This window comes from Rhodococcus sp. AB351, assembly GCF_049538275.1.
Classification (GTDB): Bacteria; Actinomycetota; Actinomycetes; order Mycobacteriales; family Mycobacteriaceae; genus Rhodococcus.
In genome coordinates this window covers 1,198,979-1,256,649 of sequence record NZ_JBMVFW010000001.1, presented here as the reverse complement: position 1 = coordinate 1,256,649, position 57,671 = coordinate 1,198,979, and the positions used below count along the sequence as shown (strand labels likewise).

At 68.6% G+C, this 57,671-nt stretch carries 53 protein-coding genes (2 of these 53 running past the window's edge); 15 read left to right on the top strand and 38 right to left on the bottom strand.

The window, feature by feature from the left end:
- From ACPCXD_RS05875 to ggt, 4 genes are all read right to left on the bottom strand, one after another.
- Nucleotides 1-310: the beginning of a MadR family response regulator transcription factor gene (locus tag ACPCXD_RS05875; protein ID WP_258258738.1), read on the bottom strand. It extends 368 nt beyond the left edge of the window; only the first 310 of its 678 coding nucleotides appear in the window; it begins with the start codon at nt 308-310; the stop codon falls past the left edge of the window.
- Nucleotides 307-1,680, bottom strand: a complete 1,374-nt coding sequence (locus ACPCXD_RS05870; protein ID WP_194699644.1) for a MadS family sensor histidine kinase — start codon at nt 1,678-1,680, stop codon at nt 307-309. The genes ACPCXD_RS05875 and ACPCXD_RS05870 overlap by 4 nt, the downstream gene beginning before the upstream one ends.
- Nucleotides 1,677-2,909: an iron-containing alcohol dehydrogenase gene (locus tag ACPCXD_RS05865; RefSeq protein ID WP_258258741.1), complete on the bottom strand. Its 1,233-nt coding sequence runs from the start codon at nt 2,907-2,909 to the stop codon at nt 1,677-1,679. The genes ACPCXD_RS05870 and ACPCXD_RS05865 overlap by 4 nt, the downstream gene beginning before the upstream one ends.
- Nucleotides 2,910-3,139: 230 nt before the next feature.
- Complete coding sequence (gene ggt / locus ACPCXD_RS05860) at nt 3,140-5,134, bottom strand: gamma-glutamyltransferase (protein ID WP_229565317.1); 1,995 nt, start codon at nt 5,132-5,134, stop codon at nt 3,140-3,142.
- 159 nt (nt 5,135-5,293) lie between these two features.
- Between ggt and ACPCXD_RS05855 the strand changes: the two genes are divergently transcribed.
- Nucleotides 5,294-5,653 carry an ArsR/SmtB family transcription factor gene (locus tag ACPCXD_RS05855; protein ID WP_016690909.1) on the top strand — a complete coding sequence of 120 codons (360 nt, stop codon included), beginning with the start codon at nt 5,294-5,296 and terminating at the stop codon, nt 5,651-5,653.
- Between the two features lie 54 nt (nt 5,654-5,707).
- Entirely contained in the window at nt 5,708-6,193 is a 486-nt protein-coding gene (locus ACPCXD_RS05850; protein ID WP_229565319.1) for an SRPBCC family protein, read from the top strand.
- 7 nt (nt 6,194-6,200) lie between these two features.
- Here ACPCXD_RS05850 and madC read toward each other — a convergent pair whose 3' ends face one another.
- From madC to mdo, 3 genes are all read right to left on the bottom strand, one after another.
- Complete coding sequence (gene madC, locus ACPCXD_RS05845; RefSeq protein WP_229568387.1) at nt 6,201-7,655, bottom strand: MadC family VWA domain-containing protein; 1,455 nt, start codon at nt 7,653-7,655, stop codon at nt 6,201-6,203.
- Between the two features lie 118 nt (nt 7,656-7,773).
- Nucleotides 7,774-8,862 carry a MadB family AAA-type ATPase gene (locus ACPCXD_RS05840; RefSeq protein WP_229565320.1) on the bottom strand — a complete coding sequence of 363 codons (1,089 nt, stop codon included), beginning with the start codon at nt 8,860-8,862 and terminating at the stop codon, nt 7,774-7,776.
- Nucleotides 8,863-8,942: 80 nt separating this feature from the next.
- Nucleotides 8,943-10,214: an NDMA-dependent methanol dehydrogenase gene (gene mdo / locus ACPCXD_RS05835; RefSeq protein WP_159417779.1), complete on the bottom strand. Its 1,272-nt coding sequence runs from the start codon at nt 10,212-10,214 to the stop codon at nt 8,943-8,945.
- 299 nt (nt 10,215-10,513) lie between these two features.
- Between mdo and ACPCXD_RS05830 the strand changes: the two genes are divergently transcribed.
- Nucleotides 10,514-11,569 carry a ferredoxin--NADP reductase gene (locus ACPCXD_RS05830; protein ID WP_229565322.1) on the top strand — a complete coding sequence of 352 codons (1,056 nt, stop codon included), beginning with the start codon at nt 10,514-10,516 and terminating at the stop codon, nt 11,567-11,569.
- Between the two features lie 52 nt (nt 11,570-11,621).
- Here the strand turns inward: ACPCXD_RS05830 and ACPCXD_RS05825 are convergent, their stop codons facing one another.
- The 3 genes from ACPCXD_RS05825 to ACPCXD_RS05815 form a co-directional block, all read right to left on the bottom strand.
- Nucleotides 11,622-12,872 carry an MFS transporter gene (locus tag ACPCXD_RS05825; RefSeq protein WP_271036932.1) on the bottom strand — a complete coding sequence of 417 codons (1,251 nt, stop codon included), beginning with the start codon at nt 12,870-12,872 and terminating at the stop codon, nt 11,622-11,624.
- Nucleotides 12,873-13,036: 164 nt separating this feature from the next.
- Complete coding sequence (locus ACPCXD_RS05820) at nt 13,037-13,840, bottom strand: glutamate racemase (protein WP_033096093.1); 804 nt, start codon at nt 13,838-13,840, stop codon at nt 13,037-13,039.
- Nucleotides 13,841-13,908: 68 nt separating this feature from the next.
- Nucleotides 13,909-15,114 (bottom strand): NAD(P)/FAD-dependent oxidoreductase, encoded by a 1,206-nt coding sequence (locus ACPCXD_RS05815; RefSeq protein ID WP_145692573.1) that lies wholly within the window; start codon nt 15,112-15,114, stop codon nt 13,909-13,911.
- 211 nt (nt 15,115-15,325) lie between these two features.
- Here ACPCXD_RS05815 and ACPCXD_RS05810 point away from each other — a divergent pair, with 211 nt between their 5' ends.
- From ACPCXD_RS05810 to ACPCXD_RS05790, 5 genes are read left to right on the top strand one after another with little or no spacing between them, the layout of a single operon-like run.
- Nucleotides 15,326-15,787: an Asp23/Gls24 family envelope stress response protein gene (locus ACPCXD_RS05810; protein WP_026060889.1), complete on the top strand. Its 462-nt coding sequence runs from the start codon at nt 15,326-15,328 to the stop codon at nt 15,785-15,787.
- Entirely contained in the window at nt 15,784-16,095 is a 312-nt protein-coding gene (locus tag ACPCXD_RS05805; RefSeq protein ID WP_160875233.1) for a hypothetical protein, read from the top strand. The genes ACPCXD_RS05810 and ACPCXD_RS05805 overlap by 4 nt, the downstream gene beginning before the upstream one ends.
- A complete protein-coding gene (locus ACPCXD_RS05800; protein ID WP_006552248.1) occupies nt 16,092-16,286 on the top strand; it encodes a hypothetical protein in 195 nt (64 codons plus the stop codon). The genes ACPCXD_RS05805 and ACPCXD_RS05800 overlap by 4 nt, the downstream gene beginning before the upstream one ends.
- Nucleotides 16,279-17,307 carry a DUF6286 domain-containing Asp23/Gls24 family envelope stress response protein gene (locus ACPCXD_RS05795; RefSeq protein ID WP_160875235.1) on the top strand — a complete coding sequence of 343 codons (1,029 nt, stop codon included), beginning with the start codon at nt 16,279-16,281 and terminating at the stop codon, nt 17,305-17,307. The genes ACPCXD_RS05800 and ACPCXD_RS05795 overlap by 8 nt, the downstream gene beginning before the upstream one ends.
- Nucleotides 17,304-17,867 (top strand): hypothetical protein, encoded by a 564-nt coding sequence (locus tag ACPCXD_RS05790; protein ID WP_059383288.1) that lies wholly within the window; start codon nt 17,304-17,306, stop codon nt 17,865-17,867. The genes ACPCXD_RS05795 and ACPCXD_RS05790 overlap by 4 nt, the downstream gene beginning before the upstream one ends.
- Nucleotides 17,868-17,888: 21 nt before the next feature.
- Here the strand turns inward: ACPCXD_RS05790 and ACPCXD_RS05785 are convergent, their stop codons facing one another.
- A complete protein-coding gene (locus ACPCXD_RS05785) occupies nt 17,889-19,064 on the bottom strand; it encodes an oxygenase MpaB family protein (protein WP_229565325.1) in 1,176 nt (391 codons plus the stop codon).
- 45 nt (nt 19,065-19,109) lie between these two features.
- Here ACPCXD_RS05785 and ACPCXD_RS05780 point away from each other — a divergent pair, with 45 nt between their 5' ends.
- Nucleotides 19,110-19,742 carry a TetR/AcrR family transcriptional regulator gene (locus tag ACPCXD_RS05780; protein WP_088897093.1) on the top strand — a complete coding sequence of 211 codons (633 nt, stop codon included), beginning with the start codon at nt 19,110-19,112 and terminating at the stop codon, nt 19,740-19,742.
- 154 nt (nt 19,743-19,896) lie between these two features.
- Entirely contained in the window at nt 19,897-21,060 is a 1,164-nt protein-coding gene (locus ACPCXD_RS05775) for a serine hydrolase domain-containing protein (RefSeq protein ID WP_026060887.1), read from the top strand.
- Nucleotides 21,061-21,159: 99 nt separating this feature from the next.
- On the opposite strand, the gene tuf is transcribed toward ACPCXD_RS05775, so the two are convergent.
- From tuf to ACPCXD_RS05740, 7 genes are all read right to left on the bottom strand, one after another.
- On the bottom strand, nt 21,160-22,350 hold the full coding sequence (gene tuf, locus ACPCXD_RS05770; RefSeq protein WP_016690893.1) for an elongation factor Tu: 1,191 nt from the start codon (nt 22,348-22,350) through the stop codon (nt 21,160-21,162).
- A gap of 92 nt (nt 22,351-22,442) precedes the next feature.
- Nucleotides 22,443-24,545: an elongation factor G gene (gene fusA, locus ACPCXD_RS05765; protein WP_024101663.1), complete on the bottom strand. Its 2,103-nt coding sequence runs from the start codon at nt 24,543-24,545 to the stop codon at nt 22,443-22,445.
- A 146-nt stretch (nt 24,546-24,691) separates the two neighbouring features.
- Nucleotides 24,692-25,162 (bottom strand): 30S ribosomal protein S7, encoded by a 471-nt coding sequence (rpsG, locus tag ACPCXD_RS05760; RefSeq protein ID WP_006552257.1) that lies wholly within the window; start codon nt 25,160-25,162, stop codon nt 24,692-24,694.
- Nucleotides 25,162-25,536 (bottom strand): 30S ribosomal protein S12, encoded by a 375-nt coding sequence (gene rpsL / locus ACPCXD_RS05755; RefSeq protein WP_006552258.1) that lies wholly within the window; start codon nt 25,534-25,536, stop codon nt 25,162-25,164. Before rpsL ends, rpsG begins: the two co-directional genes overlap by 1 nt.
- 324 nt (nt 25,537-25,860) lie before the next feature.
- On the bottom strand, nt 25,861-26,394 hold the full coding sequence (locus ACPCXD_RS05750; RefSeq protein WP_423658758.1) for a DUF3558 domain-containing protein: 534 nt from the start codon (nt 26,392-26,394) through the stop codon (nt 25,861-25,863).
- Nucleotides 26,391-26,942 carry a DUF3558 domain-containing protein gene (locus ACPCXD_RS05745; RefSeq protein ID WP_172414863.1) on the bottom strand — a complete coding sequence of 184 codons (552 nt, stop codon included), beginning with the start codon at nt 26,940-26,942 and terminating at the stop codon, nt 26,391-26,393. Before ACPCXD_RS05745 ends, ACPCXD_RS05750 begins: the two co-directional genes overlap by 4 nt.
- Before the next feature lie 10 nt (nt 26,943-26,952).
- Nucleotides 26,953-27,582, bottom strand: coding sequence for a TetR/AcrR family transcriptional regulator (locus ACPCXD_RS05740; protein WP_016690888.1), 630 nt, complete (start codon nt 27,580-27,582; stop codon nt 26,953-26,955).
- A 161-nt stretch (nt 27,583-27,743) separates the two neighbouring features.
- On the opposite strand from ACPCXD_RS05740, the gene ACPCXD_RS05735 reads away from it, so the two are divergent.
- Nucleotides 27,744-28,418 (top strand): TetR/AcrR family transcriptional regulator, encoded by a 675-nt coding sequence (locus ACPCXD_RS05735; RefSeq protein ID WP_088897091.1) that lies wholly within the window; start codon nt 27,744-27,746, stop codon nt 28,416-28,418.
- Here the strand turns inward: ACPCXD_RS05735 and ACPCXD_RS05730 are convergent.
- The 3 genes from ACPCXD_RS05730 to ACPCXD_RS05720 form a co-directional block, all read right to left on the bottom strand.
- A complete protein-coding gene (locus tag ACPCXD_RS05730; RefSeq protein WP_016690886.1) occupies nt 28,415-29,575 on the bottom strand; it encodes an acyl-CoA dehydrogenase family protein in 1,161 nt (386 codons plus the stop codon). The two genes, ACPCXD_RS05735 and ACPCXD_RS05730, sit on opposite strands and share 4 nt — an antisense overlap.
- A gap of 67 nt (nt 29,576-29,642) precedes the next feature.
- Entirely contained in the window at nt 29,643-30,791 is a 1,149-nt protein-coding gene (locus ACPCXD_RS05725) for an acyl-CoA dehydrogenase family protein (RefSeq protein WP_088897090.1), read from the bottom strand.
- 52 nt (nt 30,792-30,843) lie between these two features.
- The gene (locus tag ACPCXD_RS05720) at nt 30,844-31,638 is read right to left on the bottom strand and encodes a TIGR03084 family metal-binding protein (RefSeq protein WP_423658754.1); all 795 of its coding nucleotides are present in this window, start codon (nt 31,636-31,638) and stop codon (nt 30,844-30,846) included.
- Between the two features lie 94 nt (nt 31,639-31,732).
- On the opposite strand from ACPCXD_RS05720, the gene ACPCXD_RS05715 reads away from it, so the two are divergent.
- Nucleotides 31,733-32,596, top strand: a complete 864-nt coding sequence (locus tag ACPCXD_RS05715) for an EamA family transporter (RefSeq protein WP_258258758.1) — start codon at nt 31,733-31,735, stop codon at nt 32,594-32,596.
- A gap of 23 nt (nt 32,597-32,619) precedes the next feature.
- On the opposite strand, the gene ACPCXD_RS05710 is transcribed toward ACPCXD_RS05715, so the two are convergent.
- Nucleotides 32,620-33,513 (bottom strand): LysR family transcriptional regulator, encoded by an 894-nt coding sequence (locus ACPCXD_RS05710; protein WP_423658752.1) that lies wholly within the window; start codon nt 33,511-33,513, stop codon nt 32,620-32,622.
- A gap of 101 nt (nt 33,514-33,614) precedes the next feature.
- Between ACPCXD_RS05710 and ACPCXD_RS05705 the strand changes: the two genes are divergently transcribed.
- The gene (locus ACPCXD_RS05705) at nt 33,615-34,640 is read left to right on the top strand and encodes a YeiH family protein (protein WP_160875249.1); all 1,026 of its coding nucleotides are present in this window, start codon (nt 33,615-33,617) and stop codon (nt 34,638-34,640) included.
- 37 nt (nt 34,641-34,677) lie between these two features.
- Here the strand turns inward: ACPCXD_RS05705 and ACPCXD_RS05700 are convergent, their stop codons facing one another.
- The 4 genes from ACPCXD_RS05700 to ACPCXD_RS05685 all read right to left on the bottom strand — a co-directional run bounded on the left by ACPCXD_RS05700 (nt 34,678) and on the right by ACPCXD_RS05685 (nt 37,636).
- The gene (locus tag ACPCXD_RS05700; protein ID WP_423658749.1) at nt 34,678-35,010 is read right to left on the bottom strand and encodes a DUF202 domain-containing protein; all 333 of its coding nucleotides are present in this window, start codon (nt 35,008-35,010) and stop codon (nt 34,678-34,680) included.
- Between the two features lie 13 nt (nt 35,011-35,023).
- Nucleotides 35,024-35,389 carry a YidH family protein gene (locus ACPCXD_RS05695; RefSeq protein ID WP_016690879.1) on the bottom strand — a complete coding sequence of 122 codons (366 nt, stop codon included), beginning with the start codon at nt 35,387-35,389 and terminating at the stop codon, nt 35,024-35,026.
- A gap of 25 nt (nt 35,390-35,414) precedes the next feature.
- The gene (locus ACPCXD_RS05690) at nt 35,415-35,870 is read right to left on the bottom strand and encodes a Rieske (2Fe-2S) protein (RefSeq protein WP_088897127.1); all 456 of its coding nucleotides are present in this window, start codon (nt 35,868-35,870) and stop codon (nt 35,415-35,417) included.
- Between the two features lie 89 nt (nt 35,871-35,959).
- Nucleotides 35,960-37,636, bottom strand: a complete 1,677-nt coding sequence (locus ACPCXD_RS05685; protein ID WP_423658747.1) for an FAD-dependent oxidoreductase — start codon at nt 37,634-37,636, stop codon at nt 35,960-35,962.
- A 167-nt stretch (nt 37,637-37,803) separates the two neighbouring features.
- Between ACPCXD_RS05685 and ACPCXD_RS05680 the strand changes: the two genes are divergently transcribed.
- Both ACPCXD_RS05680 and ACPCXD_RS05675 read left to right on the top strand, forming a co-directional pair.
- Complete coding sequence (locus ACPCXD_RS05680) at nt 37,804-38,616, top strand: acyl-[acyl-carrier-protein] thioesterase (protein ID WP_423658745.1); 813 nt, start codon at nt 37,804-37,806, stop codon at nt 38,614-38,616.
- The gene (locus ACPCXD_RS05675; protein WP_016694772.1) at nt 38,613-39,104 is read left to right on the top strand and encodes a SixA phosphatase family protein; all 492 of its coding nucleotides are present in this window, start codon (nt 38,613-38,615) and stop codon (nt 39,102-39,104) included. The genes ACPCXD_RS05680 and ACPCXD_RS05675 overlap by 4 nt, the downstream gene beginning before the upstream one ends.
- A 135-nt stretch (nt 39,105-39,239) precedes the next feature.
- Here ACPCXD_RS05675 and ACPCXD_RS05670 read toward each other — a convergent pair whose 3' ends face one another.
- The 12 genes from ACPCXD_RS05670 to ACPCXD_RS05615 all read right to left on the bottom strand — a co-directional run.
- Nucleotides 39,240-43,211 (bottom strand): DNA-directed RNA polymerase subunit beta', encoded by a 3,972-nt coding sequence (locus ACPCXD_RS05670; protein WP_423658740.1) that lies wholly within the window; start codon nt 43,209-43,211, stop codon nt 39,240-39,242.
- Nucleotides 43,212-43,326: 115 nt separating this feature from the next.
- Nucleotides 43,327-46,833, bottom strand: coding sequence for a DNA-directed RNA polymerase subunit beta (rpoB, locus tag ACPCXD_RS05665; RefSeq protein ID WP_026061693.1), 3,507 nt, complete (start codon nt 46,831-46,833; stop codon nt 43,327-43,329).
- 389 nt (nt 46,834-47,222) lie between these two features.
- On the bottom strand, nt 47,223-47,864 hold the full coding sequence (locus ACPCXD_RS05660) for a hypothetical protein (protein ID WP_016694775.1): 642 nt from the start codon (nt 47,862-47,864) through the stop codon (nt 47,223-47,225).
- A gap of 268 nt (nt 47,865-48,132) precedes the next feature.
- On the bottom strand, nt 48,133-48,753 hold the full coding sequence (locus tag ACPCXD_RS05655; RefSeq protein WP_423658881.1) for a hypothetical protein: 621 nt from the start codon (nt 48,751-48,753) through the stop codon (nt 48,133-48,135).
- A 140-nt stretch (nt 48,754-48,893) separates the two neighbouring features.
- Nucleotides 48,894-50,141, bottom strand: a complete 1,248-nt coding sequence (locus tag ACPCXD_RS05650) for an MCE family protein (protein WP_016694777.1) — start codon at nt 50,139-50,141, stop codon at nt 48,894-48,896.
- Nucleotides 50,138-51,451: an MCE family protein gene (locus ACPCXD_RS05645; RefSeq protein ID WP_019291235.1), complete on the bottom strand. Its 1,314-nt coding sequence runs from the start codon at nt 51,449-51,451 to the stop codon at nt 50,138-50,140. The genes ACPCXD_RS05650 and ACPCXD_RS05645 overlap by 4 nt, the downstream gene beginning before the upstream one ends.
- Nucleotides 51,452-51,465: 14 nt before the next feature.
- The gene (locus tag ACPCXD_RS05640) at nt 51,466-52,716 is read right to left on the bottom strand and encodes an MCE family protein (protein WP_016694779.1); all 1,251 of its coding nucleotides are present in this window, start codon (nt 52,714-52,716) and stop codon (nt 51,466-51,468) included.
- Nucleotides 52,716-53,714, bottom strand: coding sequence for an MCE family protein (locus ACPCXD_RS05635; RefSeq protein ID WP_016694780.1), 999 nt, complete (start codon nt 53,712-53,714; stop codon nt 52,716-52,718). The genes ACPCXD_RS05640 and ACPCXD_RS05635 overlap by 1 nt, the downstream gene beginning before the upstream one ends.
- The gene (locus ACPCXD_RS05630; protein WP_016694781.1) at nt 53,711-54,790 is read right to left on the bottom strand and encodes an MCE family protein; all 1,080 of its coding nucleotides are present in this window, start codon (nt 54,788-54,790) and stop codon (nt 53,711-53,713) included. Before ACPCXD_RS05630 ends, ACPCXD_RS05635 begins: the two co-directional genes overlap by 4 nt.
- A complete protein-coding gene (locus ACPCXD_RS05625) occupies nt 54,787-56,160 on the bottom strand; it encodes an MCE family protein (protein ID WP_016694782.1) in 1,374 nt (457 codons plus the stop codon). Before ACPCXD_RS05625 ends, ACPCXD_RS05630 begins: the two co-directional genes overlap by 4 nt.
- Entirely contained in the window at nt 56,157-57,017 is an 861-nt protein-coding gene (locus tag ACPCXD_RS05620) for an MlaE family ABC transporter permease (protein WP_024101684.1), read from the bottom strand. The genes ACPCXD_RS05625 and ACPCXD_RS05620 overlap by 4 nt, the downstream gene beginning before the upstream one ends.
- A 4-nt stretch (nt 57,018-57,021) precedes the next feature.
- Nucleotides 57,022-57,671 carry the 3' portion of an MlaE family ABC transporter permease gene (locus ACPCXD_RS05615; protein ID WP_006552286.1) on the bottom strand. Its footprint extends 142 nt past the window's final position, so 650 of the gene's 792 nt are visible here — the last part of the coding sequence; its start codon lies off the right edge, out of view — the gene reads right to left on this strand; its stop codon occupies nt 57,022-57,024.

The following is a 57,671-nucleotide window of genomic DNA, read 5'->3' as shown; positions in this document are numbered from 1 at the left end:
CGAGGAAGGTCGTGAGCACGAGCAGACCGATGCCCGGATGCGCCGAGGACAGCCGCCCGCACAATCCCAGTCCCTCGAAGTCCGATCCGGCCGAGAGCTTGAGATCGAGCAGCACGATGTCGGGGCGCATGCGGTCGACGAGCACGAGCGCCTCCACGTCCGTCGAGGCCTCCCCCACCACTTCGAGATCCGGTTCGCGGTCGAGGATCGAGCGGAGTCCCTGGCGGAGGATCGCGTGGTCGTCGACGAGTGCGATGCGCACCGTGCCGGGCCGCGCCCGCGGGGTCGCCTGCGGCGGCGTGACGGTCATGACGGTTCTCCCACCTGTTGAGCTACAGCATTGTCCTGCAACGGGATCCGGGCCGCGATCCGCACTCCACCGAACCGGGAACGACGCACCTCGAGCGTGCCGCCGAGTTCGCGGGCGCGGGCCTGCATGTTCGCGAGACCGCGATGGCTCCCGTCGAGATCGTTGGCGGCGAGTCGCAGCATCACCCGCAGACGCGCCGGGTCGCCGTCGCCGTCGTCGGCCACCGACAGCAGGACCGCATCGCGTCCGTAACTCAGCCGCAGCACCACGCGACTCGCGTTGGCGTGCACCGCCGCGTTGAACAACGCTTCGCCGGCGATCCGGAGCAGAGCGTGCTCGGCCTCGCCGCTCAACTCGACCGGTGTGCCGCCCATCCTCGTCTTGACCTCGAGTTCACCCGGCATGTGGGCCACGCTGAGCTGTTCGAGCATCTCCGGCAACGACATCCGTTCGGAATCGGACGGCCGGTTCAGCGCGTAGATCGCCGACCGCAACTGCTCGACGGCACCGCGGGTGAGTTCCTTGGCGAGGTCGAGTCGTTCGCTGCGTTCGGCGTCGGGAATGTCGCTGCGGCACACCTCGATCTGCATGCCCGCCGAGAGCACGGCCTGCGTGACGCTGTCGTGGAGTTCGCGCGCGATGCGGTGGCGTTCCTCGTCGAGCGCCTGGTTCCGGTGGGCGACGCCCAGCTGCCGCTGCGTGAGAGCGAGTTTCTTCAGGGTCGCTTCGAGTTCCTCGTTGCGTGCCTGCAGATCGGCGGCGGAGCGGTTCGCTTCGCGGTACGCCTGTTCGGCGCGTTCGAGCAGGAGTTGTCCGCGTTGGTAGAGCGCGGAGTTCTGCAGCGCAACCGCGGTCTGGCTGGCGAGGATCGACAGGACGGCGCGGTCGGTGGTGTCGAGGACGCGGTGGTCCGGCGTCCACGCGGCGATGGCACCGGCGACTCCCCCGTCGAGGACGATGGGCACGAACGCGTGGTGGTTCTCGACCAGCTCGCGACGTTCGACGGCACCGGTGCGCACGGCGTCGAGCAGTGCCACGACCTCGTCGGGCAGGGGCGGACCCTCGACGTTGTCGACGAGGAAGGGGGTGGCGTCGGGGCCGAGCACGAGCCTGCGCGGCCCGGCATCGGGCAGGACACCGTCGGCGAGGGCGAAGGCAACCCACGTCGCGCTCAGGTGCGCACGGGCGGCTTCGGCGACGGCGCAGATGAGCGTCTCCGGCCCCTCGACCGTGCGGACCAATGCCCGGGAGATCAGTTCGAGTGCGTGGACGACGCGTTCGAGTCGTTCGGCGGCGCCGCGGTATTGCGGATAGAAGGTCGACTTCCCGGAGCGGAGTCCGGTCAGTGCCGACAGGTCGGGAGCACTCACAGCGCCGTCCGGAACAAGTCGATCATCTGGTCGCGGGTCGCGGTGCGCGGATTCGTCGACATGCACGCGTCGCGCAGTGCTCCCTCGGCGAGTCGCGGCAGGTCTTCCTCCCGCACACCGAGTTGGCGCAGTCCGCGCGGCACGCCCACCTGGCGGGCGAGGGCGTCGATGCGCGACGCGACGGCCTCGACGGCCTCGGGCGCGGCACCGCGCGCCTCCTCCAGACCGAGGGCCGCGGCGATCTGGACGAACGGCTCGGGATCGTCTGCACCGTTGAACCGGATGACGTGCGGCAGCAGCACCCCGTTGATGACCCCGTGCGGCAGGTCGAGCAGACCGCCGACCTGATGGCTCATCGCGTGGGCGGCACCGAGGATCGCGTTGGTGAACGCGAGTCCGGCCTCGAGACTGGCCTGGGCCATGGTGGCGCGAGCGGGCATGTAGGTCGGGTCGTCGATCGTGCGCACGAGCGTGCCGGTGACCATGCCGACCGCCCGCAGTGCGTGATGGTCGGTGAGGGGGTTGTGGGCGCGGGAGACGAACGCCTCGATGCCGTGGGTGAGGGCGTCGAGTCCGGTGGCGGCGTTGAGGTCGTCGGGCATGGTGGTGAGCAGTCGCGGATCGATCACCGTGAGGTCGGGGACGAGCGACCGGCCGATGATGGTGATCTTACTGCCGCGCGCGGTGTCGGTGACCACGCAGAACTGGGAGACGTCGGCTCCCGTCCCGGACGTCGACGGCACCATGACCATCGGCGGGATGGGCAACGGCGCTCGGTCGACGCCCTCGTAGTCGAGGATGTTGCCGCCGTTGGCGGCGAGGATCGCGACACCCTTCGCAGCGTCGATCACCGAGCCACCGCCCAGCGCGACGAGGACGTCGCAGCCCCGCGACCGGTACAGCTCGTGGCCGGCCGCGACCTCGTGGTCCTTGGGGTTGGGGGTGAGACCGGCCCACACGGTGGCGTCGACCCCCTGGTCACGCAGGTGCTGCAGGAGTTCGTCGACCCAGCCGGCCTCGATCAGCCCCGGGTCGGTGACGAGCATGGGGCGGACACCGCCGAGCCGGACCGCGGCGTGGGCCGCTTCGACGAGCGAGCCCTCCCCGAAGACGATCTCGGGAGCATGGAACTTGACCAGGGCCGGCCCCGAAGCGGGGTGGTCGTCCCGAGGGGTCGCGGAAGCACGGGGATGGGTCGTGTTCTGGTGTCCCGGCATGACGACGGCCACTGTTCACTCCTGACGATCCGCACGATCCGCGCACCTGTGTGATCCAGCTTACGGTGCACGGGTTGTCGGGCGGAGCGGGCACGGGACGCACCGGACCGATGGCGAGGTCGGCACCTATCCGACAGGGTAGGTCACCGAAGCGGGTCGGCGCGCGGCGGATCGCCCCCTACGGCGTGCACCGATACATCGACAGTCCTGCGCCGATACGTCGACAGTTCTGCGCCGATACGTCACTGCCCGCCGGTATCGCCCATCACGGCGCCCTCGCGGCGGGGGTCGGCGCCACCGACCCATCCCTGCCCCTGACGCAGCAGCGCGCTCAGTCCACTGGACTGCGGGGCGACGGACACCTCGTGGCCCATGTCGCGGAGCTGCTGCACGAGCGGATCGTTCGCTCCGTCGTCGGCACCGTCGATCGCCGGATGTTCGCCGCCGACCCCGGTGACGGGGGTGTTCGCGGCGCCGAACGACACGGCCGAGACGGCCTGCTGCGGGTCGAGGCCCCAGTCGAGGGTGTTCACGAGCGTCTTGACGACGAACTGGATGATCACCGAACCGCCCGGCGACCCGACCACCATCCGGATGTCGCCGCGACCACCGTCGGGTGTGCGTTCGAAGACGAGCGTCGGGGCCATCGAGCTGCGCGGCCGCTTGCCGGGTTCGACGCGGTTGGCGACGGGCAGTCCCTCCTCGTCGACCGGTTCGGCCGAGAAATCCGTGAGCTGGTTGTTGAGCAGGAAGCCGTCGGTCATGTGGAACGAGCCGAAGGCCGACTCGATCGTGGTCGTCATGGACGCGACGTTGCCGTAGCTGTCCGCGACCGAGATGTGGCTGGTGCCGTGCTCGGGGCTCTGCGGCGGCATACCGAGCGGGACCGGACCGAAGTCGCCGGGCTGCGCCTCGCCCATGCTCTTGCCGGGATCGATCAGCCCTGCGCGTTCGGACAGGTAGTCCGGGTTCACCAGGGTCTCCAGTGAGCCGCCCGGCAGGGGGACGAAATCGGCGTCGGCGACGTACTTGTCGCGATCGGCGTAGGCGAGTCGTTCGGCCTCGGAGATCAGGTGCACCGCGTCCGCGTCGGGGACGCCGCCGTCGGCGTCGACATCACCCGGCGGCAGCGACGCGAGGTCGAAGTTCTCGAGGATGCCGAGTGTCGCCGCGACCGCCATGCCACCGGAGGACGGATTGGGCATGCCGCAGATCTCGTACTCGCGGTAGGGGGTGCACAGCGGTTGCCGTTCCTTCGCCTGGTAGACGGCGAGATCCTCGAGGCTCATCGTTCCGGGTGTACGCCCGCCGGAATCGGTGCCGGTGGACTCGACGATGCCGGCCGCGATGTCACCGGTGTAGAAGGCATTCGCGCCGTCGGTGGCGATCGCCGAGAGCGTCTTGGCCATGGCGGGATTCGTGAGGGTCTCACCCGCGGCCTTGGGTGAGCCGTCGGCCTGCAGGAAGTAGGCGCGCGCCTCGTCGTCGACGGCGAGCTGTTCGGCGGAATCGGCGATCGACTGCGCCAGGCGGTCGCTGATCACGATGCCCTGGTCGGCGAGATCGATGGCGGGGCGGAACAACTCGCCCCAGGCGGCGTTCCCGTGTTCCGCGTGGACGGTTTCGAGCATCCGCACGACGCCGGGCACGCCGATCGACCGGCCGCTCGCACGCGCGTCGGGGCGGGGTTCGGTGCGATCGGTGTCGCTGATCCAGCGCAGGTAGTTCTCGGTCGCGGACATCGGTGCCGTCTCGCGGCCGTCGTATGCCTTCACTTCACCGGACGCGGCGTCGTAGTAGACCAGGAACGCTCCACCACCGATACCCGAGGACTGGGGCTCGACGAGGCCGAGAACCATCTGGGCGGCGACGAGTGCGTCGGCTGCGGTCCCGCCGTCGCGCAGGACCTCACACGCTGCTTCGGTGGAGACGGGATTGGCCGTCGACACGGCGAAGGAGGAGGTGGTCACCGCTGTCATGCCGGCGCGGTAACCGGTCGCGATCTCGGGGTTCGTGGAGATGTCGCGATCCCCGGTCTCCGTCGGCTGCGTGTCGGTGATCGGGGTGCCGTTCGGTTCGGCGGTGCAGGTCGCGGCCGCCGCGGTCTCCTGCACATCGGCGGCACCGTCGGATTCCGTATCGCCGGACGCGGACGTACACGCGCCGAGGAGGGTGATCGAGACGGTCGCGGCGAAGGCCGCGCGGACACCGGACCGGACTCTCGAGGGCAGGACCATTCCCCGACCGTAACCGGGCGCGTGAGTGGCCGTAGGGAATTCGACCGCGATCGGCTCGCGTCCGTGCGCCGGACCCCTTGACGCGGCCGGCCCCCGGGGAGCATCCTTTATTCAACCGGATGGTTGATAAACCGGAAGGTTCACAAAGCGGAGGCGATCGTGTACGACGACGAGACGGACGACACCGCACTCGACCTGGCGTTCACCGCACTGGCCGATCCGGTCCGCCGCTGCATCGTCGCCCGGCTCAGCCGGGGCCCGGCCACGGTCACCGAACTCGCGGAACCCTTCGAGATCACCACGCAGGCGATCTCGAAACACATTCGGGTGCTCGAACACGCCGGTCTCGTCACGCGCACGCGCGACGCCCAGCGCCGGCCCGTCCATCTGAACCCTGCACGGCTGGAGATGCTGACCTCCTGGATCGACCGCTACCGGTTGGTGAAGGAGCAGCAGTTCCGCGATCTCGACGCCGTGCTGGCCCGGGAAGCGGCCCCCGATCGTCCACGGGGTGTGTAGCCCACCCCGATCCTCACAGTGTGCACAGCGCACCCCGGTCTCCGGAGGACCATCATGACCAGCAACGCAGTCACCCTCTCGATCCCCGAGGGCGTCCCCTTCATCGACTACGAACGGGAGTTCGATTTCCCCCTCGAGGACGTCTTCCGCGCCCACAAGGACCCCGATCTCGTCGCGCAGTGGCTCGGCCCGCGCGGCATGGAGATGAAGATCGAGGAGTACGACCTCCGCACCGGTGGTTCGTACCGCTACGAACACTCCGACGACGGCGGCAGCTACCGCTTCGCGGGTGTCTTCCACACCGTGCGCGAGAAAGAGCTCATCGTCCAGACCTTCGAATATCTCGGATTCCCGGATGTAGTGAGCCTCGAGACGCTCACCTTCGTCGACCTCGGGAACGGCCGCTGCAAGCTGGTCGGCCATTCCGTGTACCCGAGCCAGGAGGCCCGCGACGGCATGGCGGAATCGGGTATGGAGACCGGCCTGACCGAGGGCTTCGAACGACTCGAGGAGCTGCTGGCCGGGTCCGCGACACGGTGAGCGCCGCTCACCGCAGGGCGTGGCCGAGTTCGGCGGCGCGCGCGAGCAGTTGCGCGCCGTCGCGGGCGACGACCACCTCGTCGCACGCCTCGGCGTAGGCGGGCATCGCGCAGGTCGCCTGCGTCCAGTACCGCTCGGGCTCGGGCGTGATCCACGCGAGGCGGTGCACGCGGCGACGGAGTTCCTCGAGCCGATCGGTGCGCGGGGGAAGACCGTTGCAGCGCCCGTCCCCCACCACCAGCACCGACGTCCGGCCGTCGATCGATCCGGAGTGCTCGGTGAGCAGTTCGTCGAACATCCGGCCGTAGTCGCTGCTCGCTTCGAGATCGACTGCGGGATGGGCGAGTACGGCGGCCAGAGCACCGTCACCGCCGGCAGCGAGCAACTGCGTCGTCACGTCCACCGGACGATCGACGAAGGCGACCACCCGGCACCGGTGCGCCCGCCCGTGCATCGCCTGAGCGAGCCGGAGCGTGAATGCGGTGATCGGACGGACCGACAACGAGACGTCGGCGAGGACGAGCAGCCGCACCCGGTCGGGGCGGGGCGCGCGGACGACGAGCCGGAAGGGCACGCCGTCGGTCCGCATCCCCGCTCGGGCGGTCCTGCGCATGTCGAGCCGTCCGCGGGTCCGCTCACGCGGATGGGGCCGGACCGGTCCGCGCATGCGGCGCAGCACCTCGTGGCATGCGAGCTCGATCTCGGCACGGTCGATACCGGCGGTGTCGTGCGATTCGGGTGCCTCGACGCCTTCGGTCCCCGGCACCGCGGCGGCGAGCGATGCCACGAATGCCTCGACCGCGTCCACGAGTCGCGCGAGCTGCGAGGCGGAGAGAGGTTCGTCGAGGACCTCTTCCCCGTACGTGCGGTGCGGGTCGTAGGCGTCGAGCCACGCGAGGATCGACGCCGGGTCGTCCCACGACAACGATCCGACGACCGCGGCCCCGGGTTCACCGGACAGATCACCCACCGTCGTGGTCGCCGCATTCTCGACGTCGACGGTGTAGGTGACGCCGCGACGGCCCGAGTCCGCACCCGTGTCCACCGACAGATCGGCGTCGGACGATGTCATCGACACATCGTCGTCGTCCTTGTGCGGGTTGAACCCCTTGCGGGCCTCCGGGGTGTCGAAGTGGTCGCCGACCTCGGCCGCGCGTTCGTTGTACTCGGCGTAGCGCGCGACACTCGGGTCGTCGCCGATCTCGAGCACCGCCGGCAGGGACTCCGCGAACTGCGCGCGGGCGGGACCGCCGCCGCTCGCGGCGACGGCGGCGTCGACCGCACCGAACAACTCGTCGAAGGCGCGCTCGAAGCCGGCCCTCTCGTGCGGGTACTTGGCGCACACCGCCCGCAGGCACGAGCGCAGCGAATCCCGCTCGCGGACGGGGACCAGGTCGAGCACCCGGCGCACCTCGATGCTCTCGGCCGGTGACGCCGCGACACCGTGGCGTCGCAGGAGCATGCCGAACACCGCCGCCACCACGTCGAGTACGTAGCGGGGGCGACGCTCGTCGAGCGCGGTCACCCGTGTCGCCCGGGGTGTGGACACCCGTCCCACTCGGGATGCGTACATCGCGGGGTCACCCCCGCAGTCCGCTGCCCGCGGCATCGCGACCGCCACCACCGCGTCCCCGGAAGACGGAGGTCGTGGTGTTCGCCGGGCGTGATGCGACCGTCACACGTTCGTGCGACGGAACAGGTTCGGCCGCAATCGCTTCGGACATATTCGGTTCGGACGTCGCGGTTGCCGGTGCCGCACCGCCGAGCCGCGTCTTCGCGAGGTCGACGTCGCCGGTGTACTTGAGCAGGGTCGCCAACAGCACGTCGCGCATGCCGCCCAGCGAATCCGGGTCGTCGGCGTCGTGTCCCATCACCGTCGCTGCGCGCGCGGCGTCGATGACCTCCGAGATCGAGGGGCTCTTGCGCAGCGGCAGATCGCGCAGGGTCCGGGACAGATCGACGATCTGGTGGGCCGTTCCCGGGCGCACATCCGGCACCCGGGCGGTGACGATCTCGCGTTCACGTTCGGGTGTCGGGTATCCGACGTGGTAGTGCAGGCAGCGACGCTTGAGCGCGGGCGACAACTCGCGAGTGTCGTTGGAGGTCAGGATCACCCACGGTGTGGACCGGGCCGTGAACGTGCCGACCTCGGGGATCGTCACCTGCCGTTCGGCGAGCACCTCGAGCAGCAGTGCCTCCATGGACTCCTCGGTGCGGTCCACTTCGTCGACGAGCAGGACCACCGGCTCCTCCGAGAGCACGGCCTCGAGCAGCGGACGGACCGACAGGAAGGTCTCCGAGTACAGGCCGAAGTCCTGCTGCGCGAGGAACTTCGACGCGTCCGCGAGGTCGGCGTGACCGGCGAGCAGTTCGCCGATGCGGTCGCGCAGCATCTGCACGTGCAGCAGCTGTTTGGCGTAGTCCCACTCGTACAGGGCGCGGCTGTCGTCGAGCCCTTCGTAGCACTGCAGCCGCACCAGTTTCCGGTCGCCGACCGCGGCGAGCGCCTTGGCCAGTTCGGTCTTGCCGACCCCGGCGGGGCCTTCGAGCAGCAGTGGCCGCTCGAGTGCGGTGGCGAGGTGCACGACGGTCGCGAACTCGTCGTCGGCGATGTAGTCGTGCCGGCGCAGCGCATCCTTCAACTCGGCGCCCGAGGCGAACGGGGTCATCCGGGGTCTCCTTGTCTGGCGTGGTCGCAGCGGAGCAGGGCGCTCCCGGGGCGCAGGGGACGCCCCGGGAGCGCGGGTTCTCAGTAGGACCGGTTGATGCAGTGGTCGACGACCGGGATCATCGAGTCGACCGTGACCTCGCGGGGGTTGCCCGGGGTGCACCAGTCGTCCTGGATGTGCTCGGAGATCGCCCGGACGGTCTTCTCGTCGCCGCGGATCGTGTCTCCGCGACCCGCGTACTTCTTGGTGTTCATCTGGTTCTTCTCGTACGAGTCGGTGCGCACCTGACCGAAGTTGTCGGGGATGCCGACGTCCTTCGCGAGACGGATCGCCGCTTCGACCGCCGCGTCGGCGGCCTGGACGGTGGTCATGTTGCGGGTGTCCACGCCCATCGCGGTGGCGATGCGGGCGTAGTGCTCGTAGCGGGACGGCAGGTTGTACTCCCACACGCGCGGCAGGGCGATGGCGTTGTTGAGGCCGTGGTGGCTGTCGAAGAAGGCCGAGACGGCATGCGAGATGGAGTGCACGATGCCGAGGCCGCCGGAGTTGAAGGCCTGCGCGGCGATGTACTGGGCGTTCATCATGCCTTCGCGGGCCTTGAGGTTGCGCGGCTCGAAGACCGCTTCACGCAGGTGCTTCGCGACGAGCTCGATCGAGTACAGGGCGTTGCCGAGCGACGGGGCGAAGTCCAGCCGGGAGACGTACGGCTCGGAGCCGTGGGCGAGGACGTCGAAGCCGCAGTAGGCGGTGAAGTGCTGGGGGCAGCTGTAGTAGAGCAGCGGGTCGTCGATCGCGAGGGTGACGATCGTGGCCTCGTCGAAGCCGACCCACTTGTGCGGGTGGTCCATGTCGGAGGTGTCGGTGATCACGTAGGCCCAGGACGTCTCGGAGCCGGTGCCGGCGGTCGTGGAGACGGCGATGTGCGGCGGGTTCTCCTTGTTGGTGGACTTCGCGAAGCCCTCGAACTCGTTGATGTTGCGGCCGTCGTGGGCGATCACGACGCGGGCGCCCTTCGCGGCGTCATGGCTCGATCCGCCACCGACGGAGATGATCGAGTCGCACTTCTCCTTCTGGTAGAGCGCCGCGGCCTCCATGACGTTGTAGTCCTTGGGGTTGGACTCGACCTTGTCGTAGAGGACGACCTCGACGCCCTGGTACTCGATCTTGCCGATGAGCTCCTCGATGATCCCCGATCCGCGCAGGCCGGTGGTCATCAGCAGGGCGCGCTTGAAGCCGAGGTTCTTCGCCTCGACGCCGAGGATGTCGTGGGCGCCGACACCCATCAGCGCGCGGGGGAAGGGATGGAATTCCTTGATCGGGAAGTCCCAGATCTGATTGAGCTCGATTGCCATGGTGTATCTCCTCGCAGAGGGGGTGTACCGGATCGGGAGTGTGATGTGGACCTCATCCGCGATTCACCCTCGACCAGAGCTGCGAGGCGTGAAAGACACAGCGGCCGAAACCGTCCGGTCGCCGTGGGGTCACCGCCCGTTCGGGTAGGGCACCTCCCGCTGACCGGGTGGGCGCCGCACCCGCCCGAGCAGTGCCGGTACCGTTTTCCTCATCCCATGCGCGCTGGTAACCTTAATTAGAACACGTTCTAGATTCGGTCGTGCGCGGCCATCTTTGCAGGAGAGGACGAGACCCACCCATGACGACTGTCGAGGTGCCCCACGGCTCACGCTCGGTGATCCTCACCGTGTCCGCCGTCGTCGAGGAGACCGCCGACACGCGGTCGATCGTGTTCGCCGTCCCGGACGAGCTGCGCGACAAATTCGCCTACCGGCCCGGCCAGTTCCTCACCCTGCGCATCCCGAGCGACCGGACGGGTTCGGTGGCCCGCTGCTACTCGCTCGCGAGCTCCCCGTTCACCGACGACGCCCCCAAGGTCACCATCAAGCGCACCGCCGACGGTTACGGTTCCAACTGGCTGTGCGACAACATCGCGGCCGGACAGACCATCGAGGTGCTGCCGCCCGCGGGTGTCTTCACCCCCAAGTCGCTCGACCACGACTTCCTGCTGTTCGGCGCCGGCAGCGGCATCACCCCGGTGATCTCGATCCTCAAGTCCGCGCTCACCCAGGGCGGCGGCAAGGTGGTGCTGGTCTACGCCAACCGCGACGAGAAGTCCGTCATCTTCGCCGAGGAGCTGCGGGCCCTCGCGGAGAAGTACCCGACGCGCCTGACCGTCGTGCACTGGCTCGAGTCCGTCCAGGGTCTGCCCACCGCCGACCAGCTCGCGGCGATCGCAACGCCCTACGAGTCGTACGAGGCGTTCATGTGCGGTCCCGGACCGTTCATGGACACGGTCCACCAGGCGCTGAACACCGTGGGCATGCCCCGCGCCCGCGTGCACGCCGAGGTCTTCAACTCGCTGTCGGGCGACCCGTTCGCCGACCAGGCGCCGGTCGAGGTCAGCGACGAGGACGCCGCCGACGCCGCGACCGTCGAGGTCGAGCTCGACGGCGAGGTCCACAAGCTGTCGTGGCCGCGCAAGCAGACCCTCGTCGACATCATGCTCGCGAAGGGCATCGATGTGCCGTATTCGTGCCAGGAGGGCGAATGCGGGTCGTGCGCGTGCACCGTGCTCGAGGGCAAGGTCGAGATGGAGAACTGCGACGTGCTCGACCCCGAGGACATCGAGGCTGGCTACATCCTCGGTTGCCAGGCCCGGCCGGTGACCGACCACCTCAAGATCGAGTTCTGAACCGGCGGGGTCACGCCCCGCTGCCCGCTCCCTCTGCGGAAGTGCCCGGCCCCTACGAACGTGCGGGGACGGGCACTTCCCGCATCCCGGCGGAGTCGGGCTTCGGCTTGCGCACGAGCACGCCGACCCCGGCCACGAGCGCCAGCACGGCCACGACCACGCCGTAGCCGACGGCGGTGGACATCAGGCCGAACGATCCGGCCGCCACCCCGGCGGCCATCGCGGGCACCGAGAACGCGAAGTAGCAGACGACGAAGGTCGTCGCGAAGATCCGGCCGCGCTCATGGGGTCGGCCGAGCGAGCCGACGACGCCCATGGCCGCGACGAAGGTCGAGCCCCAGCCGAAACCGGCGACGGCGGTACCCGCGTAGTACACCGCGACCCATCCCGTGAGGAGCGCGGTGATCACCGCGGCCAGTCCCGTCGCGAGCAGCACGGCCCCGAGGACCACGATGCGATGCGGGTCGCGGCGGGCCGTGGTGGTCGCCGCGACGGTGCCCGCCGTGAAGAGGGTGCCGATCGCCAGGCCCGCAGCGAGACGGTTGTCGATACCGAACACCGAGTCGACGATCGACGGTCCCAGCGACATGTACAGCCCGCCGAGCGCCCACGCCGACATCAGGCTGGGCAGGATGAGAAGATAGCGACCCCGGACCTCACGGGGCACCGACGCGCTCGGCACCAGGCTGCGCAGGGCGTCGCGTCGCGACGGGAAACCCACCGACGGCGACGTCTCCGGCACGAAGATCAGCGCGATCGCCAGCACGACGGCGAGAACGCCGACGACCGCATAACTCAGGACCGTGGGGAACGGCGCGAACTGTACGAGTACGCCGGCTCCCGCCGCGCCGAGCGCGAGGCCGAGCGACGGGGCCGCGGTGTTGATCAGCGGACCGATGTGCCTGTTCGGCTGCATCTCGATCACGGCCGCCGCCAGCGCGCTCGTCGCCGCGCCCACCGCGAGACCCTGCAGGATCCGCGCGACGATCAGCCATCCCACCCCCGGGGAGGCGATGAAGACCACCATGCTCGCCGCGAGCAACAGCAACGCCGTCACGATCACGGGCCTGCGCCCGACATGGTCGGACAGCGACCCCACCGTCACGAGCGCCGCGAGCAGTGCGAGCACGTAGACCGCGAACACCACCGTGAGCATCGCCGCGGAGAATCCCCACATCTGCTGGTAGACGGGGTACAACGGTGACGGTGCCGACGACGACGCGGTGAGGGTGAACGCTCCCAGGCCGACCACGGCGAAACCGAACGAGCGGATACGGCCGCGGGGCTGTACGGGAGCAGTCATCGAACCTCCATAAGGTGATCGGCGCGTTCCACGCGGGAAACGAACGGCGTGTTCCACGCGGACAGGAACGATGCGCCCCCGCGCGAATCGGTGAACACCCCTTCACCAACATACTTCGCTCGGCGAAGTATTCCTTTGGCCGCCCACCGGGGCGGCTCGGACACTCAAAGGGAGGTCGCGTCCTCGACGTCCTCGTCCCGCATGTCGCCGGGCGCCGCGAGCAGGGCGCGACCGGCGGCGAAGACCGTCGCTGCCGGCGGCAACTCTCCGGGCACACCGCTGCGGAAGACTTCGACACGGCCCGAACCCGAGGCGGGTCGCCCGAGCGCATCGATCCGGCGCAGCGTCTGCCGTGCGACGGCCTCGGCGCTGTCGAACAGGCGCACTCCGGCCGGCAGGTGTTCGGTGATGGTGTCGGCGACCAGCGGATAGTGGGTGCAGCCGAGAACCACACCCTGGACGTCCCGAGGGGTGCGCTCGGCCGCGGAGGCGACCGCTGCGGCGACAGCCACACGATCGCCCGCATCGATGGCGTCGGCGAGTCCGTGACACGCCACCCCGACGACCTCGGACCCGTTCGCGAACTGCTCGATCAGATTCGCCTGGTACCTGCTCGCGGTGGTCGCGGCGGTGGCCCAGATCGCCACCGAATCGCACGCCGCGGCCGCGGGCTTGACCGCCGGGACCGTGCCCACCACGGGCACCGACGGACCGAGATCGGCCCGGACGTGTTCGAGGGCGGTCACCGATGCGGTGTTGCACGGGAGCACGACCACCTCGGCGCCGCGGTCGACGGCGCGGCGAGCGGTGGTGACGACCCGGTCGATCACCCAGTCCGGTGACTTCGGTCCCCACGGGGCGCCGTCGGGATCCGTCGACAACATGAGGTCGAGATCGGGACGCAACCGTCGCAGCCACGCGGACGTCGGCAACAGCCCGAGACCCGAGTCGATGAGCGCAACGATCACCCTACGAATCTAGCGGGTCGCGCGTCGCCGGCCCGAGTGCGGTCGGTGCGGCGCGCAACCCCACTCCCCTAGACCGTCGCTGCGAGCAGCTCGTCGATCGGGGCACCCGCAGCGATCTTCGCGCGCGACTTCATGACCAGCGCGGGCAGGCCGCCACCCACGGCACCGACGAGCCTGCCGTCGCGCTCGTAGTACGCGAGGAACTTGCGGCCGTCGTCGCGCACGACGTGCACCGTGTCGTCGGCCGTGACCGCACCGAGGCCCTGGATCTTGATGTCGTACTGGTCGCTCCAGAAGTAGGGCACCTGCGCGGCCGCGCCGGCCTCGACGCCCATGATGGTCTTCGCGAGGACGGATGCCTGTTCGCCGGCGTTCGTCCAGTGCTCGATGCGCCTGCGTCCACCGGCCGGCACCTGCCAGGACGCGACGTCGCCGACCGCCCACACGTGCGGGGTGGAGGTGCGGCCCGTGCCGTCGCAGACGACTCCGTTCTCGATCTCGACGCCCGAGCCCTCGAGCCACTCGGTGGCCGGGATCGAACCGATACCGAGCACCACGAGATCGACGTCGATCTCGCTGCCGTCGCCGAGGAGGGCCGAGGTGACACGCTCGTCGCCGCGGATCTCCGACAGACCGACCCCGGCACGCACGTCGACACCCTCGGCGGTATGCAGGCGGGTGACGAGAGCACCGACCTCGGCACCGAGCACCGACGCGAGCGGGGTGGGCTGCGGTTCGACCAGCACGACCTCCACCTCGCGCGACCGCAGGCTCGCCGCGACCTCGCACCCGATGAATCCGGCGCCGACCACGAGCGCGCGGGTACCCGGGACGATCGCCTCACGCAGCGCGCGGCTGTCCTCGAGCGACCGCAGGACGTGGACTCCTGCCAGATCGGGCAGACCGGGGATGCGGCGGGGCCGCAGACCCGTAGCGACGACGAGTTCGTCGTAGCCGAGTTCGGTGCCGTCCGCGAGGGTGAGGGTGCGCGCCGCGGTGTCGACCGAGCGGGCCGCGGCACCGAGCTTCAGCTCGATGCGGTTCTCGTCGAAGAACTCGCTCGGACGGAGGGTCGTGTCGTCACGGTCGCCGCGCAGGACCTCCTTGGACAGGGGCGGGCGGTCGTAGGGCAGGTGCGTCTCGTCTCCGACGAGCACGAGTTCGCCCTCGTATCCGGCCCGGCGCAGCTCCTCGGCGGTACGCACCGCCGCCAGGCCGGCGCCCACGACGACGACACGCTCCGGCGTACTCTCGGTCTCCCGCTCGTTCGACACCCTCGCCCCATCCTTCGCTTCGTCTGTGACACGCATGCGCGTGCCGCACGGTAGTGATGCATCCCACCCTGCGTCCCACGTTCTTACCAAACGCCGACGACGGGCGACAGACCTACGTCGGCCGATAGAGTTCGAGGCACCGTGAGGACAATGGGATCCAGCACAGGATCGAGCACGGAACACGACCGGTACACCTACCTGGGAGCCCCTCATGACCAGCGACAGCGGCGCAGGTATCAGCCGCATACAGTTCGGCGCCGGAACCTCCTCCGGACCCGCCGACCCGCAGGGCCGCACGATCATCGCGGACGCGGTGGTGGCCAAGATCGCGGGGCTCGCGACCCGCGAGATCAGCGGCGTCATCGAGGTGGGCGCCGGCACCGCCCGCGTCGTGGGCGCACTGCGCGACCGCATCCCCGGTGCGCGCATCAACCACGGACAGGGTGTCGCCGTCGAGGTCGGCGAACGTCAGGCCGCGATCGACATCGGCATCGTCGCCGAATACGGCGTCGCGCTGCACGAACTCGCCGTCGCCATCCGGCACAACGTCATCGCCGCGGTCGAACGCATGACAGGACTCGAGGTCACCGAGGTCAACATCACGGTCTTCGACGTCATGCTCCACGAAGAGGCCGCGGCCCTCACCGACGACGCCAAACCCCGCGTGCAGTGAACCCCGGATCCGCAGCGCACGCGAGCGCGGCCGACCTGGTCGCGGACGCCGCGCTGTCCGTTCCCGGCGTCGTGGGTCTGCACCGCGGCGCATTCGGGGAGGTCGCCACCTACCTGCCCGGGCGACGCGTCGAAGGTGTGCGGCTGACCGATCGGCTGTGCGCGGTGCACATCGTCGTGCGGATCCCCGCCGATCTCCCGGCCGTCGCCGACGCCGTCCGCGTCCGGGTGTCCCCGCTGGTGGACGTGCCCGTCCAGGTGACGATCGAAGACGTCCACGCCGGTGAACGAGAAGGAGCCCCATCGTGAACCACACACCCGTCAGCAACACCGTCGTCGGACTCCTCGCGGGGCTGCTCCTGGCCCTCGCCGGCATCATCGGCGGGTTCAGCGGTCTGCTGTTCGCCGTGCTGCTCGGCGCGCTCGGTGCCGCGATCGGCGCCCACCGCGACGGCCACCTCGACCTCGGCGCCCTGCTGAGGAGTCGGGGCCGTGGCTGACCCCACCGCACCCGACGTCGGGACATCCGACGATGCCGCACCCGCGGAGACCGGTTCCGGGACCGGAGTCGTGCCGCCGGGCGAACGCGGCAGCCTCGTCGTCAAGGACCGCGCGATCGAACGCATCGCCGCGGCGGCCGCGCTCGGCGTCCCCGGTGTGGTGCGGCACAGCGGAGGCGGCATCCTGCGTCTCACCGGCCGCGACCTGCCCAGGGCCGACGTCACCACCGGAGCGACCGCCGTCGCGGTGAATCTCTACATCGCCGCCGAATGGCCGTACGACGCGGCGATGCTCACCCGCAGGGTCCACGACGCGGTCGAACGCCAGCTGCACGACCTGACGGGCATGCGGATCAGCGAACTCAACGTGCTCATCGTCGCGACCGCGCTCGTCGAGGACGGCGAGACCGACGAGGCTCAGCCACCCGTCGAGTACCTGGAATCCGACATCGTCGCGGCGCGGACCACCCCGCATCCCGACATCCCCACCGTCGCTCCCCTGCCGCCGCTGGCGCCGCCCGCGGCCGCACCCGCCGCCGCGATCGTCGCGATCGCGGCACTCGCCCTGTCGTTCGTCGCTGCCCGGGAATTGCTCATCGTCAACGGGACATACGGCGGCGCCCCGTGGCTGCGCAACTCCTTCGAGTGGTTCGGCCGCCTGCACTGGCACACCTGGCTCGCGCCGATCGCCGCGGTGTGCCTCGTCCTCGGAATCGTCCTGATCGTCGTCTCGCTCAAACCCCGTCGCCGGACGCATGTCCCACTGCAGGTCGCGGGACCGGTGCCGACGGTGTGGATGCGGCGCACCGACGTCGCACGCATGTGCAGCGCCCACGCATCCGCGCTCACCGGCGTGCGCACGGCCCGCACGGTCGTCGATCGTCGCCGTGCCGTGGTGCGTATCTCGATCGAGGACGAGACACCGATCGACGAGATCACCGCCTCCGTGCGCGGCGCGGTCGCCCCGAACCTCGCGGCGCTCGCCGACCCCGTCGAACTCGTGGTGGAGGTGGCGCGGTGAAACTTCGTACCGTGCTGGCGAATCGGCTCGTCACCTTCCTGACGGGCCTCGCGCTCGCCGGTGCCGGCGCATTCGCTCTCGCCTGGGTGTGGCAGGTTCCCGCCGCCCGCGAACAGCTCTCGCGTCTCGACCGCCCCCGCGTGACCGACATTCCGGACCAGTCGTGGTGGACGCCGGCCCTGTGGTCGGTCTTCGCGGGCGGACTCGTGCTCGGCATCGCGTTGCTCGCCGTCAACCTGTCGCGTCGGCGCACCTCGACCGTGCAGCTCTACGACCAGGTCACCGACGCCACTCTCGGTGTCGAACTCGGTCCCGTCGCCGACGGTGTGGCAGCCGAACTCGCCGCCCTACCCGGCGTGCGGGCCGTGCGCGGACGCGCCGTGGTCGAACGCCACCTGCCGACGCTCTCGGTGGTGGTGCACGCCGACCCGACCATCGACGTCACCGAACTGACGGAGGCCGCCGAGGATGCCGCCCAGCGGGTCGCGCGTGCTCTCGGTGGGGCGCACGTCGCGACGCAGGTCCTGGTACATCTCGACCCGGCCGTCGACGTCCACTGAGCCCACCCCGCCCGGGCCGGCTCAGCTTCGGGCCGCGTCCACGAGGTCGTGCTCGACGCGGTAGTCCACGCGCATCCGGTCCATCGCCACGTCGCGCACCTTGTACGCCCGCTGCGTGGTGCGTTCGCGGTCCGGGTAGCGGAGTTCCTGGACGCGGGTGACGAGCGCGAGCAGCGGCCCGACGCGTCCGAGGACGTGCTTGAGCGGACTGTCGGGGATGTGCAGGGCGTCGGCGTCGGCGTCGCCGATGAACACCCGCTGCAGCGAGTGCATCACCGTGCGGGCGACCGCCGTCCGGATCGGTGCGGTGCCCGGCAACAGGTTCGCCAGTTCCGGGACGAGATACTGCTCGGTCAGTGCGGTGACGAATTCCCGGTCCTCGTCGCTGGGGCCCGGCGAGGTGAGCCGGTAGAGGTCCTCGACCGCGATGTGGTCGCGTTCGGTACGCAGGCCCAGTTCCTCGCCCATCCCGATCACGTGCCCGACATATCGCCACAGGTGGTAGATGTCGTCGAGTTCGCGATCGGTGAAGCGCACCCCGAGGATCTGCATCGCCTCGACCGCGATGTGGCCGAACTCGGCCATCGTCAGCGCCATGTACGACTGCGGGATCGGCACGCCCCAGGCGTCCTCGTCCCACACTCCGCTCGCGAGGATGCCCTTGCGCACGTGGGCGTGGATCAGGCGCACCCGCACCGTGAATGCGAATCCGCCTCCGTCGCGTCGCATCCCACCGCGGGTGAGGACGTGCCGCAGCCACTCCCCGACCTCCACCGACCGCACGGCCGGCCGACTCACGTAGCGCCCCGTCAGCGCGAGAGGCTTTCCGGCGATGAAGTTTCCGGCACCGCGCAGGAGCGACGCGGCACCGAGCACCATGCCGAGGATCGGGGTGTGCCGGACGAGCGCATCGGCGGCGTTGTCGATGCGGTCGTGGTCGACCCAGGCGGGTTCGTCGTCGAGGAAGGCGAACAGGTCGCGCAGGGAGTCGGGTGCCCCGGGGACCGCGTCGACGCCGTCGGCGAGTGCGACCCGCACGGCGTCGGTCGCGGAGTTCGGACCGAAGTCGTCGTTCACCACGGCGTCGGCGAGGGGGTCCGCCTGCCACATGCCGTCGAGCCAGCGCTCACCGAGATCGGCGTATCGGCGCACCGCAAGGTCGGTGTTGACGAGATCACGTGGGATACGTCGCTCCATACATCCATGGAAACACGAGGAATCCTCACTTACTATTCACTTTTCATGAGCTCCCCGCGCGGTGACAGAACCGCAGGCAAAGCACCTCGGAAGCGACCTGTCCAGCAGCGGAGTCACGACACCCGCAAGTTGCTCCTCACCTCTGCCCACGAGTTGCTCGAGCGCAGCCCCACCGCGCGGATCAGTACCACGGCACTCGCCGAGCACGCCCACGTGAGCATCGGGACGGTCTACCGGTACTTTCCCGACGTCGACGCCGTGCTCGACGAACTCCGTATGACCGCCGTCCACGCGATCACCACCTCACTGTCCACCGCCATCGGACGGGCGATGGACCAGCAGCCGGCGGAGGCCATGGTGACGGTCGTGGAGAGTCTCACCGCCGCGTTCGAGAAACACGCTGCGGTACTCCGGGTGTCGTACACCTCGGAGGAGATCGAGTTCGGGCTCGCGTGGGCCGAGGTCGAAGGTCCGCTGCGGCCGCTGGGACGCATCATCCCGGCGCGGCTGCGACCCGATCTCGACGACGCAGCACTCGACGATCTCGTCTTCATCGTGATGGGAGCGACGGCGAGCCTGTGCTCGCGGATCGCCCTCCTACGTCCCCGGAGATCCGATCGGACGCAGATGGTTGCGATGACGGCGCGGATGCTCCTCGCCGCGATCGAGAGCGCCTGATCGAGAGAGCGCCGACCACACGGCGCGGTTGACAAGAGTACTTCACATACGGAGCGGTCGTTTTTCGACCCGAAAACAGACCCGATGTCCTGCCGAACGGCACATACTGATCACTGTCGTCCTCACACCGTCGTCTCGACCGGGGGAGAATGCCGTGCGCCGATTACCGATCGTGTTGTCCGCCGTGATGCTCACCGTCGTGGCCGCCTGCGGCAACGACACCGCCGAAGAATCACCGCCGGCCGCAACATCCGAGGCCACGGCTACGGATTCGACCGCCACCGGCGAGGCGCCCGCCGACGAGTTCCAGGACGTGCTCGACCGCATGCGCGAGGAGGTCGGTTTCCCCGGAGTCGTTGCGCGCGTGGTCACCCCGGACTACGAATGGACCGGTGCGTCCGGCACGATCGGTGCGGATCGATCGGAGGAGCCCGACCCCGACGATCACACCCGTATCGGCAGCATCACGAAGACGATGACGGTCACCGCTCTGCTGCAACTGGCGGAGGACGACGAACTGTCGCTCGAGGATCCGATCGGCCGCTATGTGCCGGGTCTGCCGAACGGGGACACCGCCACTCTGGGGCAACTGGCCTCGATGGTGAGCGGTATCCCCAGCTACACCTTCGACGAGGAATTCCAGCAGCGGCTCTTCGCCGATCCGGAGGCCCCGTGGACCCCGGACCAGCTCCTCGACTTCGTGCGCGGCGACGCACCGAACTTCGCTCCCGGCGAGCGGTTCGAGTACTCGAACACCAACTTCATCGCGCTCGGGCTGGTCGTCGAGCAGGTCTCCGGGCAGAGCCTGCACGAGTACTTCCGGGCGAACGTCTTCGAGCCCCTGGGCATGGCCGAGACCGTCATGCCCACCGACGCGGCGATCGCGTCACCGCACCTGTACGGGATCACCGAACAGGGACAGCCGGACGGGCAGACGGCCGATGCGACCGACTGGAACCCGTCGTGGGGATGGTCGGCCGGCGCGGTGATCTCCACGGTCGACGATCTCGAGTTGTGGGGCACGGCCCTCGGGACGGGCGAGGGCATCCTCTCCCCCGAGATGCAGCAGCTCCGTCTCGATTCGTTCCTGTTCGACATCCCCGGTGCGACCGACACCCGCGCCTACGGTCTCGGGCTCGGTATCGAGAACGGCTGGCTCGGCCACACGGGCGAGCTCCCCGGTTTCAACACCTACGTGGGATATCTGCCCGAACGGCAGGCTGTGGTCGTCGCTGCCGTGAACAGCGACATCCCGACCGCCGACGGGGAGGAACCGGTGACCCCCGTGGCGAACCAGCTGAAGGAGATCGTCGGCTGATCGCCGTGATCCCGAAACGCCGAACGGCGCCCACCCGAGGGTGGACGCCGTTCGAGCGTCAGTGAGGACTAGCTCACTTGATGATCCCGTAGGCGGTGCCTACTTGATGATCTTCGTGACGCGACCGGCGCCGACGGTGCGGCCACCCTCGCGGATCGCGAAGCGGAGGCCCTCGTCCATGGCGACCGGCTGGATCAGCTTGACGGACATCTCGGTGTTGTCACCGGGCATGACCATCTCGGTGCCCTCGGGGAGGGTAACAACGCCCGTCACGTCCGTGGTACGGAAGTAGAACTGCGGACGGTAGTTGTTGAAGAACGGCGTGTGGCGGCCGCCCTCCTCCTTGTTGAGGATGTAGGCCTGGCCCTCGAACTCCGTGTGGGGAGTCGTGGTGCCCGGCTTGACGACGACCTGGCCGCGCTCGACGTCCTCGCGCTTGATGCCGCGGACGAGGAGACCGACGTTGTCGCCGGCCTGGCCCTGGTCGAGCAGCTTGCGGAACATCTCGATGCCGGTGACCGTGGTCTTGGTCGACTCGGGGCGGATGCCGACGATCTCGACCTCTTCGTTGACGTTGATCACGCCACGCTCGATACGGCCGGTGACGACGGTGCCACGACCCGTGATGGTGAAGACGTCCTCGACGGGCATGAGGAACGGCTTGTCGGTCTCACGGACCGGGTCCGGGATGGAGTCGTCGACGGCCTGCATGAGGTCGACGATCGACTGGACCCACTTCTCGTCACCCTCGAGAGCCTTGAGAGCGGAGATCGGGACGACCGGAGCGTTCTCGTCGAACTCCTGCGAAGCGAGGAGCTCGCGCACCTCCATCTCGACGAGCTCGAGGATTTCCTCGTCGTCGACCATGTCGGCCTTGTTCAGGGCGACGAGGATGTAGGGAACGCCGACCTGACGGGCGAGCAGCACGTGCTCACGCGTCTGGGGCATCGGGCCGTCGGTGGCGGCCACGACCAGGATCGCGCCGTCCATCTGGGCGGCACCGGTGATCATGTTCTTGATGTAGTCCGCGTGACCCGGGGCGTCGACGTGCGCGTAGTGGCGCTTGTCGGTCTGGTACTCGACGTGGGAGATGTTGATCGTGATACCACGAGCCTTCTCCTCAGGTGCCTTGTCGATCTGATCGAAAGCGAAGCTCTCGTTCAGGTCGGGGAACTTGTCGGCAAGCACCTTGGTGATCGCAGCCGTGGTGGTGGTCTTGCCGTGGTCGACGTGACCGATGGTGCCGATGTTCACGTGCGGCTTGGTCCGCTCGAACTTCGCCTTCGCCACTGGATGTCCTCCTGGACTGTTGTTGCTTGCTGTATGCAGCAGTGCGGTTTGTATTACTTGGTCGTGCAGGTGACCGAGGGATAACCCGGAGGCTACTCGCCGGTCGCCTTGGCGATGATTTCCTTCGCGACGTTCGAGGGAACCTCTGCGTAGGAATCGAACACCATGGAGAAGTTCGCACGACCCTGGGTCTTCGACCGCAGATCGCCGATGTAACCGAACATCTCCGAGAGCGGAACCAGCGCCTTCACGACACGGGCACCACTGCGTTCCTCCATGGCCTGGATCTGGCCACGGCGGGAGTTCAGGTCGCCGATCACTTCACCCATGTAGTCCTCGGGCGTGGTGACCTCGACCGCCATGAGGGGCTCGAGGATCACCGGGGCGGCCTTGCGGGCCGCTTCCTTCAGTGCCTGCGAGCCGGCGATCTTGAACGCCATTTCGGACGAGTCGACGTCGTGGTACGCACCGTCGATGAGGGTGACCTTCAGGTTCACCAGCGGGTAGCCGGCGAGCACGCCGTACTGCATGGCGTCCTGAGCACCCGCGTCGACCGACGGGATGTACTCGCGCGGGATGCGACCGCCGGTGACCTTGTTCTCGAACTCGTAGGTCGCGCCGTCCTCGCCGACGAACGGCGAGAGGCCGATGATGACCTTTGCGAACTGACCCGAGCCACCGGTCTGCTTCTTGTGCGTGAACTCGAGCTTCTCGACCGGCTTGGTGATCGTCTCGCGGTACGCGACCTGCGGCTTGCCGACGTTGGCCTCGACCTTGAACTCGCGCTTCATGCGGTCGACGAGGATGTCGAGGTGGAGCTCGCCCATACCGCCGATGACGGTCTGGCCGGTCTCGTCGTCGAGCTCGACCGAGAAGGTCGGGTCCTCTTCGGCGAGCTTCTGGATGGCCGTCGACAGCTTCTCCTGGTCGGCCTTCGACTTCGGCTCGATGGAGACCTGGATGACCGGGTCCGGGAAGGTCATCGACTCGAGGACGATCGGGGCGTCCTGCGCGCACAGGGTGTCGCCGGTCGTGGTGTCCTTCAGGCCGATCATCGCGTAGATGTGGCCCGCGACCGCCTCGTCGACCGGGTTCTCCTTGTTGGCGTGCATCTGGAACAGCTTGCCGACGCGCTCCTTCTTGCCCTTGGTCGAGTTGAGCACCTGGGTGCCCGAGTCGATCCGGCCGGAGTACACGCGGACGAAGGTCAGCTTGCCGAAGAAGGGGTGCGCAGCGATCTTGAAGGCGAGAGCCGAGAAGGGCTCCTCCTTCGAAGGCTTACGACGCAGTTCCTCTTCTTCGTTACCGACCTGATGGCCGATGACGTCGCCGATGTCGAGCGGGTTCGGCAGGTAGTCGATGACCGCGTCGAGCATGGGCTGGATGCCCTTGTTCTTGAAGGCGGAGCCGCACAGCACCGGGTAGAGCTCGGAGTTGACGGTCATCTTGCGGATGGCCGCCTTGATCTCGGCGACGGTGAGTTCCTCGCCGCCGAAGTACTTCTCCATGAGCTCTTCGTCGGACTCGGCGACCGTCTCGAGCAGCTTCTCGCGGTACTCGGCAGCCTTGTCGGCGAGGTCGGCCGGGATCTCCTCGACCGTGGCCTCGGTGCCGATGTCGGTGGTGCCACGCCAGGTGAGCGCCTTCATCTCGACGAGGTCGACGACGCCGTCGAAGGCATCCTCGGCACCGATGGGGAGCTGGAGGACCAGCGGCTTCGCGCCCAGGCGATCGATGATCGTCTGCACGGTGAAGTAGAAGTCCGCGCCCATCTTGTCCATCTTGTTGACGAAGCAGATGCGCGGAACGTCGTACTTGGCAGCCTGGCGCCAGACCTGCTCGGACTGGGGCTCGACGCCCTCCTTGCCGTCGAACACGGCGACTGCGCCGTCGAGGACGCGCAGCGACCGCTCGACCTCGACCGTGAAGTCGACGTGGCCGGGGGTGTCGATGATGTTGATCTGGTTCTTGTTCCAGAAACAGGTCACAGCAGCGGAGGTGATGGTGATACCACGCTCCTTCTCCTGCTCCATCCAGTCGGTGGTCGAGGCACCGTCGTGCGTCTCACCGATCTTGTAGTTGACACCGGTGTAGAAGAGGATGCGCTCGGTGGTGGTGGTCTTGCCGGCATCGATGTGCGCCATGATGCCGATGTTGCGGACCTTGTTCAGGTCGGTCAGCACTTCCTGTGCCACAGGTAACCCCGCTCGTAGCTCGTGTCGGTCCTTGGGTGCGGACCACATGTTCTTGTGTTGTCAGCCGGCCTTTACGGGACCGACACAGTTGTGCGAGCAGCCGACCGGGAGGTCCGTGATGACGGCATCTCCCGGTCGGCGACGACTCACCAGCGGTAGTGCGCGAACGCCTTGTTGGCTTCAGCCATCTTGTGCGTGTCCTCGCGGCGCTTCACGGAGGCGCCGAGGCCGTTGCTCGCGTCGAGGAGCTCGTTGGCGAGCCGCTCGACCATGGTCTTCTCGCGACGCTGACGCGAGAACGTCACCAGCCAGCGCAGCGCGAGCGTGGTGGAACGACCGGGGCGAACCTCGACCGGCACCTGGTAGGTGGCACCACCGACGCGACGGCTGCGGACCTCGAGGGCGGGCTTGACGTTGTCGAGCGCGCGCTTGAGGGTGACGACCGGATCGGTACCGGTCTTCTCGCGAGCCTGCTCGAGCGCCTGGTAGACGATGCGCTCGGCGGTGGACTTCTTGCCGTCCAGCAGGATCTTGTTGACCAGCTGGGTGACCAGCGGCGAACCGTAGACCGGATCGGCGATCAGCGGGCGCTTGGGAGCGGGACCCTTACGTGGCATCAGCCCTTCTCCTTCTTCGCTCCGTAGCGGCTGCGGGCCTGCTTGCGGTTCTTGACACCCTGGGTGTCGAGCGAGCCGCGGATGATCTTGTAGCGCACACCCGGGAGGTCCTTCACACGACCGCCACGCACGAGCACCATCGAGTGCTCCTGGAGGTTGTGGCCCTCACCGGGGATGTAGGCGGTGACCTCGACCTGGGAGGTCAGGCGCACACGGGCGACCTTACGGAGAGCCGAGTTCGGCTTCTTCGGGGTGGTGGTGTACACGCGAGTGCACACACCGCGACGCTGGGGGCTGCCCTTGAGCGCCGCGCTCTTGACCTTGGCGGCCTTGTCGCGGCGGCCCTTGCGGACCAGCTGATTGATGGTTGGCATTAACCGGCTTTCTTCGTTGTCTGAAGCTGCTCACTTCGAGCAACCTCGGCTGTTCTGAAATTAGGGATCCATCGGTTGGGGCAAGAAAGCTGCTGCCCCGCACTCGCCCCTCGTGTGCACACGAGGTCGGGTGTGTCGCGTACCCCCACACAGGCAGCCGGGGGCTCGCTCCTGCAGATATCCACAGACCGCGCGCACGGCACTACCTCGCATAGGCACACAGACCGGCCCGGGCATGCCGGACACGACCCACAACGATACCCGGCGTGCGCGCATGAGGTCAAAGTGAGGAGCACGCACCCTCCCGAGGATCCGCACACACCGTCAACTGCTGAGGTTCAGTGTGAGCCGGGCCAACGTAGCAGCAGCTTCACACGGGTCCGCTCCCCCGGAGGTGTACTGCACCCACCAGCCGAAGATGCCGGTCGTCGACGCCCCGGAACTGACCCCGCACGACAGCGGATCGCCGGGTCGGCGCATCTGCAGTGCCCGCCGGCCCTCGATGGTCGTGTTCTCGATCTCGTAACCGAGTCCCTCGGCGGCGGCGCGTTCGTGGTCGAGGGAACCGGTCTCGAACCAGTTGAAGGTGACCTTCACTACTCCCGTGGGTCCCTCACCGTCCCAGCGGCAGATCGCACCGAAGAACCCGCGGTAGACGTAGTCCGCACCCACGGCCTCGGCGATCTTCTCGTCGGCGACCGCATCGCACTCGGTGAGCAGTCGAGTGAACTCGGCGCCCGTGCCGCCACCGACCCCCTCCGGGACGGGCCGCCCCTCGATGGTGCGGGTACATCCGGTGAGCAGAGCACCCGTCGTGAGGACGGTCGCGAGTGCGGCGCCCCAGCGGCGGGCGTTCACTTCTGCACTCTTTCCACACTCGTGGTGGCCAGGCCGCGAGCGACGACGCAGGCGTCGGCGACGGGCGTGAGGTTCGAGTACGAGACCGACCAGTGGACGAAGTCGCCGCCGAACTCCACGCCGATCTCGCACAGCGTCGTCTGGCCCAGCTCGTTCTGGTAGGACCCCATGAAACCGGACCGTCCCCCGATCTCGACGTCGGCGGCGGGCCGGCCGATGAGATCGGAGCCGGCGCGTTCGCGGCCGATGGGACTTCCCCGGTACCAGGAGAAGCTCACGCTGGGGCCGCCGACGTAGATCTCCCACTCGCAGCCCACCGAGTTGCGCGTCACCGTCGTGAAACTTCCGAGACCGAAGGCCGCCGCCACCTCGTCGTCGGACATCGCGCCGCACTCGTCGAACAGCGGGCCGGGGTCGGTGACGGACGCGGTGGGCGAGGTCGCTGCCTGTCCGGCGTCGTCGGAGTTCCCGCACGCCGCCGCACCGAGACTCATGAGGCCGACCGTGGCCACGGCAGCCGCCGTCCTTCCGATGCGCGGGAGAGGCATGGCGGGAAGACTACCGAGCCGGGCCCGCCTGTGTGCGACGACTCGAGGACTCCCGGAGCACCTCGTCGAGCTGCGCGGCCCAGTGGCGGACGATCTCCCGCCGGCGGGCCGAGTCGTCGGTCAGCACGTCGGCCAGGCCGAGGCCGCGCGCGAGATCCAGGGTCGCCTGCACCGTCCGGTGCACGACCGGATCGGTGTCGTCGGCGCCGAGCTGCTCGACGGCGACCGCGTGCGAGACACGCCCGAACTTCTCCTCGAGCGGCAGGAGCATCTCACGCAGAGCAGGATCGGCCGCCGCGGCCGTCCACACCTGCAGGGCGGCCTTGAACATGTTGCCGGTGCACTGGTCGACGATCCGCTCGACCACTGCCTCCGTGCGGCCGACGCCCTCGGGCACGTCGAACGGCTCGGTGCGGACCCGTTCGATGCGACTGTCGAACATGAACTCGAGCGATGCGGTGATGAGATCCTCCCGGGTCGGGAAGTGATGCTGGGTGGCCCCGCGCGACACTCCTGCCCGCTCGGCGACCACACTCACCGTGGTTGCGGCCCAACCGGATTCGGCGAGGCAGTCGATCGTCGCCTCGAGCAGTCGCCGCCGCGTGGCGCGGCTGCGGTCCTGCTTCGGTTCTCGCGCCATCGGGCCTCCTGCTCCTGCTGTTCTGTCACGACCACCCGGTCACGACCGTTCCGTCACGACTGATCTTCCGCCGAACGGGTATTCGTGCGACCCCGAGACCGTACGCAAAGCTCATCATCCGTACACTCGTATAACAGGTCGGGGCGAAAGGGGAGCACCACGTGGCGACCATCGTCAGGCGCGAGGACTACTTCGACGCCGCGCTGGCCATCCTGGCCACCAACGACCATGCCGGGCTCAAGCAGGCACGGTTGTGCAGTCACCTCGAGGTGACGACCGGCTCGTTCTACAACTATTTCGAGAGCTGGGCGCAGTTCAAGACCGAATTCCTCCAGCACTGGCTCGAGAGCCAGACGCTGCAGCTCGCCGCCGCGGCGCGCCTCGAGGGTTCGATGACCCGACGGCTCCGGTTGCTCGTCGAATTCGCGTGCAGTCTCCCCCACTCCGCCGAATCCGCCATCCGTGGTTGGTCGCACAGCGACTCCGGGGTCCACGAGGTGCAGAGCAAGGTCGACGACCTGCGTTACGCGGTGGTGGCCGAAGCGGTGGCCCAGTATCTCGGTTCGAGGGGACAGGCCGAGCGGTTCGCAAGGCTGGCCCTGTACACGCTCGTGGGCTACCAGCAGACCGTGCCGCTGCAGGACGTGAACTCGTTGCGGTGGTCCCTCGCCTATCTGCTGGGGACGCTGCTCCCGGCGGAGGAGGCGGCCGGTATCTTCCCGCCGGATTCCTTCCCGCCGAACCTCGGTACCTCCGGGTCCGAGGTGTCGAATCCCGACACCTCGAACCCGGAAGCATCGAACACCGAAGCGTCGAACACCGAAGCGTCGGCCTAGTACGACTTCGGCAGGCCCAGCGAGTGCTGGGCCACGAAGTTGAGGATCATCTCCCGGCTGACCGGCGCCACGCGTGCGATGCGCGCGGCGCCGAGCATCGCCGCGAGGCCGTACTCCCGGGTGAGGCCGGCTCCGCCGTGGGTCTGGATCGCCTGGTCCAGCGAGGCGATCGCGGCCTCACCCGCGGCGTACTTGGCCATGTTCGCGGCCTCGGCGGCCCCGAAGTCGTCGCCGCTGTCGTAGAGGACGGCGGCCTTCTGCATCATGAGCTTGGCGAGTTCGAGCTCGATCTTGCGCTGCGCCAGCGGGTGCGCAATGCCCTGATGCGCGCCGATGGGCTGCTTCCAGACGGTGCGCTCGTTGGCGTAGCGCACCGCGGCGTCGAGGGCGTACCGGCCCATCCCCACTGCCATCGCCGCGCCCATGATCCGTTCGGGGTTCAGTCCGGCGAACAGCTGCATCAGCGCGGCCTCCGGTTCACCGACCAGTGCGTCGGCGGGAAGCCGGACGTCGTCGAAGAACAGGGAGAACTGGTAGTCCGGCTCGAGGATGTCCATCTCCATGGGCGTCTTCGTGAAGCCCGGAGCGTCGGTCGGCACGATGAACAGGGCCGGACGGAGCTTGCCGGTCTTCGCGTCCTCGGTGCGGGAGACGACGAGCACGGCGTCGGCCTGGTCGACACCGGAGATGTACACCTTGCTGCCGGAGAGGATCCAGTCGTCACCGTCGCGGCGGGCGATGGTGGTGATGTTGTGCGAGTTGGATCCGGCGTCGGCCTCGGTGATGCCGAAGGCCATGATGCGGGAGCCGTCGGCGAGCCCGGGCAACCATTCCTGCTTCTGCGCGTCGGTGCCGTACTTGGAGATGATCGTGCCGCAGATGGCCGGCGAGACCACGACGAGCAGCAACCCTGCGCCCTTGGCGGAGAGCTCCTCCTGCACCAGCGCGAGTTCGTAGATGCCGGCGCCGCCCCCGCCGTATTGCTCCGGGAGGTTCACGCCGAGGAAGCCGAGCTTGGCCGCCTCCGCCCACAATTCGGTGAGCGGCTCGTGCGCGCGTGACTTGGGAAGCACGTAGTCGACGTAGTTGTAGCGCTCGGCCAGAGCCGCGACCGCAGCGCGCAGTTCCTTCTGTTCTTCGGTCTCGATGATGCTCACGAGGTGCCTTCCGGGTTCGGGTGAGAGGACGCGCGGCCGTGGACGGTCGCGTGAAGGATCAGGTGTGTCAGGCGCCGTAACCCAGCCGCTTGGCGGCGAGTTCGGTGAGGATCTCGGTGGTGCCACCGCCGATACCGAGGATGCGCATGTCGCGGTACTGCCGTTCGACCTCGGATTCGGCCATGTACCCGAGTCCGCCGAACAATTGGACCGCCTGGTTGGCGACCCACTCGCCGGCCTCGACCGCGGTGTTCTTCGCGAAACACACCTCGGCGATCAGGTCGGTCTCCCCCGCCACGGCGCGTTCGGTGACGTGCCGGGTGTAGACGCGCGCGACGTCGATGCGACGCGCCATCTCGGACAGCGTGCGCTGCACGGCCTGGCGGGTGATCAGTGGCCGGCCGAAGGTCTCGCGATCGCGGCACCACGCGACGGTCAGGTCCAGGCACCGCTGCGCACCCGAATAGGCCTGGGCGGCGAGGGCGATCCGCTCGGAGACGAAACCCTGTGCGATCTGCCAGAATCCGGTGTTCTCCGCGGCGACGAGGTTGGTGACCGGCACGCGGACGTCGGCGAAGGACAACTCGGCGGTGTCCGACGCGCGCCAGCCCATCTTGTCGAGTTTGCGGGAGACGGTGAAACCCGGTGTGCCCTTCTCGATCACGAGCAGCGAGACTCCTCCGGCGCCGGGACCTCCGGTGCGGACGGCGGTGACCACGAAGTCGGCGCGGCATCCCGAGGTGATGTAGGTCTTCGCGCCGTTGACGACGTAGTGGTCGCCGTCGCGCACCGCGGTGGTGGTCAGATGGCCGACGTCCGATCCGCCGCCCGGTTCGGTGATCGCGAGGGATCCGACGAGTTCGCCTGCGAGAGTGGGCCGTACCCACTTGTCGATCTGATCGGGATCGCCGGCCGCGATGAGGTGCGGCAGGGCGATGCCGCACGTGAACAGTGATGCGAACGCGCCGCCCGAGGCACCTGCCTCGTGGAACGCTTCGCACACGGTGAGCGTGTCGGCACCGTCGCCACCGGAACCGCCGACCTCCTCGGGGAATCCCGCGCCGAGCAGGCCGACCTTCGCGGCCTCGACGTGCAGTTCGCGGGGCAGTTCGCCGGCGCGCTCCCAGTCGTCGAGGTGGGGCAGGATCTCGCGCTTCACGAAACCGGTGACGGTCTCGCGGAGGGCGAGACGCTCGGGGGTGGTCCACATGCTCACGATGTCTCCGATGGTGTCTCGGCCGGGGTGTCTCGCTGGGGTACGGGTGTCTTCAGGAGGCGGACGAGCCGGCTTCACGTCCGGCGCCGGGGGCACCGGCGAAGGCCTGGGCGAGGCCGAGCCATTCCTCCGCGTCCGGGCCGTCGGTGACGAGGGCGGTGTCGTCGCGGTGGATGCGCTGGGTGACGAGCAGGCAGAAGTCGAGAGCCGGGCCGGTGACCGACTGCGCGGCGTCCTCCGGACCCCATTCCCAGCTGTCACCGTCGGGGGCGGTGAGCACCACGCGGAACGGTTCGGCCGGTGGCTTCCGGTCGCGGATGACGTACGCGAAGTCGCGCGTCCGCACCCCCAGGTGCGCGATGTTCTTCAGGCGCGCGGTGGGTGTGCGGGTGACGCCGAGGGCGTCGGCGACGTCTCCCCCGTGCGCCCAGGTCTCCATCAGCCGCGCGGTCGCCATCGAGGCCGGCGACATCGGCGGTCCGAACCACAGGATCTTCGTACCGCGCGGGACCTCGGCGAGCGCGCCGGCGAGTTCGCGGCGGGTGTCGCGCCAGTCGGCGAGCAACTCCGCGGGCGGCCGGCCCGCCTGTTCCGCGGCACCGACGTCGACGAATCCCAGCGGGTCGCCGAACGCCGCTTCGACCATCTTCACGAAGGCGTCCGGGTCGCGGACGGCGGTGAGCGCCGCCCGGTCGGTCCACAACAGGTGGCCGATCTGGTGGGCGATGGTCCAACCCTCCGCCGGAGTGGGCAGCGCCCAGCTCTCGTCGGGCAGGTTCGCGACGAGAGCGTCGAGATCGTCGCCGTCCGCGCGGAGATCGTCGAGCACGGTGTGCAGATCGGACATGCGGAAAGCGTCACACGTCACAGCCCTAAAATCAAGCACGCGTGATTGTTTTTTGCGGCAGACGTCGTCCGGGCCTGTCGGACAGACTGACGGGATGGCCGACGACTCCCGCACGCACACCGTCGGGCCTGTCGTCGCGGTCCTCACCGCGGTGTTGTCGATGCAGTTCGGGGCGGCCTTCGCCGCGACCCTGTTCGACCGGGCGGGCGCCCTCGGCACGGTGACCCTGCGCCTGCTGTTCGCGGCCGTGATCCTCTGCGCGTTCACCCCGCCCCGGCCGCGGACGTGGACACCGGAACAGTGGCGGGCGGTGGTGACACTGGGCGCGAGTCTCGCGCTGATGAACACGGCCTTCTACGGGGCGCTGACGCGGCTGCCCCTCGCCGCAACCGTCACCATCGAGTTCCTCGGCCCGCTCGGACTGGCCGCGATCCTGTCCCGACGCCTCCGCGACGGCCTGTGGGTGGTGCTCGCGTTGGCCGGAGTGGTCCTGCTCGGCGTGGGTGACGGTGCCGGACTGTCCACCGGTCTCGATCCGCTCGGGGTCGCCTTCGCGCTGGTCGCCGCATCGGGATGGGCCTGGTACATCATCGCCGGCTCACGTGTGGCGACGACCCTGCCCGGATCCGCCGGACTGGCCGGAGCGACGACGATCGCGGCCGTCGTCGTCCTGCCGTTCGGCGCGGCGACGGCCGGCACCGAGCTCCTCCGGCCCGACCTCGCGCTCGCAGGACTCGCCGTGGCGCTGCTGTCGTCGGCGATCCCGTACACCCTCGAGATCCGTGCCCTGCGCGACCTGCCGAAGAAGGTGTTCGCGATCCTCATCGCGCTCGAGCCCGCCGCCGCAGCGCTCGCCGGTGCTCTGGTGCTGGGGCAGGTCGTCGAACCCCTCGCCCTCGTAGGCATCGCACTCGTCGTGATCGCGGGGGCCGGCGCGTTGCAACACTCGCGCGCGTGACCCGGTACCGGGTGCAGGCCCGGTCAGCGGGTACGGGTGATCAGTCGGACCAACTCCCCCGCCGGGCCGGACAACACCCGCGGTGGCCTCCAGACCGCACGGAGCACGCGCTGCAGGTCGAGTCCGTCGACCGCGACCGCGACCAGGCGACCGGAGTCCAGATACTCCTCCACCGCGAGGGTGCTCAGCACCGCCGGGCCCGTACCCCCGAGCACGCTCGTGCGGACCGCTGCTCCGCTCCCGAGTTCGAGCAGCGGTGCGGCCCGGTCGTACTCCTGCAACGCGAGGTCGAGGGTGCGGCGGGTGCCGGAGCCCTCCTCGCGGACGACCAGTGGTGTCGCCGCGAGTTCGGCCACGGTGAGCGGCCGACGCCGCCGCGCCCAGGAATGCTGCAGCGGGACGACCACGACGAGGCGATCGCGTGCCACCGCGACACTGTGCAGTCCCTCCGGCACCGTCGGTCCTTCGACGAACCCGACGTCGCATCCGCCCTCGGCGACGACGTCGCACACCCGCATCGAGTTGTGGACCTGCAACTGGATCTGGACGTCGTCGCGGAGGGTGCGGAAGGCGCCGAGCCACCGCGGGATGAGGTGTTCGGCGACCGTCATCGACGCCGCGACCACCAGTTCGGGTTGCTGCTCGACGCGCAGTGCGGCGGCGGCGTCGAGGAGGCGTTCCGCGTCGGCCAGGACCTCCCGAGCCCAGTGCGCGACCACTGTGCCCTCCGGGGTGAGCACCGAACCCGTCCGGCCACGCCGCACGAGGACCGCGCCGAGTTGCCGTTCGAGCCGGCGCAGCATGCGGGTCGCGTTGGGCTGGGCGAGACCGGCCGCGCGGGCCGCGGCGCCGAGCCCGCCCCGGTCGTCGACCCCGACGAGCAGTTCCAGAGCAACGAGATCCGGCCAGCTGGTCATGCACGAACGATATGCCGGACCCTCTGCTCATATCCATTCGATATGAGCTCATGTCCGATCGACGGCTGGTGCGGACACCGCTGCAACGGAAGAGTCGAGGCATGCTCACCGTCCACGCGCCCGTGTCCCGGCCCACCGTCGTCCCGGGTCTCCTGGTGGCCGCGGCGGGCGCGGTCGTCGCACTGGGAGCGGCGCACCTGATCCCCGGGGCGAGCCCGTTGCTCGTCGCGATCGTCCTGGGTGTGGTCGTGGCGAACGTCGGTCTGCCCGCACCGGTGGTCGAGGTTCTGGAGCCGGGTCTGGGTACGGCATCGAAGCGGTTGCTCCGAGTGGGCGTCGCGCTGCTCGGCGTGCAGCTCGCGGTCTCCGATCTCGTCGACCTCGGGTGGGGCACAGCGATCGTCGCGGCGACCGTCGTCGTCGCGGGCATCGGCGGCTCGCTCGCCTTCGGCCGGTGGCTCGGGGTGGGCTGGACCCAGCGCCTGCTCATCGCGTGCGGCTTCTCGATCTGTGGAGCCGCGGCCGCGGCGGCGGTCGACGGTGTGATCGATTCGCGCAAACGCGAACTCGTCACCACCGTCGCATTGGTGGTCGTCTTCGGCACCGCGATGATCCCGCTCGTTCCGCTCGCCGCCGGGATGCTCGGGCTGACCCCCGGGACCGCCGGTCTGTGGGCGGGTGCGGCGATCCACGAGGTCGCCCAGGTCGTCGCGACCGGCACCGCTCTCGAGGCCACCGCCGGTGGGGTGCTCGCCGCGGCCGTGACGGTCAAGCTCGCGCGGGTGGCACTGCTGGCTCCGGTCGTGGCGATCGTCGGGGTCGTCGCCCGGCGGCGCGGTGAGGGCCGCCGCGACGAGCGCACTCCCCCGATCGTGCCGGTCTTCCTGCTGGGCTTCCTCGCGTGTGTCGCGCTGCGCTCGACCGGACTGCTCGATCCGATCGTGGTGGAGGCTGCGGGCACGGTGCAGAGGGCACTGCTGACGGTCGCGATGTTCGCCCTGGGCGCGGGGGTGCGCCGGGAGGTGCTTCGCGGGGTCGGATGGCGCCCGATCGCACTCGCGGCAGCGGCGACTGTTTGGGTCGCCGCGATAGCGCTGATCGGTGTGTCGTCGATCAGCGGGCAGTGAGGATCAGCGAGCGGTGACGATCAGTGGTCCGTGACAATCAGTGGGCCGTGACGATCAGTACGGCCGACGAGATCGCGAGCACCACGACCGTGGCGGTGACCGCGACGTTCCGCCACCAGAAATAGGGCGCGCGACCTGCGATCAGTCCGCGCACGCGCGCGCGGTGACCGATCCGGGACGCGAGCAGCACCGCCAGCACGGGCACGAGGCAGATCAGGCCGATCGTCGCGACCACGGCACCCGGGCCGGGCACGAACCGCATGAATCCGAGCACCACCGCACCGAGCACCGACGCGGTGCGCAGCCACGCCAGACTGGTCCGTTCGGGCTGCAGACCGGCGTCGCCGTGCCGCAGATCGTCCGGGCTCACGATGCCGCTCGTCTCACCAGGCGATCGCGACGGCGAGCACGACCCCGGAGACCCCGAGGGCGACGGCGAGCAGGTAGGCCACCCACGGCACCGGGAGCGCACGTCCGGTGCGCATCGCGTGCTCGACGCGGTGCCAGCGGATCAGCGCGAACACGGTGAGCACGGCGGCGAATCCGAGCAGCGCACACGCCAGCACCGTGCGGAGCCCCTCCGACACGATGCCGCCCGCGAAGGTCTCCAGCGCGACCGCCGCGGCGATGACGCCGAGCGCGGTCCGCACCCAGGCGAGGAAGGTGCGCTCGTTGGCCAGCGTGAAACGAGGGTCCGGGTCCGTACCGTCACGCAGCGCCTTCGGGCGCCAGCCTCCGCTGGTCTCCACGGAGCGGACTCTATCCTCGGACCGATCAGCCCACGACGAGATCGGACCCGCGCGCCGCCACCGGACGGGTCTTCAGCGGCCGCTTCGCCGGTCCTTCGACCGGGGCGCCGTCGAGGTCGTACCGGCTGCCGTGGCACGGGCAGATGATGCGATCGCCCTCGACCCCGCTGAGATTGCAGCCCTGGTGGGTACAGATCGCGATGAACGCGCGGAAGTCGCCCTCCGCGGGCTGGGTGACGACGAGCCTCTTCGATTCGAGCATGACGCCCCCGCCGACCGGCACGTCCGCGACGGCGGCGACGACCTCCGCGTCGGGTCCGGGAGGCGCGGTCGTGGTCGGTGCGGGTACCGCCGATCGTGCCTCGCCGGTGTCGCCGGACGATCCGCAGGCCGTGAGGGCCGCGCCGGCCGCCACCACACCGGCGCCGCCGATGAGGGTGCGGCGCGTGAGCGCCGTGCGGTCGAGGTTGTCGCTGCTCATGCACATGTCCGTTCGGGTCGGGATTCGGTTCTCCCGAGCCTATCGACGAACGTCCGGGCAGGCCGCGACCTGCGTCACCCGCGACTGCGTCAGCGACGCAGCGAAGCGAGCAGCGGAAGACGGCGTCGGCGACGACCGAGTTCGACGAGGGTCCCGCGATCGGTGATCTTGACGCGGGGTCGGCCCTGTGCCCGTCCGGCCCGCCGCTCGGCGGCGTCGATGGTCTTCCAGCCGTCCAGGTCCACCCGATCGGGCCGGCGCTGTCCGAGCAACCGGTTCAGCGCACGACGGTCGCCGCGGGGATCGGCGAGCGCACCGGAGTCGAAGTCTGCCAGCAGCGCGGCGACGGTCTCCTTCGCGCACCCCTTGTTGGTACCGATGACGCCGCTCGGCCCGCGCTTGGCCCAGCCGGTGACGTAGACGCCGGTGTCGACGCGACCGCCGGCGTTGGGAACGATGCCGCGGACGTCGTCGAAGGGCACGCCCGGCACGGGAACGCCGCGATAGCCGATCGACCGGAGCACAAGCGTGGCGGACAGGTCCTCGAACCGGCCGGTGGGACGGGCGGTGAGGCGGCCACCGTCGTCGACGAGTTCGGTGCGTTCGACCCGCACGCCGGTCACGTGGTCGTCACCGAGCAGTTCGCTCGGCGCGGCGAGATACCGGAAGACGATGCGGCGGTGCCCGGGACGGACGGGTCGTTCGGCGTACTCGCGGGCGAGACGGACGCGCAGGGCCGTCGCCGCGTCCTCCTCCACGGCCCGGGCGCTCGCCGGATCGAGTTCGAGGTCGGCGTCGTCGACGACGATATCCACCCCGGTGAGGTCGCCGAGGGCGAGGAACTCCGGGTTGCTGTACGCGGCCTGGGCCGGGCCGCGCCGGCCGAGCAGGACGACCTCCCGGATGTTGCTCTCCCGCAGTGCCCTCAGAGCGTGATCGGCGATGTCGGTGCGCGCGAGTTCGTCGACGTCCATGGTGAGGATCCGCGCGACGTCGAGGGCGACGTTGCCGTTGCCGACGATGACGGCGCGTTCGCCGGACAGATCGAAGGTGCGGTCGGCGTAGTCGGGGTGGCCGTTGTACCAGGCGACGAACTCGGTGGCGGCGTGGCTGCGGGGCAGGTCCTCGCCCGTGATCCCGAGTCGGCGGTCGGACGACGCACCGGTCGCGTAGATCACGGCGTGGTGGTGCTCGAGCAGTTCGGCGTGGGTGATGTCGCGACCGACCTCGGTGGCGAGGTGCAGGGCGAACTCCTCGCGCCGGAACGACCATTCGAACGATTCCGTGACCGCCTTCGTCCCCGGATGGTCGGGGGCGACACCGGCGCGCACGAGGCCGAAGGGAGTCGGGAGCCGATCGAACATCTCGACCTCGACGTCGGAGCGTTCGAGGAGTTCCTGGGCGGCGTAGCAGGCCGCGGGGCCGGCTCCGACGATCGCGACCCGCAGCGTTCCGCGATCACGCGGAGGCGCCGGGGTGGGCACGAGGGGCTGCCACCCCTCCGGCGCCGGGTGGTCCGCGTACCAGGCCGCATTGATCTCGGCGAACCGCTTCTGGGAGGGGTCGAGCTTGTCGTCGGGTAGGATCGCCTCGACCGGGCACGCATCGGCGCAGGCGCCGCAGTCGATGCAGGTCTTCGGATCGATGTGCAACATCTCGGCGGTGGCGAATTCGGGCTCGTCCGGCGATGGGTGGATGCAGTTCACAGGGCAGACCGCGACGCAGCTCGCATCGTTGCAGCAGGTCTGGGTGATCACATAGGCCATGGGAAGGGTCCTCGGCAGCCGGGCGGAGCGTCCGCGAATTTCATGTAACGATCCGTAACAGTTAACTCGACTGTAGCGGCAGTCACCGCGGGTTCGCAAGAGAACCTGCGACCACCCACCGAAGCTGCGAGAATCGCACGATCGGACATCCGACCCGGGGGGGACACATGGCCACGTCGACGTCGAGCACCGATCTGCCTCGGACGCGACCGCTGACGGAACTGCCCGAGGAGGCGGATCCCTTCTCCACCGAGCGCACCGTCCGCACCGGCGACGTCGACACCGGGAAGCGACTGCGACTCGACGGCATCGCCCGCTATCTCCAGGACATCGGCACCGACAACCTCGCCGCCGTCGGCGCGTCCGAGACCGACCCGCTGTGGATCGTCCGGCGCACGATCGTCGACGTGCACCGCCCCGCCGAGTACGGCCGTACGCTCCGGTTGCGGCGCTGGTGCGACGCCCTGTCGACACGGTGGGCGAACGTGCGGGTCCGCCTCGACGACCCCGACGACGCCCCGGACGGTCCGCTGATCGAAACCGCGGCGTTCTGGATCGACATCGGCCCCACCACCGGCGCTCCCACCCGCATCAGCGACGGCCTGTTCGAGCACATGGCCCGCTACGCGCACGACACACGCCTGAAGTGGACGGCGTGGCTGCCCGGTCGCGCACCCGACGAGGTCGACGACGAACGCGTCTTCCCCCTGCGCGCCACCGACTTCGACCCCTTCGGGCACGTGAACAACGCCGTCTACTGGCACGGTGTCGAAGAGCTTCTGCCCCTCCGGCCGGACGTCCCGGACGCGCCGTACCGGGCGGTGATCGAGCACCTGCGTCCCGTCGCCGCCGGCGAGACCCTCACGTTGCGGACGACCCTGCGGGAGGACGGACTGACGGTCTGGTTCACGGTCGAGGATCACACTCGCGCGGTCGCGTGGATCGGCCGGAATCCGGACGCTCTACGGTGGACCCCATGACCCGTACCCTGATCTTGCTGCGCCACGGCAAGTCCGCGTACCCGGACGACGTGGACGATCACGAGCGTCCCCTCTCCCCCCGCGGACGCCGCGAGGCCGGTCTCGCCGGTCGCTGGATCCGGGCGAACCTGCCCGAGGTGGACGCCGTTCTGTGCTCCACCGCGACCCGGACACGCAAGACCCTCGCCGAGGCGGCCGTCGAGGCGCCCGTCGAGTACCGCGACAGCCTGTACCACGCCGATCCGGAATCCCTGGTCGCCGAGATCCGCGGAACCGCCGACGACGTGCAGACCCTGCTGGTCATCGGGCACGAGCCGACCCTCTCCGCGACCGTCCTCGGACTCATCACGGACCACAGCACCGACGCCGCCCATCAGGTGGCCGAGAAGTTCCCCACCTCCGCGATCGCAGTCCTCACGGTGAGCGGATCGTGGTCCGAGCTGTCGCGGGGCACGGCCGAACTCGTGGACTTCCACATCCCGCGCTGACCCACACCCCGCGCGGAACCGCTACGAGACGCTCGCGGCGAAGCAACGACGGCGATCACCGTCGAGAACAAATAACGAAGGCCCCGCCCCCGAAGAGAAGAGGGCGGGACCTTCGTCGTCTACTACGGCAGCGAACTACCGGTAGTCGTTGGAGTAACCGTAGTCGTCCAGCGGCACTGCAGCGCCGGTGTTCTGGCCGAAGCCGTCCGGCGAGTAGTACTGGTCGTCGTACGCCGGGATGGCGTACGCGGCCGCGCGGGCCTCCTCGGTCGGCTGGACCTCGATGTTCCGGTACTTGTTGATACCGGTACCGGCGGGGATCAGCTTGCCGATGATCACGTTCTCCTTGAGACCGATCAGCTTGTCCGAGCGGCAGTTGATCGCCGCGTCGGTGAGCACGCGAGTGGTCTCCTGGAAGGACGCCGCCGACAGCCACGAATCGGTGGCCAGCGACGCCTTCGTGATGCCCATGAGGACCGGACGGCCGGCAGCCGGCTCGCCACCCTCCTGGACCACACGACGGTTCGCAGCCTCGAACTCGCTGCGCTCGACGAGCGAACCGGGCAGGAACTCCGTCGAGCCCGAGTCGATGATCGTCACGCGACGCAGCATCTGGCGCACGATGACCTCGATGTGCTTGTCGTGGATCGACACGCCCTGGCTCCGGTAGACCTCCTGGACCTCGTGGACCAGGTGGACCTGAACCTGACGCGGGCCCATCACGCGCAGCACCTCGTGCGGATCGGCAGAGCCCTCGAGGAGCTGCTGACCGACCTCCACGTGGTCGCCGTCCGCGAGCACGCCCTCGGTGCCGTCGGCCTTGCGGATGACGTGCAGACGCTGACGCTTGGACAGCTTGTCGTACACGACCTCCTCACCGCCGTCGTCGGGGATGATCGTGATCTTGTAGAAGCGATCGTCGTCCTCGAGGCGGATGCGGCCGGAGACATCGGCGATCGGGGCCTTGCCCTTGGGGACGCGGGCCTCGAACAGCTCCTGGACGCGGGGCAGACCACCGGTGATGTCCTCACCGACGCCACCCTGGTGGAAGGTACGCATCGTCAGCTGCGTACCGGGCTCACCGATCGACTGGGCGGCGACGATACCGACGGCCTCGCCGATGTCGACGAGCTTGCCCGTCGCCATCGAACGGCCGTAGCAGGTCGCGCAGACGCCGGTGCCGGTGTCGCAGGTCAGGACCGAGCGGACCTTGACCTTCTGGATGCCGGCCTCGAGCAGCGCCTCGATCGCCGGGTCGCCGAGGTCGGAACCACGCTCGACGACGACGTTGCCGTTCGCGTCGACCGCGTCCGTCGCCAGCGTACGGGCGTACGTGCTGGTCTCGATGTGAGCGTCGCGCACGAGCTCACCGGTCGGCTGACCCGTCGCGTCGCGTGCGAGCTCGGCGATGGTCATCTCGATGCCGCGCGGCGTGCCGCAGTCGACCTCGCGGACGATGACGTCCTGCGAGACGTCGACCAGACGACGGGTCAGGTAACCCGAGTCGGCGGTACGGAGAGCGGTGTCGGCCAGACCCTTACGCGCGCCGTGCGTGTTGATGAAGTACTCGGCGACGGTCAGGCCCTCACGGAAGGAGGACTTGATCGGGCGCGGGATGAACTCGCCCTTCGGGTTCGTCACCAGACCCTTCATGCCCGCCAGCGAGCGGATCTGGGTCATGTTGCCCGCAGCACCGGACTTGACGATCGTGGGGATCGGGTTGTCGTCCGGGTAGTGCGCCTCCATGACCTGACCGACCTCTTCGGTCGCTTCCTGCCACAGCTTGACGAGCGAATCGCGACGCTCGTCCTCCGAGAGCTTTCCTCGGTCGTACTGCCGCTGGATGGCGTCGGCCTGCGTCTCGTACCGCTCGAGGATGTCCTTCTTCTCCGGCGGAACGAGCACGTCCGCCATCGAGATGGTGACACCCGAACGCGTGGCCCAGTAGAAGCCGGCGTCCTTGAGCTTGTCGACGGTCTGCGCGACGACGATCATCGGGTACCGCTCGGCCAGGTCGTTGATGATCGCGGCCTGGCGCTTCTTCGGCATGATGTCGTTGACGAACGCGTAGTTCGTCGGCAGCAGCTCGTTGAACAGCACGCGACCGAGGGTGGTCTGCGTGGTCCACGGCTGACCGAACTTCCAGCCCTCCGGGAACAGCTCGCTCTCGACGTCGCGCGGCGGACGCAGCTGGGTCAGGCGCACCTTGATCGGGGCCTGGACCGACAGCACGCCGCGGTCGACGGCCATCTGGGCTTCGGCCGGCGACGAGTAGACGCCCTGCTCGGGCTCGTCGGCGGTCGCGGCCCTGTAGGCGCCGGGGGCGTCCTCGACCAGACGGGTCAGGTGGAACAGACCCGTGACCATGTCCAGACGCGGCATGGCGAGCGGGCGGCCCGATGCCGGCGACAGGATGTTGTTCGACGACAGCATCAGGATGCGGGCCTCGGCCTGCGCCTCCGCGGACAGCGGGAGGTGCACGGCCATCTGGTCGCCGTCGAAGTCGGCGTTGAAGGCCTCACACACGAGGGGGTGCAGCTGGATGGCCTTGCCCTCGACGAGCTGCGGCTCGAACGCCTGGATACCGAGGCGGTGCAGCGTGGGAGCACGGTTCAGCAGAACCGGGTGCTCGTTGATGACCTCTTCGAGGACGTCCCACACCTGCGGGCGCTGACGCTCGACCATGCGCTTGGCGGACTTGATGTTCTGCGCGTGGTTGAGGTCGACGAGACGCTTCATCACGAACGGCTTGAACAGCTCGAGCGCCATGAGCTTCGGCAGACCGCACTGGTGCAGCTTGAGCTGCGGACCGACGACGATGACCGAACGGCCCGAGTAGTCGACGCGCTTACCGAGCAGGTTCTGACGGAAGCGGCCCTGCTTGCCCTTGAGCAGATCGGACAGCGACTTGAGCGGACGGTTACCGGGACCGGTGACCGGCCGGCCACGACGGCCGTTGTCGAACAGGGCGTCGACCGACTCCTGCAGCATCCGCTTCTCGTTGTTGACGATGATCTCGGGGGCGCCGAGGTCGATCAGTCGCTTGAGGCGGTTGTTGCGGTTGATGACGCGGCGGTACAGGTCGTTGAGGTCGGAGGTCGCGAAGCGGCCACCGTCGAGCTGCACCATCGGACGCAGTTCCGGCGGGATCACCGGCACGGCGTCGAGCACCATGCCCATGGGCGAGTTGCCGGACTGCTGGAACGCCGCCACGACCTTCAGGCGCTTGAGAGCACGGAGCTTCTTCTGGCCCTTGCCGCTGCGGATGGTCTCGCGCAGCGACTCGGCCTCGGCGTCGATGTCGAAGTTCTCGATGAGCTTCTGGATCGCCTCGGCACCCATGGCACCGGTGAAGTACTCGCCGTAGCGGTCCTGGAGCTCGCGGTAGATCATCTCGTCGACGATCAGATCCTTCGGCTTCAGCTTCGTGAAGGTCGTCCAGATCTCGTCGAGGCGGTCGAGCTCGCGCTGCGCACGGTCGCGGAGCTGACGCATCTCGCGCTCGCCGCCGTCCTTGACCTTGCGGCGGACGTCGGACTTGGCGCCCTCGGCCTCGAGTTCGGCGAGGTCGGCTTCGAGCTTCTGCGCGCGGGCCTCGAGGTCGGCGTCGCGCTGGTCGGCGACCGACTTCTTCTCGACCTCCATCTCGGCTTCGAGAGTGGAGAGCTCGTTGTGGCGCAGCTCGTCGTCGACGGACGTGATGACGTACGCGGCGAAGTAGATGATCTTCTCGAGATCCTTCGGCGCGAGGTCGAGCAGGTAGCCGAGGCGGCTCGGCACACCCTTGAAGTACCAGATGTGCGTCACCGGAGCGGCGAGCTCGATGTGGCCCATGCGCTCACGGCGGACCTTGGCGCGGGTCACCTCGACGCCGCAGCGCTCGCAGATGATGCCCTTGAAGCGGACACGCTTGTACTTGCCGCAGTAGCACTCCCAGTCCCGGGTGGGACCGAAGATCTTCTCGCAGAACAAGCCGTCCTTCTCGGGCTTGAGCGTGCGGTAGTTGATGGTCTCGGGCTTCTTGACCTCGCCGTACGACCAGTTACGGATGTCCTCGGCGGTGGCCAGGCCGATCCGGAGTTCATCGAAGAAGTTGACGTCGAGCACGTAACTTCCTTTCCCCTGTGCGGGTTGTATTGCTGCTAGTTGTCGCTATCGCTGCCGGGGCCCGATGCGGTACGCGCCCGGTGGTGTCGGGGTGCGTACCGCATCGGCTCGGCTCCTAGTTCGCGAGGTCGTCGACCGTGGCCGACTCGTTGCGGGAAAGGTTGATGCCCAGGTTGGCGGCCGCCCGCTCGAGGTCCTCGTCGTCGCCGTCGGCCATCGCGATGGCCGCGCCGTCGCTGGAGAGGACCTCCACGTTCAGGCACAGCGACTGGAGTTCCTTGAGGAGCACCTTGAACGACTCGGGGATACCCGGCTCGGGGATGTTCTCGCCCTTGACGATCGCCTCGTAGACCTTGACGCGACCGACGACGTCGTCGGACTTGATCGTGAGCAGCTCCTGGAGGGTGTAGGCGGCGCCGTAGGCCTGCATCGCCCAGCACTCCATCTCACCGAAGCGCTGACCACCGAATTGCGCCTTACCACCGAGCGGCTGCTGCGTGATCATCGAGTACGGACCGGTCGAACGCGCGTGGATCTTGTCGTCGACCAGGTGGTGCAGCTTGATGATGTACATGTAGCCGACCGACACCGGGTACGGGAACGGCTCGCCGGAGCGACCGTCGAACAGCGTCGCCTTGCCGTCGGGGCCGACCATGACCTCGCCGTCGCGGTTCGGCAGCGTCGAGGACAGCAGACCCGTCAGCTCCTCCTCGCGGGCACCGTCGAACACCGGCGTGGCGATGTTGGTGTCGGGCTCGGCGGCGAGCATCTCCTCGGAGAGGTTCTGTGCCCACTCGGGACGGCTACCGTCGTCGGCCACCTGGATCTGCCAGCCGGCCTTGCCGATCCAGCCCAGGTGCGTCTCGAGGACCTGGCCGATGTTCATACGACGCGGAACACCGTGGGTGTTCAGGATGATGTCGACCGGGGTGCCGTCGGGCAGGAACGGCATGTCCTCCTGCGGGAGGATCTTGCCGATGACGCCCTTGTTGCCGTGGCGGCCGGCGAGCTTGTCGCCGTCCTGGATCTTGCGCTTCTGCGCCACGTACACGCGGACGAGCTCGTTGACACCCGGAGGCAGATCGTCGTCGTCCTCGCGCGAGAACACGCGAACACCGATGACCTTGCCGTTCTCACCGTGGGGCACCTTCAGGGAGGTGTCGCGGACCTCGCGCGCCTTCTCACCGAAGATCGCGCGGAGCAGGCGCTCCTCGGGGGTCAGCTCGGTCTCGCCCTTCGGCGTGACCTTGCCGACGAGGATGTCGCCGTCGCGGACCTCGGCACCGATGCGGACGATGCCACGCTCGTCGAGGTCGGCGAGGACCTCGTCGGAGACGTTCGGGATGTCGCGGGTGATCTCCTCGGCACCGAGCTTGGTGTCGCGGGCGTCGATCTCGTGCTCCTCGATGTGGATCGAGGTGAGCACGTCTTCCTCCACGAGGCGCTGCGACAGGATGATCGCGTCCTCGTAGTTGTGGCCCTCCCACGGCATGATCGCCACGAGCAGGTTCTTGCCGAGCGCCATCTCACCGTTCTCGGTGCAGGGGCCGTCGGCGAGGACCTGGCCGGACTCGACGCGCTGTCCCTCGTCCACGATCGGACGCTGGTTCGAGCAGGTGCCCTGGTTCGAACGGTCGAACTTGCGCAGACGGTAGGTCTTGCGGGTTCCGTCGTCGGCCATGACGGTGATGAAGTCGGCGGAGACCTCTTCGATCACGCCGCTCTTCTCGGTGACGATGACGTCGCCGGCGTCGACGGCGGCACGCAGCTCCATGCCGGTACCGACGATCGGCGACTCGCTGCGCACCAGCGGCACGGCCTGACGCTGCATGTTCGCGCCCATGAGGGCACGGTTGGCGTCGTCGTGCTCGAGGAACGGGATCATCGCGGTCGCGACCGACACCATCTGGCGCGGCGAGACGTCCATGTACTCGACCTGGTCGGCGGCGACGTACTCGATCTCCGCGCCCTTCTTACGGACGAGGACACGCTCGTCCGAGAAGCGGTTGTCGGAGCCGATCGGCGAGTTGGCCTGCGCGATGAGGTAGCGGTCCTCCTCGTCGGCCGTGAGGTACTCGACCTCGTCGGTGACGACACCGTCGACGACCTTGCGGTAGGGCGTCTCGATGAAGCCGAACGGGTTGACCCGCGCGTACACCGACAGCGAGCCGATCAGGCCGATGTTCGGGCCTTCCGGGGTCTCGATCGGGCACATGCGGCCGTAGTGCGACGGGTGGACGTCGCGGACCTCGAGGCCGGCGCGCTCACGCGACAGACCGCCGGGGCCCAGCGCCGACAGACGACGCTTGTGCGTCAGGCCCGACAGCGGGTTGTTCTGGTCCATGAACTGCGACAGCTGGGAGGTTCCGAAGAACTCCTTGATCGCAGCCACGACCGGACGGATGTTGATCAGGGTCTGCGGCGTGATCGCCTCGACGTCCTGGGTGGTCATGCGCTCACGGACCACGCGCTCCATGCGGGACAGGCCCACGCGGATCTGGTTCTGGATGAGCTCACCGACCGTGCGCAGACGACGGTTGCCGAAGTGGTCGATGTCGTCGACCTCGACGGGAACCTCGACGCCGCCGGGGACGGTCATCTTGTTCTCGCCCGCGTGCAGACGCACGAGGTACTCGATCGTGGCGACGATGTCTTCCTCGGTGAGGGTGGACGCCTCGATCGGCTGACCCGTGTTCAGGCCGAGCTTCTTGTTGATCTTGTAACGGCCCACGCGCGCCAGGTCGTAGCGCTTGTCCTTGAAGAAGAGGTTCTCCAGCAGGGTCTGCGCGCTCTCCTTGGTCGGCGGCTCGCCCGGACGGAGCTTGCGGTAGATGTCGAGGAGCGCCTCGTCGGTGCCCGCCGTGTTGTCCTTCTCGAGCGTCGACATCATGATCTCGGAGAATCCGAAACGCTCGACGATCTGCTCGGTGGACCAGCCCAGCGCCTTGAGCAGCACGGTGACCGGCTGACGGCGCTTGCGGTCGATACGCACACCGACGGTGTCGCGCTTGTCGACGTCGAACTCGAGCCAGGCACCGCGGCCCGGGATGACCTTGACGCTGTGCAGGTCCTTCTCGGTGCTCTTGTCGACGGTCTTGTCGAAGTACACGCCCGGCGAACGGACGAGCTGGGACACCACGACACGCTCGGTGCCGTTGATGATGAAGGTGCCCTTGTCGGTCATCATCGGGAAGTCACCCATGAAGACCGTCTGGCTCTTGATCTCGCCGGTGTTGTTGTTGATGAACTCGGCAGTGACGAACAGCGGAGCCGCGTACGTCATGTCCTTGTCCTTGCACTCCTCGACGGAGGCCTTGACCTCGTCGAAACGAGGATCGGAGAAGGACAGGGACATCGAACCCGAGAAGTCCTCGATCGGCGAGAGCTCGTCGAGGATCTCCTCCAGGCCACCGACGACGTGACCGTCGCCGCGCTCGGCAGCCTTCGCGCGCCAGCGCTCCGAGCCGATCAACCATTCGAAGGAATCGGTCTGTAGATCGAGGAGCCCGGGAACTTCGAGGGGTTCGCGAATCTTCGCGAACGACACCCTCGTCGGGGCTCCGGGGATTCCGGCTACTGCCTTGGTCTGGCTAGAGACTGCCAAGATGCGTCCTTCCAGCACCTCACGCGGGCCGCTCCAACCGGTGCGACCGCCGCTGTACCTGCTTCTTCATGTGGGGCGTTTTCGCTGGTCGCAACCCGAACGAGAACCCCACCGACACACCGAAACGGTCTCGCCCGAAAGGGCGGATTCCGACTCGACGATCAGAAGGTGAACAGGAGGCAGCCAGCGCAAAGAACTAACCTACACCTAAGTAGGCGAAATGTCCACAGGGGTGCCTCAAAGAAACCTGGCAAACGACCTCGAGCGGCTCACGAGGAAGCCTTCAGTCGAACAGGCGTACCGATAGAGTGACCGCTCGCGTCGCCTGCGTCAAGACTGCGCGTCCGGAACGATCCGCGCGTCGCGGCCGCGGACACCCCCGGTGAGGGGGCGATCCGCAGCCGTCGTCACCGGTCGCGGATCTCCGAGACCAGCCATCGTCCGTCCGACTTCTCCATCCTCACCAGCAGCGGTGCGGCCGCGCTGCCCTGGGCGATCCCGTCGCCGGTGGCGCTGACGTTGATGTAGGCGGCGACCTCGGCGCGGGTGTCGTCGAGCATCGTCGCGCCGATGTGCTCGACCATCACCTCGGTGACCGTGCGGGTGTCGATCGCGGCCTTCTTGGTGACGTCCGCGGTCGAGTCGAACTCCTCGAGCCGCTCCGGGGTCAGCAACTCCCGGATCCGCCCGAAGTCCTCGTCGATGGTGCGGTAGTCGTAGCCGTGCATGGTCTCGATCGCGACCTTCGCGGCCTCGGTGACCTCCCGGGTCTCCGCGGTGTCGACCCACGCGACGTTCGAGACGTCGGCACCGGGACGGAAGGCCGCGACCGCGGCGATCACCGCGAGCACCACCGCCACCGCACCGACGAGAATCACCGGGCGCCACCCACCGGAGGCACGCGACCCGCCGGCCTCACCGGCGGGAGGCTCCGGTGGATCCCCGGGCTCGGTCGCAGTCTCCGCCGGGCTCGCTGCCGGGGACCCGGCCGTGTCGGCGGCCGTCGGCGCGGGCTTCTCGTGCTCGTTCTCCTGCTTGTCGAGCGTCACCTCGGAAGGTCGCGACTGCTCGGCAGGGTTTTCCCCTGTACGGGTCTCCGCCGGTCCGGTACTCCCCTGTTCGGGCGGCGTGATCGTCCGCTCCGTCCGGGACGGGCGTTCGTCCTGCGCCGGGGTCGGGCGTTCGTCCTCTGCAGGGGTCATCCGGGGCGGTCGGGACGTGCCGGCGACCTTCGGCCGACGGCGCGGGGGCCCGCTGGGGCCGGTCTTCCGTCGCTGCGGGGGCACTACACGTTCTCCTTCGTCGACTTGCCGAACATCATGGGCCCGCCTCGCCCTCGGGCGCGGGCGCCCCGGTATCTCCCGGCGCGGGCGCCCCGGTATCTCCCGGCGCGGGCGCCCCGGAATCGTCGGGCGCGGGCTGCGCGCCGGGATCGGGAGCCGGAGCACCGGGGACCGGGCCCGACTCCATCTCGACGGAGGCGAGCGGCTCGATGGTCTCGGCCTTCCACACGTCGCCGTCCTTGCGCAGCGACACGAGCACCGGGACCTTGTTGGTCACGAAGTACTCGGGGGTCTGGGTGCGCACGGCGAGCACGACGAGCGCCTTACCCAGATCGTCGTCGGTGTTGAGTTCGGTGAGCGTTCCGAACAGCACTTCGGCCGACATGCTGGTGCCGGTCTCCGCGACCCGAGCCCGGATGTCCTCCTCGGTCGCCGCGAGATCGTTGCGCAGGGCGTCGCCGGTGATCGACGACCGCATGTTCTCGATCGACAGGTCGACGTCGTTCGCGTCGACACTGTTCAGGTTGACGGCCGCCTGCATGGCTCCCGAGAGTGCGGCGTCGCGCGCCTCGGCGGTCGAACGGTCCACCAGGAGCGCACGCCCCCAGCCGTAGCCGAACCACACCGCCGCCGCGAGGGCGACGACGGCGAGCACCGAGACGACGGCGAGGGCCGCCCTGCGTGCCCCGCCCGGTCCCCGGCCGTCCGCGGGCGAGTTGCCGTCGGCGGATGGGGGCGGGGTGGGCGGAGCGTCGGAGGAAATTGGTGCACTCACTCCACAAACCTACTAACTGCTCACTTCGGGGTGACTCCGAGCAACGGCGCGAGCTGCGTCGCGATCGGATTCAGGTTGAGCTTGTCGGGGTCCTTCTTCGGCTTGAAATCCCAGGGCTGGATCGTGTTCGGATCGGCGAAGACGATGCGGTTCGCGCTGCGCACGCCGGTGACACTGCCCTGCGGCACCTCGCACGAGGCGTTCGTGTTGAACGGGAAGTCCTGCTGGGTCTCGTCGAAGTTCGGATCCTGCGCGCGCATCTGCGCGAGGATCTCCTGCGTCCCCTCGTACCCGATGGTGCACGAAGGCGGATTGTTGGTCTCGAGCACGATGCCCTGACGCACCGCACCGTCGCCCGGAGCGACCGTACTCGCACTGCCCGCGACGGCGGGAAGGAAGGCCAGCAGCGGCTGCAGGGCGATCGACTGCGGCGCGGCCACTTCCGCCACCGCCGCGAGGTTCGCGAGGTCGGTGGTCAGGCCCGGGCCGGAGCCCTCGATCAGCTGCGAGAGCTGGTCGCTCGCGTCGGTGCCGGTGTCGATCAGGCGCCGCAGATCGGGATCGCTGTCGCGGAGCTGTGCGGTCACCAGGTCCAGATCCGAGCTGAACTGCTGGATCGCCGACGACTGGTCGGACTGCGTGTCGAGCACCGTGAGGCTGTCGCGGATCAGCGTGACGGTCTGCGGCAGGTACTCGGCGCCCTTCTCGCTGAGACCGGCGAGCGCGTCGACGAGCACCTGCAGGTCGTCGCCGCGGCCGTCGAAGGCCGCGCCGAGCTCGGTGACGACGGTGCGCAGCGGCTCGAGCGGAACCGAGTACACGAGGTCGTTCGTGCTCAGCAGCAGGTCCTCGACCGGCGTGGGCAGATCCTCCTCGGTGCCCTCGATGACGGAGCCCTGTTCGAGATAGGGGCCCTCGTCGTTCGGCGGCTGCAGATCGACGTACTGCTCACCGATCGCCGACCGGTTCGCCACGACCGGTCGCGCCGACGCCGGGATCTGCGGTCCGCCGTTGTCGAGACGCAGCTCGACGTTGATGCCGTCGTCCGTGAGGCTGAGCGCCCCGACACGGCCCACGGGCACCCCGCGGTAGGTGACCTCGGCGTTCGGGAAGATGCCGCCGCCGGTCGGGAACCGCGCGTCGACGGTGTACTGGCCGAAGCCCATGAGGTTGTCGAGCCGCACGTACCGGGCACCGACGAACACGATGCCGAGCAGCGCGATGACCACGAACAGCGCGAGCTGCACTTTCACCAGGCGCGATCTCACTGCCCACCCCCGAGTCCGAGCTGATTCAGCAAACCTTGCAGCGGCCCCGGCTGTGGGGCCTCGTCACCGTCGGCACCGGTGTCGGTGTCCGCGCCGGCCTCGGTGACCCCCGGGATCTCGATGCCGTCGGGCAGCGACACCCCTTCGGGCAGCGTCACACCGGGCAGACGCGGAGTGGGAAGCACCGGCAGCAGCGACACGGTGGGCCAGCCCGGGGCGGGCCCGTTCCCGTCGTAGTACGGGTTGGACGGGTCGACGAGCGGCTTCGGATTGCCGAACTTCGGCTCGCGGTAGACCGGGTCGCCCTGGCCCACACCGAGCGCGGCCAGCGCGTTGCCGATCTGCAGGTCGACGACGAGGAAGAGGTTCACCGAGTTGCCCAGCGCGACCTTCTCGACACCGTCCGGGAACGGCACCGTGGGCACGAAGGCGAGCGCCTCGACGAGGTCGTCGCCCGATGCCGCGAGTGCCTGGAGGGTCGGGCGCAGCGCCAAAAGGTCGGCGATCAGATCCTCCTTGGACTGATCGAGGACGTCGACACCCGCGGTGCCGAGCCGGTCGAGCTGGCCGAGCAGCTGGGTCAGCTGCGGCCGCTGCTGTTCGAGCACCTCGGTCGCGACCGGCAGTTCGTCGAGCACGGCGGCGATCTTGTCGTTCTGCTCCGCGACCCGCACCGTGAGCTCGTCGAGTCCGTCGAGCGCCCGGGTGATGTCGTCGCGTTGCTGTTCGAGACCGGTGATCAGGGTCTCGGCCTGCTCGATCAGGCTGCGCGTGGTTCCCTCGCGGCCGTCGAAGGCCGTCGACAATTCGTTGACGATCGGCGCGAGCTGACCGACACCGCCACCGTTGAGCAGCAGCGACAGCGCGCCGAGCACCGGTTCGAGTTCGGTGGCGTGCCGGGTGCGGTCGAGCGGGATCACGTCGCCGTCCGCGAGCCGGCCCGTCGGGGGCTCGTCCTCCGGAGGCGTGAGTTGCACGAACTTCTCACCGAGCAGACTCGACTGTTCGACGCTCGCGAGCGCGTTCGCCGGCAGGTCGACACTCGAGTCGAGCACGATGCCGACGTCGGCGGTCCACCCGAAATCGGATGCGACCGAGATCGATTCGACGCGCCCGACCGGTACACCGTCGACCTTCACGCTCGACTGCGGAACCAGGTCGAGCACGTCGTCGAACTGGACGGACAGACGGATCGGATCGCTCCCCACGTCGGCGCCGCCGGGCAACGGGACGTCGGACAGACCGCCGCACCCCGTGACCGTCACAGCGACCACGCACGCGGCCGCTCCGAAGACACCTGTGCGGCCCATCCTCTTCGCGCCGCTCACCGATCTCCTCCCTGGAGGTCGAGCCGGGGCGAGACCACGCCGGGCACCGTGCCCGGAGTGACCTGCCGCTGAATGTTCTCGCCGCTCAGGACACCGAACGGCAGGATCAGATCCGGGGACCGCTGGTCCTCGGTGATCTGTGTGGCGACGTCGCGGCACCGGTCGATCAGCGGCTGCATCTGCCGGCCGAGCTGCTCGAAACGCTCGTCGCCGGGCACGAGATTGCCCAGATCGATGAGCTTGCACACCGCTCCCGCAGGATCCTGCAGGTCGGGCAGCACGAGGCGCGACGCGAGCACACCGGCTTCGGCGTCGTAGGAGTTGACGAGGTTGCTCACCGCGAGCGGGAGCAGCGTCAGCGAATCCACGAGTTCCTGCCGACGATTCGACAGGGTCTCCGTGATCGGCACGAGTGCGTCGACGTTGTCCTTCACGGCCGCCTGGTTGTCGCGCACGAACGTCGCGACGTCGCCGAGCGTGACCGACAGCGTGTTCAGGGCCTCGCCGAGGTTCTGCCGCTCCCCCGCCAGGAATCCCGACAGGTCCGAGAGCTGGGCGTTGAACTGGCGCACCTGCTCGTCGTTGGCCGCGAGGGCGCTGACGAACACCTGCAGGTTCTCGATCGTGCCGTAGAGGTCGTCGCGCGACTGGTCGAGCGTGCGCGCGGCGGCCGACAGGTTCTCGATGCTCTGCCCGAGGGCCTCGCCGTTGCCGGCGAGGTTCTCCGCACCGACCTCCACGAAATCGGTCAGCGCGCCCTCACGGTTCGCGCCGTCGGGACCGAGCGCGCGGGAGAGTTCGTCGATGCTCGCGTAGAGCTCGTCGACCTCCACCGGGGTGGCGGTGCGCTCGCGGTCGATCACCGCACCGCTGCTCATCGTGTCGCCGCCGGTGTAGGCGGGGGTGAGCTGCACGTAACGGTCGGCGACCACCGAGGGGGTGATCTGCACGGCGCGAGCGTCGGCCGGGATGTCGACGCCGCGGTTCACCCGCAGACCGACCTTCACCAGATCGCCCTGCGGTTCGACGGAGGTCACCTTCCCCACCTCGACGCCGAGCACCCGCACGTCGGAGCCCTCGTAGATGCCGACGGCCTTGTCGAAGTAGGCGGTGATCTCGGTGGTGCCCAGTCGGGTGAACAGCCACCAGCCGGCTCCGGCCAGGGCCACCGCGACCGCCACGACGGCCGCGATCAGCGCGATGCGCCCGCGATTGCTGCGGGACTCGCCGTTCTCGGCGTGTGCCATCAGTTACCCCCTTCCAGGCGGCGACCGGGTTCGCGGTAACCGGGGATCTCCGGCAGGCCCGGCGGGGTCAGGTTCACGACGACCTGGTCGAACCACCGGCCGTTGCCGACAACGTTGGTGTAGACGCGCACGAACGGCTCGTACAGCTCCATGGCCCGATCGAGGTTGTCGTTGTTCTCCTGGAGGATGTCGACGACGCCGCGCAACTGCTGCAGGGCGGGACCGATGGTCTCGCGGTTCTCCTCGACGAGCCCGGAGAGCTCGGCCGACAACCGCTTGGTGCCGTCGAGCAACTGGGAGATCGCCTCCTGCCGGTTGTTCAGTTCCGCGACGAGCAGCGCGCCGTCGGAGAGCAACCGGTTGAACTCGGCGTTGCGGTCGGCGAGCACCTTCGAGACGTTGCCGGTCGCATCGAGGAGTTTCTTCAGCTCCTGGTCACGACTCGCGACGGTCTCGGACAGGCGGCTGATGCCGTCGAGTGAGGCCCGGATGTCGTCGGGTGTCTCCGAGAAGGCCTCCGACAGGGTCTGGAAGCCGGTCGCGAGCTGTTCGGAATCGATCTCGCCGAGGGTGGTTGCCGCCGACGAGAACGCCTCGATCACGTCGTACGGCGCGACCGTCCGGTCGAGCGGGATCCGGTCGTCCGGGTCGAGCACCTCCGTACCCCGCGGCTCGAGCGCCAGATACTTCTGCCCGAGGATCGTCTTGATCTGGATGGAGGCCGCCGTGTCGTTCCCGACCCAGGCGTCCTGGACCTTGAACGAGACGATCACGCGGTCGCCCTCGAGGTCGACTCCGGTGACCTTGCCGACCTTCACGCCGGCGATACGCACCTCGTTGGTGGGCTTGAGACCTGCGGCCTCGCTGAATTCGGCCTCGTAGGTTGCGCCCGCCCCGATGATGGGCAGTTCGTCGAGGAAGAAGGCGGACAGTGTCCCCAGCAGCACCACGACGATGCCCAGGGCACCGGCGGCGGCCGGACTGCGACGTTTGCTCATCGTCCCTGCAACTCCTGCATCCCCTCCTGCGAGCAACGCTTCGCCGCATTCGTGTAGATGGGTTGGTTCACGGTGGGCAGCCCCGTCGGCAGATTCAGATACGGGACCGAACCGGGACCTGCGACGATGTCGATACCGCACAGGTAGAACTGGAACCACGAACCGTAGCTGGCCACGCGCCCGAGCTTGTCGAGCTTGACCGGCAACGTCTCGAGGACGCGGTCGACCTCGTCGCGGTTCGCGTTGAGATTCGAGGTGACCTGTTCGAGCGCCGTGATCGACTGTGCGATCGACGGACGGGTGGGCTCGAGGACGTCGGAGACCGCGTCGGTCAGCCCCGCCATCGACGCCACCGCCGAACCGACGGTCGCCCGGTCGGCCGACAATCCGCTGACGAGTGCCTGCGTGTTGACGAGCAGCGAATCGAGCTGCTCGTCGCGCTGGTCGATCGTGGCCAGGACGGTGTTGAGGTTGTCGATCACCGCACCGATCACGCGATCCTTGTCGGCGATGGTGTTGGTCAGCGACGCGGTGCTGCGCACCAGATCGTCGATCGTTCCGGCCTCACCCTGGAAGACCTGGATGATCTGGAACGAGAGCTTGTTGACGTCGTCGGCGCTCAGCGTCTGGAACAACGGCCGGAAGCCGTCGAAGAGCGTCGTGAGGTTCACCGCCGGCTTCGTTCGCTCGATCGGGATCGTGTCGCCGCTCGTGATCTTCTCGCCCTGCGCACCCTCGCCCTGACCGAGCGCGATGTACCGCTGGCCGACGAGATTGCGGAAACGGATGGTCGCCGTGGCACCGGCAGGCAACCAGTCGCGCTCCTCGAGCGAGAAGGTGACCCGCGCCTGCCGTTCGTCGAAGACCGAGATCTCCTCGACCTGTCCCACGCGGACACCCGCGATGCGGATGTCGTCGCCCTTGTTGAGCGAGGTGACGTCGGAGAAGATCGCGTGGAACTTCGTTCCTCCCCCACCGCCGACACTGGCGATGGTCGCGGCGAGGACACCGGTCGCGATGACGGTGACCACGGCGAACACGATGAGTTTGATCAGGGGTGCTGCCAGACCTCTCACTGGAAGCTCACCTCCGTACCGCGGATCGCCGGAGCGCCGAGCCGGGTGGTCCAGGACGGGACCTCCTCGGGGTCGACACCGGTGGCCTGTCCGTAGATCACGTCGAGCGTGTCCTGTTCCAGACGCGAGCCGGCGTACGAGACGGGAGTCGCGCCGTTGCCCGAGGTGCCGATGATCTCGCCGACGTCGTCGGGGACGCCGGATCCTGCCGGGGCAGGGAAGAAATCGATGGTCTCGGGGCCGGGATTACGCGACGGCACCTGGTACGAACCGTCGTTGACCGAACCGCCCGGATACTGCGGGAAGTTGCGGCCGGGCGCGGTCACGTCGTTGTAGCAGGCCGGTCCGCGATCGTCGAGCAGACGCGGTTCGTCCTGGTTCGGCAGGTAGCGGCCCTTCGGGTTCGTGAACTGGATGTTCGCGCGCACACCCGGGAACGGATCGTCGGCCGCGAGCAGGTCGACGGCGGCCGGCTTCGCGTCGGCGAATCCCTCGAAGGTGCACGGGAAGGACGGCGAGTAACGGGCGAGCAGCTGCAGCGCCTCCTTCGAATCGGCGGACAGCGTGATGATCGAGTTCGAGTTCTGCTCGATGAAATCGGCCGTCTGCGACGACGCTCCCGTCGCGCTCGCGAGCAGCGTGCGGATCTGGTTCTGCTGTTCGACGACCGTGCCACCCGTCGTGCGCAGGTTGTTCAGCGCCTCGACGAGTTCCGGTGCGGCTTCGGAGTAGGTCTGCGAGAAGTCGGCGAGACCGCGCAGATCCTCCTGCAGCGTGGGCAGTTCGACGTTCACCTCACGGAAGATCTGTTCGAGGTCGTCGACCGTCTGCCCCAGCTTCTCCCCGCGTCCGCTCAGTCCCTGTGCCAATGCGCCGAGCGTGTTGGCGAGGTCCTGCGGCGGGACGGCCTCGAGGAGCGGGAGCAGCCCGTCGAGCACGTCGCCGAGTTCGACGGTGCGCTCGCTCGTGTCCTGCACCAGCACATCGCCGTTCGTGACGGGACGCCCCGGATCGTCGGGGATGATCAGCGAGACGTAGCGCTCACCGAAGAGTGTCTTCGGCAGCAGCTGTGCCGTGGCGTTGACCGGGATCAGTTCGGCCTTGTCGGGGTCGAGAGCGAGATGCGCGGTGACGTCGCCGCCTTCCGCGCTCGTTCCGCGGACCTCGCCGACGAGCACACCGCGCGCCTTGACGTCGGCGTTGAGCGGCAGCGCGTTGCCGATGCTGTCGGTGCGGAGGTCGACCTTCACGACCTTCGTGAACGTCTTGTTGTACATCGCGATCGTGACGTACAGGAACAGCGCCAGCACCACGAAGAAGATCAGTCCCAGGGTGCGCCGACGCACGGGCGAAGTGGTCGTGTCGCTCATCCGGCCACCCTCACCGTGGTCGTCGTGCCCCAGATCGCGAGGCTGAGGAAGAAGTCGAGGATCGCGATCGTCACGATCGCGGTACGCACCGCGCGGCCCACGGCCACACCGACGCCGGCGGGACCGCCGCTGGCGTGGAAACCGTAGTAGCAGTGGATGAGGATGACCACGAACGCGAAGACCAGCACTTTCGCGAACGAATACAACACGTCCTCCGGTGGGAGGAACAGATAGAAGTAGTGGTCGTACGAGCCGCTCGACTGGCCGTTGAACAGCGTGCTGATCGTGCGGGTCGCGAGATAGGCCGCGAGGAGACCGATGATGTACAGCGGGATCACGGCGACGAAGCCGGCGATCATCCGGGAGGTCACCAGGAACGGCAGCGACGGCACGGCCATCACCTCGAGGGCGTCGATCTCCTCGCTGATCCTCATGGCGCCGAGCTGTGCCGTGAAGCCGCAGCCCACGGTCGCCGACAACGCGAGCGCCGCGACGATCGGGGCCAACTCACGGGTGTTGACGTAGGCGGAGAGGAAGCCGGTGAGCACCGACGAGCCGAGCTGCTCGAGCGCGGCGTAACCCTGCAGACCCACGACGACGCCGGTGAAGCCGGACATCATGGCGATGACGCCGATGGTGCCACCGATCACAGCGAGTGCACCGCTGCCGAAGGTGACCTCGGCGAGCAACCGCAGGACTTCCTTGCGGTAGTGGGTGAGGGTTCGCGGGGTCCACGCGACGGCGCGCGCGTAGAAGGACATCTGGTCCCCCGCGCGGTCGAGCACGTTCAGCGGTGCGCGCACCGCTCGGCGACCCCGGAGAAGAACGAGATCTCCGCGGCCTCTGGAGACTGTCATCTGGTCAGGATCCCTTCGCAGGAACGATCTGCAGGTACACCATCGTCAGGATCAGGTTCGCGAAGAAGAGCAGCAGGAACGTGATGACGACGGTCTGGTTCACGGCCTCCCCCACGCCCTTCGGGCCCGCACCGGGGTGCAGCCCCTTGTAGGACGCGACGACGCCGGCGATCAACCCGAAGATCGCAGCCTTGAGTTCGGCGACGTAGAGGTCGGGTAGCTGCGCGAGGGCGGAGAAGGAGGCGAGGTAGGCGCCGGGGGTACCGCCCTGCAGCACCACGTTGAAGAAGTAGCCGCCGGCGATGCCGATCACGGAGACGAGACCGTTGAGCAGGAGCGCGACGAGCACCATCGCCAGTACTCGCGGGACGACGAGTCGCTGGATGGGATTGATGCCCAGCACCTCCATCGCGTCGATCTCCTCGCGGATCGTCCGCGAACCGAGGTCGGCGGTGACCGCGGAGCCGGCGGCACCGGCGATCAGCAGAGCCGTCACGATCGGACTGCCCTGCTGGATGACCGCCAGGACGCTCGCGGCGCCGGTGAACGATTCGGCGCCGAGCTGCTTGATCAGCGAGCCGGTCTGCAGCGACACGACGGCGCCGAACGGGATCGCGACGAGCGCCGTCGGAAGAATCGTGACACTGGCGATGA

Bases quoted from the DNA above. Each gene is read 5' to 3' on its own strand.
- ggt (WP_229565317.1), bottom strand. From the start codon at position 5,134: ATGGTCCTGCCCTCGAGAGTCCGGTCCGGTGTCCGCGCGGCCTTCGCC.
- ACPCXD_RS05850 (WP_229565319.1), top strand. From the start codon at position 5,708: ATGACCAGCAACGCAGTCACCCTCTCGATCCCCGAGGGCGTCCCCTTC.
- madC (WP_229568387.1), bottom strand. From the start codon at position 7,655: ATGCTCCTGCGACGCCACGGTGTCGCGGCGTCACCGGCCGAGAGCATC.
- ACPCXD_RS05840 (WP_229565320.1), bottom strand. From the start codon at position 8,862: ATGACCCCGTTCGCCTCGGGCGCCGAGTTGAAGGATGCGCTGCGCCGG.
- mdo (WP_159417779.1), bottom strand. From the start codon at position 10,214: ATGGCAATCGAGCTCAATCAGATCTGGGACTTCCCGATCAAGGAATTC.
- ACPCXD_RS05830 (WP_229565322.1), top strand. From the start codon at position 10,514: ATGACGACTGTCGAGGTGCCCCACGGCTCACGCTCGGTGATCCTCACC.
- ACPCXD_RS05825 (WP_271036932.1), bottom strand. From the start codon at position 12,872: ATGACTGCTCCCGTACAGCCCCGCGGCCGTATCCGCTCGTTCGGTTTC.
- ACPCXD_RS05810 (WP_026060889.1), top strand. From the start codon at position 15,326: ATGACCAGCGACAGCGGCGCAGGTATCAGCCGCATACAGTTCGGCGCC.
- ACPCXD_RS05785 (WP_229565325.1), bottom strand. From the start codon at position 19,064: ATGGAGCGACGTATCCCACGTGATCTCGTCAACACCGACCTTGCGGTG.
- ACPCXD_RS05780 (WP_088897093.1), top strand. From the start codon at position 19,110: ATGAGCTCCCCGCGCGGTGACAGAACCGCAGGCAAAGCACCTCGGAAG.
- rpsG (WP_006552257.1), bottom strand. From the start codon at position 25,162: ATGCCACGTAAGGGTCCCGCTCCCAAGCGCCCGCTGATCGCCGATCCG.
- rpsL (WP_006552258.1), bottom strand. From the start codon at position 25,536: ATGCCAACCATCAATCAGCTGGTCCGCAAGGGCCGCCGCGACAAGGCC.
- ACPCXD_RS05745 (WP_172414863.1), bottom strand. From the start codon at position 26,942: ATGCCTCTCCCGCGCATCGGAAGGACGGCGGCTGCCGTGGCCACGGTC.
- ACPCXD_RS05740 (WP_016690888.1), bottom strand. From the start codon at position 27,582: ATGGCGCGAGAACCGAAGCAGGACCGCAGCCGCGCCACGCGGCGGCGA.
- ACPCXD_RS05720 (WP_423658754.1), bottom strand. From the start codon at position 31,638: ATGTCCGATCTGCACACCGTGCTCGACGATCTCCGCGCGGACGGCGAC.
- ACPCXD_RS05715 (WP_258258758.1), top strand. From the start codon at position 31,733: ATGGCCGACGACTCCCGCACGCACACCGTCGGGCCTGTCGTCGCGGTC.
- ACPCXD_RS05710 (WP_423658752.1), bottom strand. From the start codon at position 33,513: ATGACCAGCTGGCCGGATCTCGTTGCTCTGGAACTGCTCGTCGGGGTC.
- ACPCXD_RS05705 (WP_160875249.1), top strand. From the start codon at position 33,615: ATGCTCACCGTCCACGCGCCCGTGTCCCGGCCCACCGTCGTCCCGGGT.
- ACPCXD_RS05690 (WP_088897127.1), bottom strand. From the start codon at position 35,870: ATGAGCAGCGACAACCTCGACCGCACGGCGCTCACGCGCCGCACCCTC.
- ACPCXD_RS05685 (WP_423658747.1), bottom strand. From the start codon at position 37,636: ATGGCCTATGTGATCACCCAGACCTGCTGCAACGATGCGAGCTGCGTC.
- ACPCXD_RS05680 (WP_423658745.1), top strand. From the start codon at position 37,804: ATGGCCACGTCGACGTCGAGCACCGATCTGCCTCGGACGCGACCGCTG.
- ACPCXD_RS05675 (WP_016694772.1), top strand. From the start codon at position 38,613: ATGACCCGTACCCTGATCTTGCTGCGCCACGGCAAGTCCGCGTACCCG.
- ACPCXD_RS05645 (WP_019291235.1), bottom strand. From the start codon at position 51,451: ATGGGCCGCACAGGTGTCTTCGGAGCGGCCGCGTGCGTGGTCGCTGTG.
- ACPCXD_RS05640 (WP_016694779.1), bottom strand. From the start codon at position 52,716: ATGGCACACGCCGAGAACGGCGAGTCCCGCAGCAATCGCGGGCGCATC.
- ACPCXD_RS05635 (WP_016694780.1), bottom strand. From the start codon at position 53,714: ATGAGCAAACGTCGCAGTCCGGCCGCCGCCGGTGCCCTGGGCATCGTC.
- ACPCXD_RS05625 (WP_016694782.1), bottom strand. From the start codon at position 56,160: ATGAGCGACACGACCACTTCGCCCGTGCGTCGGCGCACCCTGGGACTG.
- ACPCXD_RS05620 (WP_024101684.1), bottom strand. From the start codon at position 57,017: ATGACAGTCTCCAGAGGCCGCGGAGATCTCGTTCTTCTCCGGGGTCGC.